This is a genomic window from Gandjariella thermophila (assembly GCF_005405885.1).
In the GTDB taxonomy this organism is placed as follows: Bacteria; Actinomycetota; Actinomycetes; order Mycobacteriales; family Pseudonocardiaceae; genus Gandjariella; species Gandjariella thermophila.
This window is the reverse complement of record NZ_BJFL01000001.1, coordinates 281,082-337,455: the sequence shown is the minus strand read 5'-3', so window position 1 is coordinate 337,455 and position 56,374 is coordinate 281,082. Positions and strand designations below refer to the sequence as shown.

Here is a 56,374-nt window from a genome sequence, read left to right as displayed (position 1 = left end):
GGCGGCCACCCTGGAGGAGATCCTCGCCGAGATCCGCCGCATCCAGCACGCGGCGCGCACCGGCCGCGCCGACGGGGTACGCCCGCGGTGGCCGATGCTGGTGCTGGACACGCCGAAGGGCTGGACCGGGCCGCACACCGTGGACGGCGTGCCGGTGGAGGGCACCTGGCGCGCCCATCAGGTGCCGCTCGCCCGGGTCCGGGAGGACCCGGAGCACCTGCGGCTGCTCGGCGAGTGGATGCGCTCCTACCGACCCGAGGAACTGTTCGACCCGGCCGGCCGGCCCCGCCCCGAGGTGCTCGCGCTCGTCCCCGAGGGCGACCGGCGGATGGGCGCCAACCCGCACGCCAACGGCGGGCTGCTGGTGCGGGACCTGCGGCTGCCCGACTTCCGGGGGCACGCCGTCGTGGTGGACAAACCGGGCTGCTGCCTCTCCGAACCCACCCGCACGCTCGGCCGGTGGCTGGCCGCGGTGATCGAAAGCAACGCGGACAACCGCGACTTCCGGCTGTTCGGCCCGGACGAGACGGCGTCGAACCGGCTGGACCCGGTGTACCGGGTGACCGACAAGCAGTGGCAGGGTGAGATCCACGCGGTGGACGAGCACCTGGGCCGCTCCGGCCGGGTCGTCGAGGTGCTCTCCGAACACCTGTGCCAGGGCCTCCTGGAGGGCTACCTGCTGACCGGCCGGCACGGGCTGTTCGACTGCTACGAGGCGTTCATCCACGTCGTGGACTCGATGTTCAACCAGCACGCCAAGTGGCTGGAGACCGCCCGGCGGTTGGGCTGGCGCCGGCCCGTCCCTTCGCTGAACTACCTGCTCACCTCACACGTGTGGCGGCAGGACCACAACGGCTTCTCGCACCAGGACCCCGGCTTCGTCGACCTGGTGATGAACAAGAAACCCGAGGTGATCCGGGTCTACCTGCCGCCGGACGCGAACACCCTGCTCTCCGTGGCCGACCACTGCCTGCGCAGCCGGGACTACGTCAACGTCATCGTCGCCGGGAAGAACCACGGCCCCGACTGGCTGGGCATCGAGGACGCGGTGCTGCACTGCACCCGCGGCCTGGGCATCTGGGAGTGGGCCAGCAACGACGACGGGCACCCCGACGTGGTGCTGGCCTGCGCTGGCGACGCGCCCACCCTGGAGGTGCTGGCGGCCGCCTCGCTGCTGCGCGAGCACCTGCCCGAACTGAAGGTGCGGGTGGTCAACGTGGTCGACCTGATGCGGCTGCAGCCGGACACCGCGCACCCCCACGGGCTGGCCGACCGCGAGTTCGACGCGATCTTCACCACCGACCGCCCGATCATCTTCGCCTACCACGGCTACCCGTGGACCGTCCACCGGCTGACCTACCGGCGCACCAACCACGGCAACCTGCACGTGCGCGGCTACACCGAGGAAGGCACCACCACCACGCCGTTCGACATGCTGGTGCGCAACGACATGGACCGCTTCCGGCTGGTGATCGACGTGCTGGACCGGGTGCCCGGCCTGGGCGCCCGCACCGCGCGGCTGCGGCAGCGGATGCGTGACCGGCGCATCCGGCACGGGCAGTGGGTGCGCCGGCACGGCGAGGACCCTCCGGAGGTCCGTGACTGGTGCTGGCGCTGGTAGCGGCACCGCCTGCGCCCCTCGCCATCGACGCTCCCGCCACCAACGGGTGGTCTCGCACCCCGTTCGCGGATCAGCGTTTGCCGGTCGATCGTGGTCGCCCGACATTTGGTCTCGCCCCCATACCTGACCGAAGAAAGGGCAACCATGTTTCGTCGAAACGGTGCCAGACGTGGTGTCCGTCGCGGTGTCCTCGGCCTGCTCGCGCTGGTGGCCGCGGCCCTTGCGGTCCCGGCCGCGACCGACATGTCCACGGCCTCCGCCGCCACCCCGAGGGCGGCACTGGTCAAGGAGGGTCACGTCGACCTGTTCCTGACCAGCGAGCTGGCCAGCGCGCTGCGCGGCGCCGGCATCACCCCGTACGCGGTCGTTCCCACCACGGCGATGACCAACTGGGACGTGCCGGTGTTCCGGATCCCGCTGCGCGGCGGGGAGTTGCAGCGCAACCCGTACAGCGGCAACTTCGCCGGTGGCTGGCTGCACTTCGACCGCGGCGGCCTCGGGTTCCGCATGGGTGACCGGCGCATCGAGTTCAGCCGGTTCGACGCCGACCTGACCCGCGGTGAGATCCGCGCGGTCGTCAACGGCGAGCACTCCTCGTCGTTCCCGGTGTTCACCTTCCGCGTCAACGCCGACCAGGTGAGCTTCAGCGCGCCGGTGGTCAGCATCGACGGGGTCGGCCTGCGGTTCACCCCGGAGGCGCAGGTGCTGTTCAACGCCGCGTTCGGCAGGCAGGTGCTCAACGGCGACATCGACGCCGGGAACTACTCGGCCCGGGCCGTCCTGAGCAACTCCTGACCAACCGCCGCCCGGTGCGGGTCCGCCCGGCACCGTCCCGGCGACCGGGTCCGCCGACGCCGGCGGGCGTCCGGTGCGATGAGACGCACCGGAGGCCCGCCGCCGAACGACCCGGAGAACCCGCACCGGGCACGGTGGTGCCGCGACCGAGAGGGCGCGGCACCACCGCGGTGGGACCGGCCCGCCGGGTCGCCACCGGAATCACATCGCCGCCGCGCCGGAAAACGCACGGAGCGGCCCGCATCGGTGGCAGGATGCTGCCGTGCGCACCCCGACCGAGCCGTGCCGCCGTCCCGCCGCGAGCCCGCCCGGTCCCCGATCCGCCCACCGCGACCCCGCTCCACGCGCCGACCGTGCCCGGCCGGGCGGTGCCCACCCCCTCCGGTGCGATCCGCTCCCGTGGCCGCGCGCTGCCCGAACCTCGTGCGGTCGCGGACCGGCCGGGACCGCGCGAGGGTGGTCACGGTGATGTCGGTGCTGCCGAGGCCGGCATGTGCCGGAGCCGCGCGTGATCGATAATGACGGCACGCGAACTCGCGGGGGCGCGGACTCGCGGAGAAAAGGGAGCGCGATGCCTGAGCAAGCGGGCGGGGTGACGGCGAAGCGCCGGCGAGCCGCCGCGTCCGGCGCGGAGGCGGCGAGCCGGTCCGCCGCGGCACGGCAGCCGCGGCGGGTTCTCGTTGTGTCCGCGGACATGGGCGAGGGACACAACGCCACCGGTCGCGCGCTGCAGGCGGTGGTCGACCGCATCTGGCCACAGTGCACGGTCGAGTGGGTGGACACCCTGGACGCGATGGGCCGCGGCGTGGGCCCGCTGTTCCGCCGGATCTACACGTCCAACGTGGAGCGCACGCCCTGGCTGTACGAGTTCTTCTACCGCTCGGTGTGGCGCTACCGATGGTTCGCCAACTCGTCCAAGCGGTTCGTCGGCGAGTGGAGCGGCCGCCGGCTCGCGCCGCACATCGACCGGGTGCGCCCCGACCTGATCATCTCCACCTACCCGCTTGGCAGCGCGGGCCTGGCCTGGCTGCGCCGCCACCGCGGGCTGGACGTCCCGGTCGGCGCCTGGGTGTCCGACTTCGCGCCGCACCCGTTCTGGGTGTACCGCGACCTCGACCTCAACCTGGTGATGCACCCCGTCGCGGTGCCGGTGGCCGAGCGGAGCGAGCCGGGCGCGCCGGTGGCGGTGTCCGCGCCCACGGTCACCGACGCCTTCCGACCGGGGGACCAGCGCGCCGCCCGGCGCCGGCTGGGCCTGCCCGAGCGGGCGTTCACCGCGCTCGTCTCCTGCGGCTCGCTCGGCTTCGGCCGCTCCGAGGAGGCCGTCCGGGAACTGCTCGACGGTGACCCGGACGGGTGCGTGCTGGTGGTCTGCGGCCGCAACGAGCGGCTGCGCGAGCGGATCGACCGGGACTTCGCCGGCGACGACCGGGTGCGGGTGTTCGGCTGGGTGGACGACATGGCCGGGCTGATGGTAGCCGCGGACGTGGTGGTCACCAACGCCGGCGGGGCCACCTCGCTGGAGGCGCTGGCCTGCGGCCGGCCACTGCTGATGCACCAGCCGATCGCCGGGCACGGCAGGGCCAACGCCGAGCTGATGGCCGAGGCGTCGCTGGCCGAGGTGTGCCCGGCCGAGGGCGACCTGGCCCGCGCGGTGGCCCGGTTGCGGCGCGAGCCCGACCGGCTGGCCGCCATGCAGCGGGCCGCCGCTGAGCACTGCGCCGCGCACGAACTGGCCGACGGGTTGCGTGCGGTGGCCGCCAGCGGGCGGGGCGCGCCCAGCCGCCCGATCGCCGCCGAGGACGCGCTGTTCGTGCACATCGACACCGCGCAGGTGCCGCAGCAGGTCGGCGCGGTGGTCGTGTTCGAACCCGGGCCGGAGGGCGAGCTGCCCACGCACGCCGACGCCGCGGCGATGCTGGGCGCCGTCCCCGGCATCCGGAGCCGGCTGGACCGGGGATCGCCGCTGCGGCGGCCGCGCTGGCGCCAGGACACCCGAGTGAACGTCGCCGACCTGGTGGACCGCTACGACGTGGCCCGCGACGATCCGGGCAGGGAGCTCGGTGAGATCATCGACGCCTTCTACTCCCGCGGGTTCGACGGCCACCGCTCCGCCGGGGAGGGGCTGTACGTCACCGGCCTGCCGGACGGCCGGTCCGCGCTGCTGGTCAAGCTGCACCACGCGCTCGGTGACGGCATCACCGTGCTGCGCGCGCTGCTGTCAGCCACCGGCGCGGGCCGCTCCTGGGCCACCCCGCCCGCGCCCTCGGTCAGCCGCGGCCTGCCCCGCGGGCTCGGGCTGCGCCGCACCGCGCGGGGCCTGTGGACGCTGGCCCGCGCCGGCCGCGCCCCGGCCAGCCCGCTCAACGGCGCACTGGGCACCCCGGCCCGGCACCACGGCTTCGCCCGGCTGCCCGGCCGGCCGCTGCGCACCGCCGCACGCCGGCTCGGCGTCACGGCCAATGACCTGCTGGTCGCCGTGTTCGCGGAGGCGTTGCACCGCACCCTGAACACCGGCGAGGGCCCGGCCACGGAGTCGCTGCGGGTGATGCTGCCGTGGTCGCTGCGTACCACGGGGACCCTGCACAGCACCGGCAACCGGACCGGCGCGGTCGCCGTCGACCTGCCAGTCGGAACGCTGCCGCTGCGCCGCCGGCTCGACCTGGTGCGGGACGCGATGCGCGCCAGGGTGGACGCGGGCGTGCCCGAGGCGGCCAACGCGGTGGTGCGGGCGATCGGGCTGCTGCCACCACCGCTGCACGCCGCGGTCGCGCGGTGGATGTACCGGTCCACCTGGTTCAACGCGATCGCGTCGGTACTGCCCGGACCGCGCTGGGAGGTCCGGTTCGCCGGCGCCCGGGTCTGCGAGGCACTTCCGGTGCTTCCGCTCGCCCCCGGCGTCGGCCTGTCCTGGGGGGCGATGATCTGGGGTGATCGAGTGATCGTGGGCTTCACCGGCGGTCCGGGACTTGCCGGCCAGGTGGACCGGCTGGCCGAGGAGACCGAGACGGCGCTGCGCGACTACGTCGCTCTCGCCGAGGCGGCATGACACGCCCGGGCGGCACGATCGCGGTGGCGCGCGGACCGGCCGACACGAACGGTGTCCCGCGCCCTGGCGACGTGATCGGGGTGGCGCGCGAACCGGCGGCGAGGAAGGTCTGAGCCACGTGCTGGCCGACCTGTCCGACCTCGCCGTGGCGGTGCCCGCCGCGCTGGGCGCGGCCGCGTCCTTCGGGTTGACCGGGGCGATGCAGCACGAGGCGACGTGGCGGGTCCGCGAGCGCAGGGCGCTGCGCCCCGCGCTGCTGGTCGACCTCGCCCACCAGCCGCTGTGGCTTGCCTCGCTGGTCGCCAACGCCGCGGGCATCGTGCTGCAGTGGGTGGCGCTGGTGACCGCGCCGCTGGTGCTGGTGCAGCCGCTGCTGGTCACCGGGCTGCTGTTCGCGGTGTCGTTCACCTCGCTGATGCGCCGGCAGCCGCCGGACCGCGTCGTGCTCTTCGGCGCCGCGCTGTGCGCCGCCGGGCTGGCCGCGTTCATCCTGATCGCCGAGCCCACCGCGACCCGGCCGCCCACGCTGACCCTGGGTTCCGTGCTGCCACTGGCCGCCGGGCTGGCCGGGTTGCTGGCGGTGTGCCTGAACCTGGCCGCGCACCGGCCAGGCCCGGTCCGCACCCTGGCCCTCGCGGTGGCCGCCGGAGTGCTCTACGGCGTCACCGCGGGCATGGTCAAGGTGACCCTGCAGACCCTGGAGTCCGGGGTGGCCGCCATGTTCACCACCTGGCCGATCTACGTGGTCGCGGTGTGCGGGCCGCTGGGCTTCCTGCTCAACCAGAACGCGTTCCAGGCGGGCATCGCGCTCGCCCCGGCGCTCGCCGTGATCATCGTGCTGGACCCACTGGTCGGCATCGGTATCGGCATCCTGTGGCTGGGGGAGCGGTTGCGGGACGGCTGGCCCGCGGTGCTGGGCCAGGTGCTCGCCCTGGTGGTGCTCTCGGTGGGCGTGGTGATCCTCAGCCACCGCGCGCCGCAGGTGGCCGCGGCGCAGCGAAGGGAGGCGCGATGACCTCGCTCGCCGGGTCGACGGCACTGGTCACCGGCGCGTCGTCCGGGATAGGCGCGGCGACCGCGACACTGCTCGCCCGGCGGGGCACGCGGGTGCTGCTGACCGGCCGGGACGAGGCGGCGCTGCGGCGGGTGGCCGACGCCACCGGCGGCAACCACCTGGCCGCCGACCTCGGCGACGACGACGCCGCCGCGCGGGTGGCCGGCTGGGCGGGCGCGGTGGACGTGCTGGTGTGCAACGCCGGCGTGGGCTGGGCCGGCCCGCTGGTCGACATGCCCACCGCCGACCTGGACCGGCTGGTCACGGTGAACGTGCTCGCCCCGCTGCGGCTGGCCAGGGCGGTGCTGCCGGGCATGGTCGCCCGCCGCCGCGGCCACCTGGTGCTGGTGTCCTCCATCGCAGGCTGCATGGGCGTCGGTGAGGAGGCCGTGTACGCGGCGACCAAGGCCGCGCTGCGAACCTTCGCGGACAGCGTGCGCTACGAGGTCGCCGGTTCCGGGGTGGGCGTGTCGGTGGTGGTGCCCGGCGTGGTGGACACCGCGTTCTTCGACCGGCGAGGCACCCCGTACCCGCGGCGGCGGCCCCGCCCCGTGCCGCCGGAGGAGGTGGCGCGGGCCCTGGTCGACGCGGTGGAACGGGACCGCGCGGAGGTGTTCGTGCCGCGCTGGCTGCGGCTGCCGGCGCGGTTGCACGGCGCCGTGCCGGGCCTGGTGCGCACCCTGCAACGCCACTTCGGCTGACCACCCTTTCGGGCACCGCCTCAGGATGAGGGCGGCGGGATGCCGTGATTGGTCAGCCCGGTGGGGGTGTCGAGCCACAGTGTCTGCCGGTCCGCTTGGACGGTCATGCCGAACCGGGTCCAATCCGGACGACCTTCCTGGCGCCACAGGCTTTCGGCCGCTTCGACGGTGTGCCACAGCCGTTGCGGACCGGTTTCCCACACTGTGCGCGTCCCGTTGTCGTTGATCCGTACGGATACCTCGCACCATGATCCGTCCGGCGCGGAGAGGAATATCGCATCGGGTCGGTTGGTGTCCTCGTCGATCGTGTATCCGAACCGCACACCCGGAGGGAACCAGAAGCCGGCGAGAAACCACAGTGTCGGCTCCTCCCATGGTCGTTCCGTGAGCAGCGCGGTGGTACGGCGGTCGGCGCTGTCCCGCTTCCTCTCTGGGTGGGGGCCGACGCGGTCGCCGGTGGTGGGCCCGCGGAGGGACATGAAATCCGACCAGCCCGGCAGGAACCGCCCCTCGGCGCAATCACCCTGGCGTCGCAGAGCCACCAGGTTACCCATGGCGGTGCCGATCTTGACGTCGACCACGACGATGCCGTCCTGACGCAACTGTCGCACCCATTCCCACGGCACGCGATGCACGGCGCACGTGCCGATGACGCGGTCGTACGGCGCGCCGCCGGGCCATCCCAACGCACCGTCCCCATGCGCCAACACCGGCCGGTATCCGCAGTTCCCGAGCGTGGCACCGGCCTTGCGGACCAAGTCGGGTTCGATGTCGATGCTGAAAACGTTGTGGTCTCCGACCCGGTGGGACAACAAGGCGGCGTTGTACCCCCGTGCCGGTGCCGATCTCGAGCACTCGGTCGCCGGTGCGCACGTCGAGTGCTTCAAGCATTCTGGTCATGAGGCCCGGCGCCGACGACGATGACAGGGGCGCGATCACCCGGCTGCTGCCCTGCGCCACATCGCCGAGCAGGGTAACCAGCGATGTGTTGCCGTAGACCCGCTGCAGCCAGCGTTGCGGCTCGTTCTCCCGGCTGACCGCGTGCCAGGAGGACCCGACCCGCTCGTAGAACATGGGCACGAACTCGTGTCGCGGTACTGCGCGCACGGCGTCCTGCCACTTCGGCGACCACAGCTTGCCGGTCGCCACCAGTTCGCGCGCCAGCGCATCGGCAAGCCGGCGCCAGTCCCCTACCGTGGTCACGAGACCCCCTTCGCGAGCAGATCCGCCATCGCTGACACCATCGGCGCACCGGTCGCGGACTCCAACCATCCGAACTGAGGACCGGTGTTCGCCTCCAGCATGACCCATCGACCATCGGGCGTGATCACGAAGTCGAAACCGGCGTAGCTCAGGCGCATGCGGCGCATGAACTCATGAGCCGCGCTGAGCACGTCGCTGGGGGCGGTCACCAACTCGTACCGCAGACTGTCCAGGTCGGAACGCCAATCCACGTAGGCAGCGCGACTGCCGGCATGGATGGCGACCGCGAACGAGACAGCACCGATCACGGTCAGCCGTACCTCGTGGGCCTTCGGAACCCACCGCTGCACGGTTGTGGCGGTAGCTTGAACACCACTGAGGTCGGCAAGGTCTTCTGCGGAGAGCCGATGGGTGTATGCCACGTGCACGTGGCCGCCCTCTGAGATTCCTGCTCCGCCCAGCGACTTTGCGACAGTCGCGTGCGGTGCGACTCCCACGAATTCCCGAACGGCCTCTGGCATGTTGCTGATCACGGTGTCGGCCACGGACAGTCCACATTGCGCGGCGATGGCCCACTGGTACGGCTTGTAGAGCGCGTCCGCGCATCGGTTCGGCGAGTTGGCCCACAAAACTCCGGGCAACGCCGCAAGAACACCACCCAGCCCGAGTTTCGCCTCACGAAACGCATAGTCTCGTTCTGCCGCGCTCAAACCGGGGAACCGGAACGAAGAAGGTTGCGGTACCAGACGGAGCGAAGTTCTTCCAGCGCGAGTTCATGCTGCGCCGTACCAAGCCGACCGGACCACCGCCCGGCGCTGAGTCGTGCGTCGAGGTGTACTCGCTCCGGAAAATCGGCCACGTCCGCTCGGACAACATGGACACCCCAGTGGTCAAGTTCTTGGACCACCGCGTCTACGGTCGAGTCCAGCGGGCGCGCAAGGATGAGTACCGCCACGGTATCAGACCTCTTCCCAGCCCAATTGTTCGCCGGATGGCGGGTCCTCGCCGTCAGTGCTGTACGGACTGGTCGTCCATTCCTTCTTCAGTTGCGGGACAAGCGGGCGTCCGTCGCTCCCCATGGCCAGTTGCCTTTCGGGGCAATACGAATACTGCGGCACTGGTCGCACCGGAATATAGTGCAGCCACCGAAGCCCAAAGGGTCGACGCCTCGGCTCTGGCCGCACTGGCTCTTCCTGTGCCGATCGAATCGAGTGAGATGACAACGGGTTGTCGGTCGAGTATTCTTGCATTACGACGGATCCTTCAAGTAAAGATCGATTTCGTGCTATTCTCGCAGGTGCTGCGGCAGTCGAGAGGTTAGGGCCGGTGACCTCTGCGGCGCTTGCCATGGTGGCAAGATAGTCACAGTTGACTCGTTCGGAGCAATGTGTCCTGGGAGGTCATGCGCAAGTAACTTCATCACCACCGTGACACTTTCGTGTTCTCGGTGGTGAGCGTTATCGTGGCCATCAGTCGTCACTCGGCGGAGGGGCTACATCATGGACGACCAGACGCACGACATCGGTCGACGGCTGCGCGAGATACGGCACTGGCGGCGCAAGTCGCTCAAGGTCGTCGCCGAACTGGCCGGATTGAGCCAGGGCCACCTCTCCCGGCTGGAGACAGGGCAACGCAGGCTCGACAAGCGTTCCACCATCGTCGCGCTCGCGGCTGCGCTGGACGTCGCGCCCAGCGAGCTGATCGGCCAGCCCCTCCGATGGCAGGACCCGGCGATGGCCGAAGCGCAGGTCACCATCCCGGCGCTACGCCTTGCCGTGGTCGGCACGGAACTCGGAGACACCGGACACGGCCACACTCGTCCCGTGGCCGATCTCCGCGCGGAGGTCGACCGCTGTGTCTCGCTGCGCAGCGCCTGTGATTTCGCCGCCATGGGGCGGTTGCTTCCCGATCTTCTGGTCGATCTGTACGCGACGGCGGCGGCCGCGCGGGGAGACGACCGCCAGCAGGTACTGCAACTGCTGATTCGCACGCTCAACTCCGCGATGACCCTCGCCCACGCCTTCGGTTACACGGACCTCGCCTATCTCGTGACCGAGCGCGGGGTCCACGTCGCCGAGGAGTTGCGCTCCCCAGCCTGGTCTGCCATCGCGGCGTTCTCCCGCACGCACGCCCTGCTACCGATCGGCGGGCACACCTCGGCCTACGTTCTCGCCAGCCGAGCCGCCGACCAGGCCCGCTCCGCGACGGGTGAGGCGAACGGCGACCCGGCGCTTGCCGCCTATGGTGCGCTGTGCATGGTCTCCGCGCTGATGGCCGCGGTGACCGGGAAGATCGATGAGTCGGAAAGCCGTCTGGCGGAAGCCGAAGCGGTGGCGCAGCGCACTGGCGAAGCGGGCCCGGACGTCGCGTTCTTCGGCCCCACGAATGTGGCCATCTACCGGATGAACTCGGCCCTGGAACGTGGGGAACTTGACAGGGCGGCCGTACTCGCGGATGGCGTCGACCCCGACCGCATCGCCAGTGCGGAGCGGCGTGCGAAGTACTGGCTGGACAGCGGTCGTGTGCTGAGCGCTCTTCGGGGACGGGAAGGTGACGCGGTCGCCGCGTTCCGCCGCAGTGAGGCGTTGGCCGCGCTGAGGCTGCGGTCCAACGTCTACGCGCGGGAGGCGGTGACCGACCTGTTGCCCCGCGTGCGTCGAGACAGCGCGGAGGGGCGCGAATTGCGTGGCATCGCCTACCGCATGGGCATCAGCGGTTAGCCGCCGGCGTCGGTGCTGTCGACGCGTCTCGGCCTACCGCCACCCGTGAGCGGGGGTCAGCCCGCTCACGGGTGGCCGGCCGGTCAGCTGCCGACGGCGGCCCGCACTGACTCGCGTAGCGAGCCGAGCGTGGCGAGCACCGCGGTCGGCTCGTACCCGCAGTGCGCCATGCAGTTGGCGCAGCGCGGGTCCTTGCCCCGGCCGTACTTCGACCAGTCGGTGGTCTCCACCAGTTCCCGGTAGGTCTTGGCGTATCCGTCGGACATCAGGTAGCACGGCCGCTGCCAGCCGAACAGCGAGTACGACGGAATGCCCCATGCGGTGCACTCGAAGTCCACCCTGCCCTCGAGGAAGTCCAGGAACAGCGGGGAGTGGTTGAGCCGCCAGCGCTTGCGGTTACCGTTTGCGAAGGCTTTGCGGAACAGCTCGCGGGTCTCCTGCACGCCGAGGAAGTGCTCCTGGTCCGGCGCCTTCTCGTAGGCGTACGCCGGGGAGATCATCATGTGGTCGACGCCGAGGTCGTCGTTGAGGTAGTCGAGCACCTCGATGACGCTCTGCGGGGTGTCGGTGTTGAAGAAGGTCGTGTTCGTGGTGACCCGGAAGCCGCGCCGCTTCAGCTCGCGGACGGCCTCCACCGCCTCGTCGAACACGCCCTCCTGGCAGACCGACGCGTCGTGCCGCTCCTTCAGCCCGTCGATGTGGATGGCGAACGCGAAGTACTTCGACGGCTTGAAGTCGAACCGGTCGATCCGCTTGCGCAGCAGCACCGCGTTGGTGCACAGGAACACGTACTTCTTGCGCTTGACCAGCTCGTTGACCATGACGTCGATCTCGGGGTGCATCAGCGGCTCGCCACCGGCGATGGACACCATCGGCGCGCCGCACTCCTCGATCGCGTCCAGCGCCTGCTGCACCGGCATGCGCTGCTTGAGCACGTTCGCCGGGTGCTGGATCTTGCCGCAGCCCGCGCACGCCAGATTGCACGCGAACAGCGGCTCCAGCTCCACCAGCAGCGGGAACTTCTTCCGGCCACGGAGCTTCTGCTTCAGCAGGTACGAGCCGATGCGCAGGCTCTGGTGCAAGGGCATGTTCATTTGGTGCCTACCTCCCTGGACGGGGTGTGGCTCACGACTCCGGTTGGGGTGCTGTCGTGTTCCGGCCCGGCCGGACGCTCACCGGTCACCGCCCGCGCCCATTCCAGCAACGCGGGACCGAGGCTGGCGAGCGACCGCAGCGCGGCCACCCCGCCCGGCAGCGTGGCCGGGTGCAGCAGCGGTCGCCGCGGGGTGTCCACCACGGCGCGGACCACGACGCTCGGCCGCCCTTCCGCCGCGGCCACCAGTGCCGCGGACTCCATGTCCACCGCGACCGCACCGGTCGCGGCCAGCCGTGCCCGCTCCGCGCCGTGCACCACGTGGTCGACGCTGACCACCGGTCCGGTGTGGACGGTCAGCCCGTGCCGGCGCAGCGCCTCGGCCAGCGCCGCCGCGGACGGGCACGGCACCGTCCCGGCCGCCGAGCGGATCTCGGTGGGCACCACCAGATCGCCCGGCGCCGGTCCGGGAACCAGTGCGCCGGCCACCCCGGCCACGGTGAGCGCGGCGGGGTCACGGTCACGCAGCGCGTGGGCCACCCGGCCGGCGTGGCGGCCCCGCATCCCGGCGCGCACCACCACCGCGCCGGGCAGCCCCCGGCGGACCGCGCGCGCCTCGATGCCGAGCGGCGCGGCGACCACCAGCGGGACATCAGTCATCTGCCGCTCCCACGAACCGCCCGAGCGCGGTCACCGGGAACACCAGGCGGTACAGGTGGTAGTTGATGTAGAAGTCGCCGGGAAAACCGGTGCCGGTGAACTGCGGCTCGTCCCAGGAACCGTCCGCGTTCTGGGTGTCCACCAGCCACGCCACGCCACGGCGGACCGCGTCGCCGCGCTCCCCGGCGGCCAGCAGCGCCAGCAGCGCCCACGCCGTCTGGGACGCCGTCGACTCGCCCTGGCCGATCCACTGCGGATCGTCGTACGAGCGCAGGTCCTCGCCCCAGCCGCCGTCGCGGTTCTGGTGCGCCACCAGCCAACCCACCGCGCCGCGGATCGCGGCGTGGGAGCGGGGCAGCCCGGCGGCCACCAGGGCGGGTACCACCGCGCCGGTGCCGTACACGTGGTTGGCGCCCCACCGGCCGAACCAGGAGCCGTCCCGCTCCTGGTGGTCCAGCAGCCACCGCACACCGCGCCGGGCCGCCTCGCTGCCCGCCCTGCCCTCCGCGGCGAGCATCTCCACCACGTGCGCGGTGACGTCCGCGGACGGCGGGTCGATCACCGCGCCGAAGTCGCAGAACGGCAGCTTCTCGCACAGCGTCCTGGTGTTGTCCGCGTCGAACGCGCCCCAGCCGCCGTCCCGGGACTGCATCCCGGTCACCCAGGCCACCGCACGGTCCACCGCGCCCCGCACCCGGCCCGGGTCCGGATGCGCGAGCTGGCGCAGCGCCAGCACGATCTCCGCGGTGTCGTCGGTGTCCGGGTACCAGTCGTTGGCGAACTCGAACGCCCATCCGGACGGGGCCAGCTTCGGCCGGCGCACCGCCCAGTCGCCGCGAATGGTGATCTCCTCGCCGAGCAACCAGTCCCCGGCCCGCAGCAGCGCCGGATCGTCCGCGGGCACGCCCGCGTCCAGCAGCGCGGTGAGCGCCAGCCCGGTGTCCCACACCGGGGACTGGCACGCCTCCAGCCGGCGCACGACGCCATCCTCGGTCTGCTCCCGGATGGTGAAACCGTCCAGTCCGGACACCGCCTTGGCCAGCACCGGGTGGTCCAGCGAGTAGCCGAGCAGGTGCAGCGCGAGGATCGAGTACACCCACGGCGGCTGGATCCCACCCCAGCAGCCGTCCGCCTCCTGCCGCTCGACGATCCACCGCTCGGCGCGGCGCACCGCCAGCCGCCGCAGCCCGCGCACCGGGGCCCGCTCGTAGCGGTGCAGCACCCGGTCCAGCCGCTGGAAGGCGCCGTCCCAGGTGAGCGGGGAGGCCATCGGTGGAGCGGGCCGGCCGGTGCGCAGCTCGGCCACGGACACGCCCAGCTCCCGGCGGGGCCGCAGTGCGCTGACAATGGTCAGCGGTACCACGGTCTGCCGGGCCCAGCACGCCCAGTCGTAGACGTTCAGCGGGAACCAGGACGGCAGGAAGATCATTTCCGGGGGCAGCACCGGCAGGTCGTCCCAGGACCACTCGCCGAACAGCGCCAACCAGATCCGGGTGAACACCCGGGTCGCCTCCAGTCCGCCACTGTCCAGGATGTACTCCCGGGCCCGGCGCATGTGCTCGGTGTCGGCCGCATCGCCGGCCATGCGCAGCGCGGTGTAGGCCTCCACGGTGGTGGACAGGTCCGCCGGCCCGCCGAGGAAGTTCGTCCAGGTGCCGTCGTCCCGCTGCTGGGAACGGATCCAGCGGGCGGCGTCGGCCAGCGTGTCCGCGTCCAGGATGCCGAGGAACCGCCGCAGCATCAGGTCCTCGGCGTCCATGGTCACGTTGGTCTCCAGCTCACCCTTCCACCAGCCCGCGTCCGACTGCAGGGACAGCAGGTGCTTGGCGGCGAGTTGGGTGGCCGACCGGGCGCGCTCGGCCAGCGACTCGACGTCCGTTCCGGTGCTGATGCTGACCACCTCGCTCACCGGTCACGCTCCGTCACGAACAGGGCGATCTGCCACAGGGCGTCCCGCGCCTCGGCCGGCGCGTCCAGCGTGGCCAGGCAGTCGCCGGCGGCCTGCACGTGCCGCCGCGCCTCGGTCTCCGTCCACGTCAGACCACCGGCGCGTTCCACGAGGTCGGCCATCTCGGCCAGCTCCTCCTCTCGGGGAGGTTCGGGGCGGCGGTAGAACTCGCGGAGCCGCTCGCCGGCCGGCGTTCCGGAGGACAGCGCGGCCACCACCGGCACGGAGCGCTTGCGCACCCGCAGATCGGCGAGCACCGGCTTGCCGGTGACCCCGGGCCTGCCCCAGATCCCCAGCATGTCGTCGACGAGTTGGAACGCCAGCCCGAGGTGTGCGCCGTACTGGCCGAGCGTGTCCACCACGTCGGGTGGCGCGCCGACCAGGATCGCGCCGATGGACGTGGCGCAGCGCATCAGGGCGCCGGTCTTGCCGGCGGCCATGGCCAGGCACTCGCCCAGCGTGACGTCGGCGCGCCGCTCGAACTCCACGTCCGCGCTCTGCCCGGCGATCAGCCGCTGCACGGTGTCGGTCAGGCAGGCGGTCGCCGCCCGGGCGGTCGGCAAGTCCGCCTCCCGCTGCAGCACGTCCACGGCGAGCGTGAGCAGCGCGTCCCCGGCCAGGATCGCCGCGCCGACGCCGAACAGCCGCCACGCGGTCGGGCGGTGCCGGCGCTCCACGTCCCCGTCCATCACGTCGTCGTGCAGCAGGGAGAAGTTGTGCACCAGTTCCACGGCCGCCGCGCCGGGCACGGCGCGGTCCGGTTCCGCGCCGGCGGCCTGCGCGGCCAGCAGGGTCAACGCCGGGCGCAGCGCCTTGCCGCCGCCCCCGGTGGTCGGGTTGCCGTGCTCGTCGACCCAACCGAGGTGGTAGCTCACGACGTGGCGCACCGAGCCGTCCAGGCCGGCGACCGCGTGCCGCAGCGCCGGCTGGACCAGGTCCCCCGCGATCGTGACCGGTTTGGGCAGCGTAGCCGTCATGATCCCCCCTGACGTGTGGTCGGTTGCTCGCCGGTATCCTTGACCGCCGTAACGGAAAGACGCGCTTTCGCCCAGACGTCCACTGTGGACGTGCAGGGCCGTGGCCGGGTCGCGCCGCCGGGCGGCGTCGGCCACGTGCCGGTGGTGCGGGCATGGCACGGGCCCGTCGCGCTCATGCCGCGCCCTCCGCGAGGTCGAGGGGACCGCGCCAGCCCGCGAGCTGGCTATTTCGGGTGCCGCGGCTTGACATCGACATCAGGCAACGCTCCCGACCCGGCGACCGGACAGGTGGTTGATCGCGAGTCTGGCCGCTTCGTGCCCGCTCCGCACAGCTCCCTCCATCGTGTCGGGCCACCCGGTCGCGGTCCACGCTCCGGCCAGCAGCAGGCCGGGCAGCCCGGTCACCGCCGCGGGGCGCAGCCGGGCGGTGCCCGGTGCCTGGCGGAACGTGGCTCTTCGCTCGCGGGTGACGAAGAACTCCGTGCTGCGCGTGCCCCGGGCGGCCGGCAACAGCCGCCCGAGTTCACCCAGGAACAACTCGCGCAGCTCCGCGGTGGGCGTGTCCACCCACCGGTGGGCCGCGGACACCGACACGGCCAGGTACTGGCCCTGGCTGGTGCCTGCGATCGAGGTGCGGTCGAACACCCACTGCACGGGCGAGTCGACCACCGCGACGAACGGCTCGTCGGTCACCCGACGTTCGTAGACGACGTGCACGTTGACGATCGGCGCGGAACCGAGGCGCTCCCAACCTCCCGGCTCGCCGACCGCATCGCTGGGGCAGATCCGGCTCGCCGGCTCCGGCGGGACCGCCAGCACCACGGCGTCCGCGCGCACCGTCCGGTCGTCCAGCACCACCTCGAAGCCGGACCCGGCCGGCCGCACGGCCCGCACCGCGTCCCGGGTGCGCACCTCGGCGCCCCGCTCGCGCAGGTAGGCCGCGGCCGGCTCGGCGTGCAGCGCGTCCAGCGGAACCGACGGCACGCCGATGTCGCTGGCGTCCGCCCGGTCCAGCAGGGCGGTGCGGAACACCATCGCGGCCAGGGCCAGCGAGGCGTGCGCCGCGTCGGTGTTCAGCGCCGCGACCGTGATCAGGTTCCACAGCGCGGCCACCGTCGCGGCGTTCTGCCCGTGTGCGGCCAGCCAGTCGCCGAAGCTCCGCTCGTCCAGTACCGGGTCCGCCGGGTCGAGCCGGCGCATCGCCTGCGCCGCCCGCAGCACCCGCAACCGGTCGGCCACCGGCAGCATGCGGTAGCCGGCGAGCGTGGCCGCCAGGTGCAGCGGCGCGGGCAGGCCGGTGCGGCGCAGCTCGCCCCGCCGGCCGTCCGCGCCGAGCACCGCAACGTGGAACCGTTCCTGCATGTGGACCCGGTCGGCGACACCGAGGCGGCGCAGAAAGTCGAGATACTCCGTGTAGCAACGAAGGAGAACGTGCTGGCCGTTGTCCACGACGAGACCGTCGCGGCGGAAGGAGAACGTCGCCCCGCCGAGCCGGGCACGCGCCTCCAGCACGGTCACCCGCGCGCCCGCGTCGGCCAGCCGGCATGCCGCGGCCAGGCCGGCCAACCCGCCACCCACCACCACGACGTGCTCGGTCATGTCGTTCCTTCCGCGGGTTGGCACGGCCCGGAGTACGCTCGCCGGTCGCCATGGCCGGCGCGCACCGCCGGCGCCTCCGTCCCGGGGTCGGAAACCGTTGCGAGGCAGGATATTCGCGCCGTCACGGGGCCTCCTTCTCCGCGAGTCCGCGCGCGACCGCGATCGCGTCGCCGGGGCGCACCAGATGTGACACACGCATCAGGGAGCCGCCCCCGCCAGCGAGCGGGCGGCGACCACGGCCTTCTCCCAGTCCGGCAACGAGGTCCGGGTACGCAGCACCGTCCACGGGCGACTCATCATCCGCAGCAGCAGCCGGTGGTAGATCCCGGCCATCGCCGCGCAGCAGGCCCGGCTTCGGGAGTCCAGATGGGACAGCAGCCCCAACCCCACGTCGTACCACTCCTCCGCGCGCATGCCCTGGTACTGCAGCAACGCGATGAGCGCGTCCTCGTCGTCCACCAGCCGGCCCTGCTCGTCCATCTCGAGCGTGCAGTCGAACCGCTCCAACTCCTCGGTCGGCAGGTAGATGCGGCCGTTGCGGCGGTCCTCCAGCACGTCCCGCAGGATGTTGGTGAGCTGCAGCGCCACCCCGAGCGCGTCGGCCAGCCTGGTGTCCCGCGCGGGGCTGTCGCTGCCGAACACGCCCAGCGACAGCCGGCCGATCGAGCCGGCCACGCAGCCGCAGTACCAGCGCAGCTCGTCGAAGGTGCGGTAGCTGCGGCCCAGGACGTCCGCGCGGCAACCGTCGATGAGTTCGTCGAACGCGGTCAGCGGCAGGTCCATCCGCTGCGCCGCGTCGTTCAGCGCGACCAGCACCGGGTCGTCGCGCCGCTCCGGCAGGGTGTGCAACTGGTCGCGGACCTCGTCCAGGGCGGCGAGGCGCTGCTCGGTGGGCGCGCAACCGTCGCCGATGTCGTCCACCCGGCGGGCGAACGCGTACACGGCGGAAAGCGCCCGCCGCTTCGGCGGTGGCAGCAGCCGGATGCCGTAGGAGAAGTTGCGAGCCTCCCGCCGGGTGATCCGTTCGCAGTGCTGGTAAGCCTCGTCGACGTTCACCGGGCACCCCCGACCGCGAGCAGCCGGACCCACTCGGCCACGGTCCGGCTGCGGCGCGGGCGTGGTGTGCCGGTCAGCACGTCGAACCGGGCCTCGGCGAGCGCGGCCGCGGTGGCCCGGCCGCCGGCCACGTAGCCGGCGACGGCCAGCCGGGCCGCGCCGGTCAGCGTCTCCACCACCGGGCTGCCCTCGTCCAGCAGCCGCAGCGCCCGCTGGGTCTCGAAGGCCAGCAGCGCCCGCACCTCGCGGCTCGCCCTCGGCGCGGCCAGGTCGGACTCCGCGACGCCGAACCGCTTGAGGTCCTCGGTCGGCAGGTAGATGCGGCCCCGGCCGTAGTCCTCCGGCACGTCCTGGCAGTGCTCCAGCACCTGCAGCGCGGAGCACACCTTGTCGGAGAGCACCTTGCGCCGCTCGGACATCACGTCGAACACGTACAGCACCAGGTGGCCGATCGGATTCGCGGCGAGCGTGCAGTAGCCGAGCAGGTCGTCGAAGGTGTCGTAGCGGCGCACCACCTGGTCCTGCCGGTTCGCCGCGACGAGGCGGTCGAACGGGTCACGGGGGATGCGGCACTCGTTGATGGTCGCGGCCAGGTCGCGGTACAGCTGGTACGGCGGCGGGAAACCGGCGTAGAGCCGGTCGAGGTCCCGGGAGATCTTGTCGAACAGCACCATCCGGTTGCCGGGCACCTCGTCGCCGATGTCGTCGACCAGCCGGGCGAACGCGTAGATGGACATCAGCCGACGGCGGATGCGGGACGGCAGCAGGTAGCTCGCGACGGTGAAGTTCTCGCCCCGGGCGCGCCGGTGCAGTGCCGCGGTGTCGGGTTCCGCGGTCGGCGGCGGGCCGAGACGGGACGGTGTGAACGAGGACAGGAAGGACCGCGCAGGGGAGGAGGCCCGGCTGGGGCGGGCGGGTGTGTCGACCACGTAGAGTCCTCCGAGATCCGCTCTGCAGACGTCTTCCGGTGGGTCACTGCAGCCACTACCGCTACGGTCCCCGCCGCGCGCGACCGGGGGCCCCTTCGCCTGGATGGCCGTGACGTCGGAGTTCGCTGTGTGTTGAGTTGTGCCGCATAACCGGGGACCGGACCGTCGAGGACCGGACTCGGCGGCGACCGGTGTCCACACCGGTGCCACCCGGCAGCACGACCGGAGCGCTACCGCCCAGGGGCCGAACTCACCCGCGGCGCCGTCGTTGGTGTGCGGTGTCGTGAGCCGACGCGGGCCGGGGAACCGGATCGTGGTCGCGGGAGCTCCTTTGTGGACGTTGGTCACGCCACCGGCGCTGTACGGTTCCCGTCCGCGGGCGGCTTGCGGTCGCCCTTGGCCGGCCTCCTTACCGTGCTGGCCTGGACGGTGCTTCGCAACCGGAGGGCGGCGTGACCGTGATCTCTCGGATTCGACCGGCGAAACGGTGCCGGTCGGACCCCGTGGTGCGTCGTCGCACCGAACCCGTCACCGGCCCGTCACTGTATCGGCGCCGGCCGGGAAAGTCGGAGGTTTTTGTGCCGGTGGGGTCTCGCCGGCGACGCGGGCCCGTGCGTCGTGCGTCCGGCCGCTCCCACGGGTGTCGGTGGCCGCGGTGTCGCCGCCCGCCACCGGCGTCGGTCAGGCTTCCGGCGCGGGTGGCGACCGCGGCTCCGGATGGTTCGGCCTGGCCGTACCGAGAGTGACGCCCCGGGCCGTCGCCGGGGTGGTGAGCGGCCGCGCTACCGGTCGGTCGTCGCTCATGGTCACTCCCTCCCCACCGGCATCGGACCGCACCTGGACATGATCGCGCGTTCGTAGCCTTCGTGCTCAACTACAACACGAATGGAGTAATCCCGTGGGTCCGTATGGTTACGGCTCAGCTTCGGTCCAGCCGAGGGAAGACAACTTCGTCGAGCAGCAGCCCGATGGCGGCCGCCACCGGGATGGCCACCAGCGCGCCGATGATGCCCAGCATCACCCCGCCGACCAGCACCGCGACCACGGTCACCAGCGGGGGCACCCGCACCGTCCTGCCGATGATCTTCGGTACCAGCAGGTAGTCCTCGGCGAGCCGGTAGGCGACGAGGTATCCGGCGGTGGCCAGCGCGATCGGCAGTGAGACGGTGAGCGCCACCAGGCAGACCACGATCCCGGCCAGGGTGGAGCCGACCACCGGGATGAGGTCCATCAACGCGACGAACAGGGCAAGGAGCACCGGGTAAGGCACCCGGAAGATCTGCAGCCAGACGATGGCGATCGGGCTGGACCCGGCGGTGCGCTGGCTGACCCGGCGGCGGCTGCCGCGGTGGCTCGGGGTGACCATCCGGAGTCGACCGACCGCGCTGCGAAGCAGCCGCTCGGCCGGCGAGCTCGTGTGGTGGCGGTCATGGCGGAGCGGAGGGAGTGGCGCCGGCAACCCGACGCCGGATAGGAGACTCTGCTTGCCGGTGGCGCACGCCGCCGGACGTGTTCCCTTCCGCGGAGGCTGGACCATGACCGAGGCACCGGGCGAGGTCGCGCGGCTCGCCGACCAGATGACGGAACTGCTCTTCGACGAGGACCCGCTGTCCGCGACGCTGTACGGCATCCGGGACCGGGACGAGCGGCTGCCGGACCTCAGCCAGACCGGAGAGTCCGCGCTGCGCACCCGCGCGGCGGACCTGGCCCGGCGGGCCGAGGCTGCCGAGCCGCGCGACGCCACCGAGCGGGTCACCCGGGACGTGGTCGGGCAGCAGGCCCGGTCGCTGCTGGACCGGATCGACGCGCACACCGTCGAGTTCACCGTCACCGACCTGTTGGTGGCGCCCGCCTCAGCACTGCTCTACTTCCTGCCGCTGATCTCGCTACCCGGGCCCGAGCATGCGCGCGCCTACCTGCGTCGGCTGGCTGCGGTGCCGGAGTACCTGGACGCCGCGGCCGCGCGGCACCGGGCCGGGATCGCCGCCGGCCGGCTGCCGGTCCGCTACCTCGCCGAGGCGGCCGTGCGGCACCTGGACGGCTACCTCGGCGCGCCGGAGGCGGACCCGCTGGCCCGGCCCCAGCCGGTGGACGGGGACGACTCGTTCACCGCCGAGCGGGACCGCCTGCTCGCGGAGGTGGTGCGCCCGGCGTTCGCCCGGTACCAGGAGGCGCTGGCCACCGAGGTGGTGCCGCACGGGCGGGGCGACGACCGTCCCGGTCTGTGCTGGCTGCCGGACGGCGAGCGCGCCTACGCCGGCGCCGCCCGGTCGTTCACCACCACCGACCGCACCCCCGAGGAGCTGCACCGCACCGGCCGGGAGATCATGGCGCGGCTGGCCGATGAGTACGCCGAGATCGGTGCCCGCGCCTTCGGCACCGCCGACGTCGCCGAGGTGCTCGAGCGGCTGCGTTCCGACCCGGCGCTGCGCTGGGGCGGCGCCGAGGAGATGCTCGAGACGGCCCGGCGGGCGATCGCCCGCGCCGAGGAGGCCGCGCCCCGCTGGTTCGGCCGGTTGCCCGCGCAGCGGTGCGAGGTGCGGCCGGTGCCGGCGGGCGAGGCACCGGGCGCTCCAGCCGCCTACTACGTCCCGCCGGCCATGGACGGCTCCCGACCGGGCACCTACTTCGCCAACACCCACCGGGCCGAGGAGCGGTACCGGCACGCCGCCGAGGCCACCGCCTTCCACGAGGCGGTGCCCGGGCACCACTTCCAACTCTCCCTCGCCCAGGAACTCACCGACCTGCCGCTGCTGCGCCGGGTGGCGCCGGTCACCGCGTACCTGGAGGGTTGGGGCCTGTACACCGAGCGGCTGGCCGACGAGATGGGCCTGTACTCGGACGACCTGTCCCGGCTGGGCATGCTGACCCTGGACTCGATGCGGGCCGGCCGGCTGGTGGTGGACACCGGGGTGCACGCGTTCGGCTGGAGCCGCGACCGGGCGGTGCGATACCTGGCGGAGAACACCCCGATGGCCCAGGTGGAGATCGTCGCCGAGGTGGACCGCTACATCGCCTGGCCGGGCCAGGCCCTGGCGTACATGGTGGGCCGGCTGGAGATCCAGCGGATCCGCGCCGAGGCGGAGCGGGCGCTGGGGGAGCGCTTCGACATCCGGGCGTTTCACGACGTGGTGCTGGGCGGCGGTCCGCTGCCGCTGGCCGTGCTCGCCGACGTGGTCGCCGACTGGACCGGCCGGGTCGGTGCTCCGGCCACGCCGACCACGTAGCGCTCAGCGGGCTGGGCCGAACGGGCACAACCGCGCGTCTGCCCGGGCGAGACCGGCTGTGCCGGACGCGGGAGCACCGGCCAGGCTTGGGGCGGGGTCCGCGGGCAGGCAGAAGGCCACGGGGCGAACCGGGGAGGGCGACGCGGCGATGGACGAGGACCTCGCGGAACTGGCCGAGGCCATGGGTGTGGCCACGTCCTACGAGAACCACGAGGGTCGCCGGGTCCGGGTGGACCCCGCCGTGGTGGTGGCCGTGCTGGCGGAGCTGGGGGTGGACGCCGGCGGCCCGGCGGCGGTGCGGGACGCCCTGGCCGCGCTGCGCGACCGCCGGCGGCGCGGCCGACTGCCGCCCGCCGTGGTGGTGCGCCAGGGCGAGGCGCGGTGGCTGCCCGGCCGGGGCGTGGTGCGGCTCGAGAGCGGCTGCAGCCGGCCGGTGGACGGGCGGCTGCCCCGGGACCTGCCGCTGGGCTGGCACCGGCTGGCCGTGGCCGAGCAGGAGGTGACCCTGGTCGTCGCACCGCGCGCGCTGCCGCCACCGCCGCCGGCCTGGGGGTGGATGCTGCAGCTCTACGCCGTGCACTCGGCCGGCTCCTGGGGCATCGGCGACCTGGCCGACCTGCGCGAGCTGGCGCGCTGGTCCGGGCGGCGGCTCGGCGCCGGCGCGCTACTGGTCAACCCGCTGCACGCGGTCACCCCGGTCCTGCCGGTCGAGCCGTCCCCCTACTCGCCGTCCAGCCGCCGCTTCGCCAACCCGCTGTACCTGCGGATCGAGGACACCGCCGAGTACGCCGCCGCCGACCCGGACACCCGCCGCGCCGTGGACGCGCTGCGGCCGCACCGGCTGGCCGACCGCGTCGAGTACGACCGGGTGTGGTGGGCCAAGCGGCGGGCGCTGGAACTGCTGCGGCCGGCCGGCATCGACCTCCCGGACCGTGCGGACCTGCTGGACTTCGCCACGTTCTGCGCGCTCGCCGAGCGGTACGGGCCCCGCTGGCGGGACTGGCCGCCACCGCTGCGCCATCCCGGCTCCCCGGCGGTCGCCGAGGCCCGCGCCCAACTCGCCGATCGGGTCGCGTTCCACGCCTGGGTACAGCGGCTGTGCGCGGCACAGCTGGACGCCGCCCAGCGCGCCGCCCGCGACGCCGGCATGCCCATCGGCGTGCTGCATGACCTCGCGGTGGGCGTCGACCCGCACGGCGCGGACGCCTGGGCGCTGCAGGACGTGCTGGCCGGCGGGGTCACCGTGGGCGCGCCCCCGGACGCGTTCAACCAGCGGGGTCAGGACTGGGGCCTGCCACCGTGGCATCCGGTGCGGCTGGCCGAGGCCGGTTACCGCCCGTTCCGGGACGTGCTGCGCGCCGGCCTCGCACACGGGGGCGGCCTGCGGGTGGACCACGTGGCCGGGCTGTGGCGGCTGTGGTGGATCCCGCGCGGCGGGTCGCCGGAGCACGGCAGCTACGTCCGCTACGACGCGGACGCGCTGCTCGGCGTGCTGGCCCTGGAGGCGTACCGGGCGGGCGCCGTGGTGATCGGCGAGGACCTGGGCACCGTGGAGGAACGGGTCCGCACCGCACTGCGCGAGATGGGCGCGCTGGGCAGCGCCGTGCTGTGGTTCACCCGCGGCCCGGACGGCCGGCTGCTGCCGCCCGAGGCGTGGCCGGAGCGCGCGGCGGCCAGCGTCTCCACCCACGACCTGCCCACCGCGACCGGCTTCCTGCGCGGCGAGCACGTCGAGGTGCGCGCCGAACTCGGCGTGCTGGCCCGTGACCCGGAACGGGAACGCCGCGCCGCCGCGGAGGAGCGGCACGAACTGCTTGACCTGCTGCGCACGCACGGCCTGCTCGGACCGCAGCCGGAGCGGGCCGACGAGCAGGACGTCGTGCTGGCCATGCACCGCCTGCTGGCGCGCACCCCGTGCCGGCTGCTGCTGGCCGCGCCGGCGGACGCCATCGGCGAGGTGCGGCAGCCGAACCTGCCCGGCACCGTGCACGAGTACCCGAACTGGCGCATCCCGCTGCCGGTGACCCTGGAGGAGCTGATGGCGGACCCGCGGGTCCACCGGGTGGCCGCGGCGCTGCGGGCCACCCGGCCGGGTGAGGCCCCCGGCACGGTGGGGTGAGCCGGGCCCGGCACCGGAAAGTTGATCTCCTTCCAGGGGTCAGACTTTCCCCTGGGCTCCCCGAGCAAGGCGGAACCACGGGGTGCGCGCAAGGAGGTGCCGGGTGGACGGTGTCGACTTCGTCGGCCAGATCGCCGGTTGGCAGCAGCCCACCGGCGAGCAGGACGCCGTGGGTACACCGATCTTCGACGAGCTGCTGCGCCGGTACGTGGCGCGGATCGAGGACATCGACGCGGCCGCGCCCGCGGCGGACAAGCTGGTCGACGTCTGACGCGTGCGCCGCCGCGCCCGGTCCCGCGGCCGCGGGCTCGCCGGTTTGCCGCCGCCCCCCGGCGGGCACCTCGAGGGGCATGAGCACCCCTGTGTCGAGCCACGGCACCCGTGCCGACCGCGGGGCACGCGGCGAGCGGGACACCGTGGTGTTCGATGTGGACGGCACCCTGGTGGACACCAACTACCACCACGCGCTGGCCTGGTTCCGCGCGTTCCGCCGGGTGGGCGTGACGCCGCCGGTGTGGCGGATCCACCGGGCCATCGGCATGGGCGGGGACCAACTCGTCGGCGCCGTGGCCGGCCGGGAGGTGGAGGAGGTGCACGGCGACGTGGTGCGGGCCGCCTGGGCCGAGGAGTTCGCCCCCATGCTCGACGAGGTACCGGCCTTCGCCGGCGCCCGGGAACTGCTCACCGAAACCAGGGCGCGCGGGTACCGGCTGGTGCTGGCCAGCTCCGGCAAACCCGAACACGTCGACCGCTACCTGGACCTGCTGGACGGCCGGAGCCTGGCGGACGCGTGGACCACCGCCGAGGACGCGGAGCGCACCAAGCCGGCGCCCGACCTGGTGGCCGCGGCGCTGGAGCGGGTGGACGGCGGGCGGGCCGTCGTGGTGGGCGACTCGGTGTGGGACTGCCTGGCAGCGCGGCGGCTCGGCCTGCCCGCGCTCGCGGTACGCACCGGCGGGTTCTCCGCCGACGAACTCGTCGGCGCCGGCGCCGACGCGGTGTACGAGGCGCTGCCGGACATCGGCGCCGACCTGGACCGGCTGCCGCTGGCCCCGGCGCACCCCCGGTGACCGTGGCCGGCGCGGGGTCAGCCCCCGCCGCCGGCGCGCTCCTCGATGCGGAACAGGGACGTCAGCCCGGTCATGTCGAGCACCCGCCGGGTCGGCCGGCCCACCGCGGCGAGCACCAGCTCCACACCGGCCTCCTGGGTCGCCTCCCGGGCGCGCACCAACGCGCTCAGGCAGGCGGAGTCCACGAAGGACACCGCGCTGAAGTCGACGGTCAGCCGGTGGATCCCGGCGGCGAGCACCTCGCGCACGGCGGTGTCCAGCTGCCCGGCGTTGCTGTAGTCGATCTCACCGGCGAGCGTGATCAGCCCCCGGTCACCCTCGGTGCGCCAGTGAACGGCGGAGGGTTGCGACGTCGCCTCCGCCGGGCGGTCGTCGGACGTCATCGGCGGTCTCCCCACACACGTATGGTGTCCCGTGGTGCTGCCCGGCGCCACGGGCCCGTGGGCCAAGCCTAGAGACCGCGGGGCCGTTTCGTCGTCACCGGCGGCGTGCCGCTTGACTCCTCAACAGCCGTCCGCATGGCTTGAGATGGCCGCCGCGACGGCATTAGTTTGTTCCAGGGCAATGATCTACGGGCGCCGCGTGTGCCGGTGCCGCCGAAGCCGTCCCGGTCGGCGGGGAGGGCTGTCGCGACCAGCCGAAGCGGCGGAGAGGTGCGGTGTGCAGGACATCAACGTCAGCGTGGCCGAGTTCCTCGATCACCATGGGGACGAGATCGTCGACGCCTGGCAACGGCGGACGTTCTTCGCCGGGCGGACCGGCGGGGACTGCCGGGCGGTGCTGAACGGCGTGGCCGAGGTCGTCCTCGCCGGCAGGCCCGAGGATCCCACGGCTGCCGGGTTCGACGCGATACGGGACCTGCTCGGCGAGATCGCCATGGACCGCATCCGCCGGGGCGAGACGGCCGCCCAGACCGCGGTCACCCTGCACGACCTCAAGCCGCCGGTGGTGGAGCTGTGGACCAGCAGCCGGGACGGCGACGACGCGCTGCCCGGGGCGCTGCGGCTGTCCACCGCGCTGGACACGCTGCGCCTGGTGGCCATGGAGTTGGTCGGTGGGGAGAGCGCCGACCTCGTCGAGGAAAGGCAGCAGTTGCTGGAGCTGTCCACGCCGGTGATCCGGATGTGGGACGGCATCCTGGCGGTGCCGCTGATCGGCACGCTGGACAGCGCGCGCACCCAGGCCACCATGGAGGGGCTGCTGCAGGCGATCGTGGACCAGCAGGCCAGGGTGGCCATCCTGGACATCACCGGCGTGTCCACGGTGGACACCGCAGTCGCCCAGCACCTGCTGCGCACCGTGATGGCCGCCCGGCTGATGGGCGCGAAGTGTGTGATCAGCGGAATCCGGCCACAGATCGCGCAGACCATGGTGCAGCTGGGCATCGACCTCGGTGACGTCACCACCCGGGCCACGCTCGCCGACGCGTTGGCCTATGGGCTGCGGCAGATCGGGCTGGTCGTCGCGGCGGCGGACAACCACTAGGTGGCTCCCTGATGCGTGTGTCAAGCCGCGATGCCCGAGGTGATCACGGCGCGCGCCCTGCCGTCAGGCCCACCCCAGGGGTGGCGGGGCGCAGCCCTGCCGACCCGGGAGCGGGGCGCGCGACGTCGCGGCAAGGGAGGCGGTCGTGACCACCCAACCCGTGATCCGGCTCGACGATGTGCTCCTCGTCAGCCTGCACAGCGACATGGGCGACGAGGACGCGATCCGGCTCCAGGACGACATCGCGGACCGGGTCGCCAGCGTGGCGCCGCGCGGGGTGCTGCTGGATCTCTCCGCGGTTGAGATCATCGACTCCTTCCTGGCGCGCGTGGTGCACGACATGGCCGCCGTCACGGCGACCATGGACGCGGTCACCGTCGTGGTCGGCATCCGCCCCGCGGTCGCCATCACCATGGCCGAGCTCGGCCTCGACCTCGGCGGGCTGTGCACCGCCCTGACGGTCGACGCCGGCCTGCGCGAACTCCGGGCTCGCGACGAGGTGCGTGATCGGGAGCGACCATGAGCGGGCCGGGGTCCAACCGCGGCGACCGTGGTCGCCGGGACGCCGTCCTGCGGCGGGAATCGGCGGGGTGGCTGCGATGAGCGGCCCGGTGTCGGCACAGGCCATCCACGTCGGCTCGGATCTGGACATCGTCCGGATCCGGAAGGTGGTCCGCGAGCACGCGGTGGCCGCCGGACTGTCCCTTGTGGACCAGACCAAACTGGTCACCGCGGCCAGCGAGCTGGCGCGCAACACGCTGGTGCACGGCGGCGGCGGCGAGGTGACCGTGTCCACCGAGGGCGACGAGCGCGGCACCACCATCCGGTTGGTCTTCGCCGACCGCGGTCCCGGCATCGACGACGTGGACAAGGCGCTCACCGACGGTTTCACCACCAACTCCGCGCTCGGGCTCGGTCTGGGTGGCGCTCGGCGGCTGGTGCACGAGTTCCACATCGACACCGAGCCCGGCCGAGGCACCACCGTGCGGATCGGCTTCCACGCGCCGAACCGGCGGGGTCGGTGAGGGGCCGTTCGATGAGGCGGTTCGATCTCGGCATTCGGCAGCGGGCGCACGTGGTGCACGCGCGGCTGCTGGCCGCCCGCGCGGGCCGGGCGGCCGGGTTGGACGATGCGCAGGTGGACCGGGTCGCCCTGGCCGCCACCGAACTGGCCACCAACCTCATCGCGCACGCCGAGGACGGCGCGCTGCTCGGCGACGCGGCCGGAGGCTGCCTGGACATGGTCGCCGTGGACCGGGGTCCGGGGATGCGCCGCCCGGAGGACTGCCTGCGCGACGGCTACTCCACCCGGGGCGGGTTGGGCGCCGGGCTGGGCGCGGTGCGCCGCGCCGCCGACGAGTTCGACCTCTACTCGCGCGTCGGCCAGGGCACCGCGGTGCTGGCCCGGTGGTGGCCGGCGGCCGCGCCCACGCCCCGCCCCGGGGACGTCGCCGCGCTGACCGCCGCCAGCCCCGGCGAGCGGGACACCGGCGACGCCTGGCTGGTGCTGCGCGACCGCGCGCACACCACCCTGGTGGTCTGTGACGGTCTCGGCCACGGGCGCCCCGCCGCGCACGCCAGCAGGACCGCCCTGGACGTGGCGGTCCACCGCCGGCGACTGCCGCCGGCCGGGCTGCTGGGCGCGATGCACCGGGCCCTCGCCGGCACCCGGGGCGCCGCCGTGGCGGTCGCCCAGCTCACCCCGGACGAGGGGGTGCTGCGCTTCGCCGGCATCGGCAACGTGAGCGCCCGGCTGGTGACCGAGGCTGGTGAGCAGCGACTGGTGAGCCGTCCCGGCATCGTCGGTGGCCCGGCCGGCTCCCGGTTCCCCACCGAGGCGGTGCATCCTTGGCGGAAGGGCAGCCTCCTCGTGCTGCACACCGACGGCCTCACGGACCGATGGTCCCTGCGCGCGTGGCCGGAACTGGTCGGCCGGCACGTCGGCGCGGTCGCCGGGTGGCTGCTGTGGCAGGGCTACCGGAAACGGGACGACGCCTGTGTGCTGGTGGCGTCGACGGCGAGGAGTACCGGCACATGGTGATCCTCAGTGACCGGGTGATGACCCGGCAGGATGCGCTCCGGGTCCGCGGCGCCCTCGTGCGGCTCGTGACCGAGCTGCCGCTGGAGCCGGAGGCCCGGGCGGCGCTGATCGCCGGCGTCGCCCGGGAACTGCGCCGCATCGTCGCCGCCGGCGGCGGGTCCATCCGGGTGCGGATCGAGGACGCCGACGAGCCACCGAGCATCACCGCCGGCGAATCCGCCGAGGCCGCCGCACCCGACGACGACCTGGTCCTGGAGCCGCTGCTGGACGTGGTCCGCGAGCAGCGGGACGCGCTGGCCTGGCACCAGACCGAACTGGCCCAGACCAACGTGGGGCTGCTGGCGCTGCACGCCGAGCTGGAGGCGCAGCGCGGCCAGCTCGCGTTCCTCGACGAGGTCAACCGGGCCACCTCCGCCTCACTGGACGGTGACCGGATCCTCGTCGGGCTGTCCGAACTGCTCATCGAGCGCGGCGTGGCCACATCGGTGTCGGCCTGGGTGATGGGCGACGACGGGCGGCTGCGCCTCGGCGTGGGCGCGGTCGATCCGCGGGACCGGCCGGCCGGGGCGGCGACCACCGCGCTGCGCAACCGGGACGTCGTCGGCGAGGGGACGCTGCGGCTGTTCGTCCCGCTGACCATCGGCCGCGTCCCGCTGGGCGTGCTGGAGCTGGCCCGGGAGCGGGAACCGTTCACCGCCGAGGACACCGAACTGGCCAAGCACGTGGCCGCCCGGGTGGCGGTCACCTTACGCAACGCCTGGGAGTACGAGCAGGAACGGGACCTCGCCGAGGCGCTGCAGCAGGCGCTGCTGCCCCGGCTGCCCGCATCCGACGGCCTCGCTCTTGCCGCGCACTACCGGCCGGCCACCCAGGGCGCCAACGTCGGCGGTGACTGGTACGACGCGTTCCGCCGCTCCGAGGACCGGCTCGTGATGGCCGTCGGCGACGTCACCGGGCACGGCATCGAGGCGACCGTGCTGATGGGCCAGTTGCAGAACGCGCTGCGCGCCTACGTCATGGAGGGGCACGACCCGGCCACCACGCTCGCCCTGCTCGACCGCATGCTGAGCACCCAGGCGCAGGGGCTGTTCGCCACCGCGGTGGTCGCCGAGTTGGACATCCCCAGCCGCCGGCTGCGCTGGGCCGGCGCCGGTCACCTGCCGCCCGCGCTGCGCCGGAGCGAGGGCACGGTGACGTTCCTGGACCAGCCGCAGGCCGCCATGCTGGGCCTGCCGGTGGAGTTCGCCCCGGTGCAGCACGAGACCGAACTGCCGGCGGGCAGCACGCTGCTGCTGTTCACCGACGGCCTGGTGGAACGCAGGGACAGCGACATCGACGCCGGCCTCGACCGGCTGGCCCGCGCCCTCGGCGCGCTCGGCGACGGGGACGTGACCACCACCGCGGAGCGGCTGGTGGACGAGATGGTGAACACCCGGCGGCACGAGGACGACGTCTGCGTGCTGCTGTGCCGGCACACCGAAACCCCGCCGGGCACGGCCAGCGCTAACGGCCAGGGGAGTCGGGCCGCGCGGGCAGATCCAGCCGAGCCCACACGGCCTTAGACCGCCCCACCTGGCGGGTGCCCCACTCGCTGGAGACCCGGGACACCAGGAGCAGGCCACGGCCGCGCTCGCTGCGCACGTCCTGCGCGCGCACGACCGGCAGCACCGGGCTGCCGTCGAAGACCTCCACCGTGAAGCTCCGCGGCGAGCAGGCCAGCCGCAGGTTGATCGGCCCCACGGCGTGCCCGATCGCGTTCGACACGAGTTCGGTCGCCACCAGGCAGGCATCGCCGATGATCCCGTCCGGCGCGTCCCACTCGCCGAGGACCTGCTCGACGAACCGGCGCGCCCGGGCGCACGAGCGTGGGTCAACGGCCAGCGTGGTGCTGCTCTCCGCCACGGGCTCGTCCATCGTCCTCACCGGCAGTAACGTGGCCACACCGCGTGGCCACCGGCACGGCTGCCTTTCCACGGTAGGAAGGGCCACCTCGGCTGCCCGCCAGCGATCGTCGCACGGCCGACCGGCCCGCATTGTTCCGCGGCCACCATTCGCGCGTTCCCCACCCCGCGATCGTGTTGTCCTTCCGTGCCGCTGGCACGGTACTTCCTGGCAGCACCCTCCCGCCGTATCTCCCAGATGTTTCCCGGACGGTCCCCCGGTAAACGCCGCCGGTCGCGGGCGGAATGGCACGGCGTCGAAGGTGCCCGGCGTTCACGTTTTGCCGGTGGCGGCGCCGGGTAGCAAGCGGGAGAACCCCAGCGTGGACAACCGGTTTGGAGCGCCGACATGTCTGACGTGACCCGCCTGCCGCAGCCCGTGGCGGAACGGTGGGACTGGCAACTCTACGGGGCCTGCCGCGGCTTCGACAGCACGTTGTTCTTCCACCCCGACGGCGAGCGGGGCCCCGCTCGGGAACGGCGCGAGGCCAGGGCGAAGGCCATCTGCTTCTCCTGCCCCGTGCTCGAGAAATGCCGGGAGCACGCGCTGGCCGTGCAGGAGCCGTACGGAATCTGGGGCGGCATGGGCGAAGGCGAGCGGCGCGCCTTGATCGCGGCGCGGCGGCACCGCCAGCGGGTTAGGCTGGCGGCCGGCTGACGCGGGCCCGCGGGCGGCGACCATGCGACGCCCCTGCCCGCCGCCGCGGCGGGAGCACCTGCGGAGCTGTCCGCCGTGCCGCGTCGCCTGCCGCCCGGCGGGAGCAGTTGCCTCGACGCAAGCCACCGCACCCGACGCGGCCGCTGCACGCGGGGCAGGCCGTCATGCCGGCCGCTCCTCCTCCGCGAACCGGCCGGCCGCCGCGTCGTGGAACCCCCGCAGACCGGTGACCAGCGCGGACCGGGCCGCCGGCGGCATCGCGGCCAGGACCTGCGCCAATTCCGAGCGGCGCGCCTCGCGCAGGTCCGCCAGCAGCCGGCTGCCCGCCGCGGTCAGGCTGAGCGCGACCTCCCGCCGGTCGTCGGGACTGGTCCGCCGGGCCATCAGGCCGGCGGCCTCCAGCCGGTCACACAGCCGGCTGGCGGACGACGGGATCGCGCCCAACTCGTCCGCCAACCCACCCAAATTGATCGACTGGTGCCGGTCGACGACCAGCAGGGCGCGCAGTTGCGAGGCGGACACCCGGGGCCGGACGCGGTCCAGGCAGCGGTCCCAGATGATCACCAGAGACTCGGCTGCCGCCTCGACGGAGACGGCCACCTCGGCCGGCTGCTGGTTGGAGTCCCGTACCAGCGTCATACATCACTCCGCCTGTGCCCGTTCGGCGTCGCCTGAGCCGTACCAACCGATGCGGCGGCCGGTCCAGCCGTATCCCGCATTCGCCAGGCGTGACGCGAGGAGGACCGTTGCACCCCATCGATCGCCGTGTCGCCGTCGAGCGTGCCATGCTCGACGCGGCCCCGCATAATCTTGGCGAAGCGCTGGCCGAGCAAATCCGCGCCCAGTACGGCGCCACCTCGGTTGAGCTGCACCTCGCCGATTACCACCAGAACACGCTGGAGCCCGCGCTCGACGAGTCCGGGCCCGCGTTGCCGGTGGTGGCCACGGCCGCGGGAGAGTCGTTCACCCGGCAGGAGATCCTGCGCCGCGCTGATGATGGTCACCCGGTCTTGTACCTGCCGGTGAGCGTCCGGGGCAACCGCATCGGCGTGCTCACCGTGCACACCGCCGTGCCGCTGCCCGCCGCCGAGATCGACGAGCTGGCGGGGTTGGCCACCGCGCTGGGTCACGCGTTCGCCGCCGCGGAGACCGCCACCGACCGGTTCCACCGGGCCCGCCGGCGGCAGCGGCTCACGCTGGCTGCCGAGATGGAGTGGCAGCTGCTGCCCGGCCGCGGGCTGGACGGCCCCGAGTTCCGGCTCGCCGGCCAGCTCGAGCCGGCGTACTCGGTGCGCGGCGACAGCTTCGACTGGGCCGTCGAGGATGGGCGGCTCACGCTGTCCGTCACCAACGGGTTCGGCGAGGGGGTGGCGGCCGCACTGCTCACCTCGCTGGCCGTCTCGGCGCTGCGCAACGCCCGCCGCGCCGGGCTGCCGCCGGCGGAGCAGATGGCCATGGCCGACCAGGCGGTGTGGGCGTACGACAACGGCGCCCAGCACGTGTCCACGTTGCTGCTCGAACTGGACCTGAGCTCCGGCCGGGTGTCCGCGGTGGACGCGGGCTCGCCCGCGGTGTGGCTGCTGCGCGGCACCGAGCTGCGGCGGCTGCGCCTCGACCAGCAACTGCCGCTGGGCATGTTCGACGGCACCGTCTACACAGCGGAGCGGTTCGGACTCGAGCCGGGGGACCGGCTGGTGCTGCTCAGCGACGGCGTGGTCGACGCCAACCGGAACGGGCGGCGCTACGCCGAGCAGGGCGTGCCCCGAGTGATCCGGTCCACCCGCCTGCTGCCGCCCGCCGAGGTGGTCCGCGGCATGATCAGCGACCTGCTGGTGTTCTATGGCGGTGGTGGTCTCGACGACGACGCCGCCGTGGTCTGCCTGGACTGGCTCGGCAAGAACGGCGGGTGAGCCGCCGCGCCGGTCAGCCACCGCCCGCGCTGTCCGAGGTGACCCCGAGCACCTTGTCCAGCCCCACGATCCGCAGCACCTTGGACACGTGCGGCTGCGGGTTGGCCACCACCAGCGTGATGCCCCGCTCCTGGGCCTCGCCGTGGCCGCCGACCAGCGCGCTGACCCCGGTGGAGTCCATGAACGACACCCCGGCGAGGTCCACCCTGACCTGCCTGGTTTGGGGGTCGGTGAGCGCCGCGCGCACCGCGGAGCGCAGCTCCGGCCCGGTGTGCAGGTCGACCTCGCCGATCACGGAGAGCACGACGACGCCCTGCTCCTGGTGTTCTGTGGAGAAGCTGATCATCAGCCTGCCCACCCCTCCGCCAGTCTGGCCGGGACACCTCCCGGCTACGGCACGACCGGTGGACCGACTGGTCGCACTCCGTCATCGTCACCGGTCACATTCCTAACCCTAGTGAGGTCCCACACCGCGGGCGCGGTGCGAACTCCTGCCGGGGCTTACCGTTCCCGGCCGAGACCCTGGCGCAGCCTTTCCAGGGTCTTGCTCAGCAGCCGGGACACGTGCATCTGGGAGACGCCCACCTGCTCGGCGATCTGCGTCTGGGTGAGGTTGTGCACGAACCGCAGCACCAGGATCTTCCGCTCCCGCTCCGGCAGGCACTCCAGCAGCGGATGCAGCGACTCCCGCTCGTCCACCGCGGCCAGGTGCGGATCGTCCGAGCCGATCGTGTCGCCCAGCGACAGGCCCTCCTGCTCGCCCTGCTGCAGCGCCTCGTCCAGCGACGCGCTTCGCTGGGCCAGGCTGACCTCCAGGCCGGCGAACACGTCCTCCCTGGGCAGATCGAGATGCGCGGCGATCTCGCTCGGCGTCGGCGCCCTGCCCAGCCGCTGGGACAGCTCGCCGACCGCCCCGCTGATCGCCAGGTGCAGCTCCTTCAACCGCCGAGGCACCCGCATCGACCAGGTGGCGTCCCGGAAGTGCCGGCGCAGCTCGCCGAGAACGGTCGGAACGGCGAAGGACAGGAAGTCCGTGCCCCGCTCCGGGTCGAACCGGTCCACCGCGTTGATCAGGCCGAGCGTGGCGACCTGCTCCAGGTCCTCCATCGACTCGCCCCGGTTGCGGAACCGCCGGGCCAGCCGGTGCGCCACCGGCAGGAACCGGGTGACCAGCTCATCCCGCAGCTCGCCGTAGCGGGCGCTGTCCGGCTCCAGCGCGCGCAGCTCGGCGAACAGTTCCGCCGACTGGTCGTCACCCTCCTGGCCGGTGGCGCCGTCCCGAAGTCGCTCCTCCGATCCCGTCACGCATTCACCACCGTGGTGCGCTTCTTGACCAGATCGATGCGAACCCTGGTCGGTGTCCCGTCCCGGGACACCGAAGCGGTCACGAAGTCGGCGAGGGTGCTCAGCACCCGCCAGCTGAACGTGTCCCGGCGCGGCGGAGTGCCGTCCGCCGACGGCACCACGGCACGGACCGCGATCTCGTCCGGCGTGCACCGGAAGGCGCAGCTCAGCTCCGTCCCCGAGGCGGCGTGCATGACCAGCGTCGAGCATGCCTCGTCCACGGCGAGCTTGAGGTCGGCGATCGCGTCGAGGTCGAAGTCGGCCCGCATGGCCAGATCCGCGGCCACCGCCCGGATCGCCGAGAGGTGCTGCGGCGTGGCCGCCACCCGAACCTCGACGTCGAAGGACACGTCGTCGGAGATGGGCTCGTTGATCGTTGACTCCGCCTCGCTCACGGTCGCCTCTCTACCTCGTGGAACCGCATGTACTCACTCCCGTCGGCCCGACCGTATCGCGGTCGGTTGGCTCCTCCGGGACGCCCGACGCGCCCCCAGCGACCGGTCCGTGATCTCCGATTACCCGGTGTCGGCTCCCCTCATACCCGCGCCGCCCCCCGGATATGCACCTGATCTGGCCGCGGATCCGCATGAACCCGGGCGCGCGTGGCCCGCCGCGCCCGTTTGAGCGGCGCCGCGCGGGGCAACCCCCGGCCCGTCGGGACGGTCCGTCCCGAGTCCCGTGGCGGCTGCCGCGGGGCCCACCTCCCGCGCGGGCAACACCTCCCGCGCGGCGTGCAGGTTCTAACGTTCGAGGAGACAGCCGATGGCACAGCGGATCGAAGGCAAGCGAGTCGCCTTCGTGGCCACCGACGGCGTCGAGCAAGTCGAGCTGGACCGGCCGTGGGAGGCCGTGCGGCAAGCGGGTGGCCGGCCCGAGCTGGTCTCCCTGTCGGGGGGCACCATCCGTGCGTTCAACCACCTGGACAAGGGCGACGAGAAGCGGGTGGACACCACCGTCGACGCGGCCAACCCGGACGACTATGACGCGCTGGTCCTGCCCGGCGGGGTGGCGAACGGCGACTTCGTCCGAGGTGACGCCAACGCCGTCCGGTTCGTCAGGCGGTTCTTCGACGCCGGCAAGCCCGTTTCGGTGATCTGCCACGGCGGCTGGGTGCTGACCGATGCCGACGTCGTGCGCGGCCGGACCCTCACCTCCTGGCCGACCCTGCGGACCGACCTGCGCAACGCGGGCGCCAACTGGGTGGACCAGGAGGTCGTCACGGACAAGGGTCTGGTCTCCAGCCGCAAGCCGGACGACCTCGACGCGTTCTGCGCCAAGATGGTCGAGGAGATCGCCGAGGGTGTGCACGCCGGGCAGCGGCGCTCCGCCGGAGCGAGGGCCTGACCCGCAATGCCTCCGCGTGCCGACGCCGGCCCACCACGCCCGCCACGGGGCACGGCGGGTCGGCGTCGGCGTTCCTGGGCGCGCACAGCTCGTGCCCACCCCATGATCGGCGCTACCGATCATGAGACCGCGCCGTTCGGCCGGTGACAGGCGGTGAGTGGCATGCGGCGGACGGTCGCACCCTCCGGCCGCACGGCACCCCGGTGGCAGCTCACCGAACCGATCCGTCCGGTAGGCGCGACGCGACCCCGTTCGGAGCGGTCATCGCCCACGCCCCGGCCACAATCTGGACACCGGTTAACGGCGCGGAATCCGGGAACGACAGTCCTCATGGAGGTACCGCAGGAGATGAGCGCAGAAGCACCGAGCGAGTCGGAGGCGGAGCAGTCCGAGGGGCGGACGGCGAGCGGCGCGCCGCGGTCGTCGACCCCCCTCCCGACGGCTCCGTGCAGCGTGGTGTGGAGCAAGGGACATCCGTTCGTGCTGGAGGGCACACACGGCCGTGCCCGGTGGGTCGGCGTGGACGACCGGGGCCGCCCGCAGCGGTTGACCGGGGCGGACCTGCAACGCCGCGGCTGGACCTCCACCCGGTCCCGCTGAGCCACCCCCGGGCGTGGACTCCGCCGGGGCACCGCAGCCCCGTGTGACGAAGCCCGCCCGGTCAACGCCGGAGCGACCCGCAGGCCCGCTGACCGGGTGTGGCACGCTGGTCCTGCGCGGGAGGGGGACGCGGCACCCGCCCGCTGCTCATCCGCACCACACCACCACCGCGGTGGTGCAGCAGCGGCGAGGAGGCCAGGTGGCGCAGGCGGGCAGTGCCCGAACGCCCGGTCCGCGCGACCGGGCCGGGCGGCTTCTCACCGTGCCCAACGCGCTCAGCCTGCTGCGGCTGGCCGGCGTGCCGGTTTTCCTGTGGTTGCTGCTCGGTCCCCGCGCCGACGGCTGGGCTCTGCTGCTGTTGGTCGCCAGCGGCGTCACCGACTGGCTGGACGGCAAGCTCGCCCGCGCCTTCGACCAGGTGAGCCGGTTCGGGGAACTGCTCGACCCGGCCGCCGACCGCCTCTACACCTTCTGCACCCTGGTCGCCTTCGTGGTCCGGCACATCGTGCCCTGGTGGTTCGCCGCCATCCTGGTCGGCAGGGACCTGGTACTGCTGCTGTGCCTGCCGCTGCTGCGCCGCGCCGGGTACGCCCCGCCCGAGGTGCACTACCTCGGCAAGGCCGCCACCTTCACCCTGCTGTACGCCTTCCCCCTGCTGCTGCTCGCCCAGGGCGGCTCCACCGCGGCCGCGATCGCCCGGCCGGTCGGCTACGGCTTCGCCGTCTGGGGAGGCGCCCTCTACGTGTGGTCCGGCGTGCTGTACCTGTACCAGGTGGTCATCGCGGTGCGCGGCGGCCGTCGACGACGGCCGGCGGAGGTGGGACGCGCCTGAACGGGCGCGCGCGGTGCCACGGATCATTGCCTTGCCAGCGGACCGAAGGCGTTCGTACGCTCAGCCGGCTGGCTGTTCATGCAGGTGACCAGGGAGAAGGAGAGCTCGTAGGTGGTTCCCGAGAACCTCAAGTACACCCAGGACCACGAATGGGTGCAGCGCACCGGCGCGGACTCCGTGCGCATCGGCATCACCGACTACGCCCAGAGCCAGCTCGGTGACGTCGTCTTCGTCCAGCTGCCCGAGGTGGGCCAGCAGGTCACCGCCGGCGACTCGATGGGCGAGGTCGAGTCCACCAAGAGCGTCTCCGACGTCTACGCGCCGCTCACCGGCGAGGTGGTCGCCCGCAACGACGCCCTGGAACAGGCCCCGGAACTGGTCAACTCCGACCCGTACGGCGAGGGCTGGATGGTCGAGCTGCGGCTCGCCGACCCGGCCGCGGTGGACACGCTCATGGGCGCGAACGCCTACCAGGAGCAGACGGAGCAGCCGTGATGTCGATCTTTCGACGGCTGTTCGGCAGGTGGGGGAGCCGCTCGTCACGCAGCGTTTCCAGCAGGGTAGGTTTGGACGGTCCCGAAGGATCCACCACCAGGAGGGGAGCCCAGGTGAGCACGAACGACGGGCCCGGTGTTCCGCCGGAGCGGGCCGTGGAGAGCACCTCCGTGTTCCGGCCGGACATGTTGGCCGACGCGGAGGGCACCGAGACGGCCGAGCCGACCGTCGCCGGTGTGGAGGCGCTTCCCGCTGGGTCCGCTCTGCTCGTGGTGAAGCGCGGCCCGAACGCCGGTTCCCGATTCCTTCTCGACCGCGACACCACCACCGCGGGGCGCCATCCGGACAGCGACATCTTCCTCGACGACGTCACGGTTTCCCGCCGGCACGCGGAGTTCCGCCGGGAGGGCGGCGAGTTCGTGGTGATCGACGTGGGCAGCCTCAACGGCACCTACGTCAACCGTGAGCCGGTCGACACCTCGGTGCTGGCCAACGGCGACGAGGTGCAGATCGGCAAGTTCCGTCTGGTGTTCCTGACCGGCCCGGTTTCCAGGGGCCAGGGGGCCTAGTGGCAACGGCGGGGCTTCTCCCGCAGCGGTTCGGCGCCCGGCCGGCTCCGCCCCAACTCCACGACGGTCACGGCGCGAGCCTCCGCCCCGGTAGCGCGGAGGCTTGCCGCCGGCCGGCCCCGGTGTGCCGCGGGGCCGGCGTGACCGGGCCGCCGGACGGGGCGCGCGCGGCCGGTTGGCCGAAGCTCCCTCCGCCGCCTCGACGTACCCGGCCCGACCAGGCGGCAAGTGGGCGGCGTCCAGCCCACATGGCGGGTAGCGTCGAGGACGTCGGTGGGGGATCCTCGTTGCCACGGGGACGCCACGGTTCAGCGCGCTGAGGAGGCGATACCCGATGAGCGAGATGCGCGTCGTCGGTGTGCGGGTGGAACTGCCCGCAAACCAGCCGATCCTGTTGCTGCGCGAGACCGATGGTGACCGCTACCTACCGATCTGGATCGGCTCGGTGGAGGCGACCGCCATCGCCCTCGAGCAGCAGGGCGTGCGGCCCGCCCGGCCGCTCACCCACGACCTGCTCAAGGACGTGATATCCGCGCTCGGGCGAGAACTGCGCCAGGTACGGATCATCGACCTGCAGGAGGGCACCTTCTTCGCCGAGCTGATCTTCGATGGGGGCGTCCGGGTGTCCGCCCGGCCCAGCGACTCCGTCGCCCTCGCCCTCCGCACCGGCGTGCCCATCCACGCCGAGGAGGCGGTGCTCGCCGAGGCCGGCCTGGTCATCCCGGACGAGCAGGAGGACGAGGTGGAGAAGTTCCGGGAGTTCCTGGAGCAGGTCTCCCCGGAGGACTTCCGCGGCGCCGACACCTGACGCCACGCGCCGGACTCGGGCAGCGGTTGCGTCCGGCCCGCGACACGGCGCCATCGGGTGATGATGCTTGCGCCGGGAGCGTGTTGCGAGGTACCGGCCGGGCCACGGCCCGCGCGTCGCGTTGACCCGCCACGTCGGCGGTCCTACCGTCGGTGTTGAGTGAATCGCGCCGGTGTGATTCCCCACCTGGCGTGTGCTTTGTGGCCGACGGTTCGGCAGGTCCGGGACCACCGGCCACTGTCGCCGGTCAGCAGCCGGACGAGGGGAGGCAGGCGTGGTCGAGGAGGCATCTGTTCCGGCCGGCGCTGGTGAACAGGGTGCGCTGTTCCCGGACGCGTCGCTGCCGGACGAACTCGTCGGTTACCGCGGCCCGGCTGCCTGCCAGATCGCCGGAATCACCTACCGGCAACTGGACTACTGGGCGCGCACCGGGCTGGTCGCGCCGTCCATCCGCAGCGCGAGCGGGTCCGGCAGCCAGCGGCTGTACTCGTTCAAGGACATCCTGGTGCTCAAGGTGGTCAAGCGGCTGCTGGACACCGGGGTGTCGCTGCACAACATCCGGATCGCGGTGGACCACCTGCGCCGCCGTGGCGTCCAGGACCTCGCCAAGATCACGTTGTTCAGCGACGGCACCACCGTGTACGAGTGCACCTCGCCGGAGGAGGTCGTCGACCTGCTGCAGGGCGGCCAGGGTGTGTTCGGCATCGCGGTCAGCGGTGCGATGCGGGAGATCAGCGGCACGATCCACGAGTTCCCCGCGGAACGGGCGGACGGCGCCGAGCTGACCCCGGTGGAGGACGAGCTGTCCCGGCGGCGCCGCACCCGCCGCACCGGTTGATCGTTCCACGCCGGTCCCGTGGGCTGCCCCTTTCGGGGTAGGCTTCGGCTGCAGTCGCTGACCCCGTGCGGGAGAGTTCGGGCGGACCCCCGGTCCGCGCGGCGCCGAAGGAGCAAACCCTCCCCGGAACCTCTCAGGCGGCAAGGACCGCGCGGGCGAGACGCCTCTGGAAAGAGGGTCACGCGCAGGGTGCGCTCATGGGCGACATCGGCGCAACGACCCCGCCGACGGTGCAAGCCCGGCGGTGGCCACGTTGTCGCGGCCGGGTGAAGCTCTCAGGCGCCTGCGGGCACCGACAGAGGGGGAGGACAGGCGCGGACCCGCGTGTCCGCCAGGCCCGTCCCCGACACGCCGGAGGTGTCCCGATGACCACGGACCGGATTCCCCTCGCCGCCCTCGAGCATGGTGTCCCGTTCGCGGATCGCCACGTCGGCCCGCGCCCGCCCGAGCTGGCCAGGATGCTGGACGTGATCGGGGTGGGCTCGCTGGAGGAACTCGCCCAGCGGGCCGTGCCCGCCGCGATCCGGGACGGCGACCCGGCCATGGACCTTCCGGCGCCGGCCACCGAGGCGGAGGTGCTGGCCGAGCTGCGCGCGCTGGCTGGGCGGAACCGGCCGATGACCCAGATGATCGGGCTCGGCTACTACGGCACGGTCACCCCGCCGGTGATCCGCCGCAACGTGCTGGAGAACCCGGCCTGGTACACCGCGTACACCCCGTACCAGCCGGAGATCTCCCAGGGTCGGCTGGAGGCGCTGCTCAACTTCCAGACCATGGTCGCCGATCTCACCGCGCTGCCACTGGCCAACGCGTCGATGCTGGATGAGGCCACCGCGGCGGCCGAGGCGATGACGCTGGTGCGCCGCGCCGGCCGGGCGAAGACCCCGCGGTTCGTGGTCGACGCGGACACCCTGCCGCAGACCATCGCGGTGCTCGAGACCCGAGCCGAGCCGCTGGGCATCGAGATCGTGGTGACCGACCTGACCGGCGGCCTGCCGGACGGCGAGTTCTTCGGCGTGCTGCTGTCCTACCCGGGCGCCAGCGGCACGGTCCGCGACCACGCCGCGCTGGTCGCGGCGGCGCACGAGCGCGGTGCGATGGCGATCGTCGCCGCCGACCTGCTGGCGCTCACCCTGCTGCGCGCCCCCGGCGAGTTCGGTGCGGACGTCGCCGTCGGCACCACCCAGCGGTTCGGTGTGCCTATGGGCTTCGGCGGCCCGCACGCCGGCTACCTCGCGGTACGCACCGGTCTGGAGCGGCAGTTGCCCGGCCGGCTGGTCGGGGTGTCGGTGGACGCCGACGGCAACCTCGCGTACCGGCTCGCCCTGCAGACCCGCGAGCAGCACATCCGGCGGGAGAAGGCGACCAGCAACATCTGCACCGCGCAGGTGCTGCTCGCGGTGATCGCCGCCATGTACGCCGTCTACCACGGCCCGGACGGGCTGCGCGGCATCGCCACCAGGGTGCACCGGATGGCCGCGGTGCTCGCCGCGGGGCTTCGCTCCGGCGGCGTCGAGGTGGTGCACGACGCGTTCTTCGACACCGTGCTCGCCCGCGTGCCCGGCCGGGCACACGACGTGGTCGCCGCCGCCCGAGACCTCGGGGTGAACCTGCGCCGGGTGGACGCCGACCACGTCGGCGTGGCCTGCGACGAGACCACCACCCGGGAGCACCTGCGGCTGGTGTGGCGGGCCTTCGGGGTGGACGCCGACCCGGACCACCTGGACCCGGGCGTGCCGGACGCGCTGCCCGAGGGCCTGCGCCGCACCTCCGACTACCTCACCCATCCGGTGTTCCACCGCCACCGCTCGGAAACCGCGCTGCTGCGCTACCTGCGCGCGCTGGCCGACAAGGATGTGGCGCTGGACCGCAGCATGATCCCGCTCGGCTCGTGCACCATGAAGCTCAACGCCACCGCCGAGATGGAGCCGATCACCTGGCCGGAGTTCGCCGAACTGCACCCGTTCGCGCCGGCCGAGGACGCCGAGGGGCTGCTGCGGGTGGTCGCCGACCTGGAGCGGTGGCTGGCCGAGATCACCGGCTACGACGCGGTGAGCCTGCAACCCAACGCGGGCAGCCAGGGCGAGCTGGCCGGCCTGCTGGCGATCCGCGCCTACCACCGCGACCGCGGCCAGGCTGAGCGGGACGTGTGCCTGATCCCGGCCAGTGCGCACGGCACCAACGCGGCCAGCGCGGTGATGGCCGGCATGCGGGTGGTCGTGGTCCGCTGCGACTCCTCGGGCAACATCGAACTCGACCACCTGCGGGAGCTGGTCACGCGGCACGCCGACGACCTGTCGGCGATCATGATCACCTACCCGTCCACGCACGGCGTGTACGAGGACACCGTGGTGGAGGTGTGCCGGCTGGTGCACGAGGCGGGCGGCCAGGTGTACGTGGACGGCGCCAACCTCAACGCGCTGATCGGCCTGGCCCGGTTCGGCGAGTTCGGCGCCGACGTGTCCCACCTGAACCTGCACAAGACGTTCTGCATCCCGCACGGCGGCGGTGGCCCCGGCATCGGCCCGATCGGCGTGCGCGGCCACCTCGCCGCGTTCCTGCCGAACCACCCGCTGCAGCCGGAGGCCGGCCCGAAGACCGGGGTGGGCCCGGTCGCCGCAGCACCGTGGGGCAGCGCGTCGATCCTGCCGATCTCCTGGGCGTACGTGCGGATGATGGGCCCCGACGGGCTGCGCCGCGCCACGCTGACCGCGGTGGCCGCCGCCAACTACGTGGCCCGCCGGCTGGACGAGCACTACCCGGTGCTCTACACCGGCCATGACCATGGCTCGACCCCGCAAGCGGGTCTCGCGCGCGGGTTCGTCGCCCACGAGTGCATCCTCGACCTGCGGCCGATCACCAAGCGCACCGGTGTCACCGTCGACGACGTGGCCAAGCGGCTGGCCGACTACGGTCTGCACGCGCCGACCATGTCCTTCCCGGTGGCCGGCACCCTCATGGTCGAGCCTACCGAGAGCGAGGACCTCGCCGAGCTGGACCGCTTCTGCGACGCCATGATCGCCATCCGCCGGGAGATCGAGCGGGTCGCCTCCGGCGAGTGGCCGGTGGAGGACAACCCGCTGCGCGGCGCCCCGCACACCGCGGCCTGCCTGGCCGGCGAGTGGCACCACCCGTACACCCGGGAGCAGGCCGCCTTCCCGGCCGGCAGCCACGGCCCGAAGGTGTGGCCCCCCGTCCGCCGCATTGACGGGGCCCGCGGCGACCGCAACCTGGTTTGCTCCTGCCCCCCGATCAGCGCCTACCAGAGCTGACCGTACCGCGGCCGGGTGGGTGGCACGGTCTGTCCCCTTCTCTGCGGCGTGCCACCCGCCGGCGGGAGTCAGTCGGCGCCCGGGCTGGCCGTGGGGAGACCTGCGGCGGCAGCGCTGGCCAGCAGGCGCTTGTCATAGCTGACGAAGGCCTCCAGGTTCGCGGCTTGGTCATCGGCCAGAATCTGCGCCGTGGCGACGTGAATGGCGTCCAGCGAGCGCAGGCGCTGGTCCGGATAGGCCGCCGCGGTGGCTCGGACGACCGGGCCGATCGAGAGCCGGTACAGCTTGGCGAGCGTGGTCGGCACCCGTGGTAGCGCCTGTGGCATCGACCGGTGCAGAGCGCGGGACACTTCCACCTCGACGAGCGCCGAAGACACCAGTTCCGCCTGCGGGCGAGCATCGAGCCATTCGGCGAGTTCGCGGCTGTGCTCCTCCTCCCGGACCAGTTTGATCATCGCGGTGGGGTCGAGTAGATCACCAGCGCTCCTCTTCACGCGCGGCGATGAGCTCCTCGGCGAGGTTGATCGCTGGGTCACCGATAGCCGGCGGCATGGTGTTTCCGCGCGGCATGCTGGGCGGTACGGCCGCTTCTCCGGGTGTGTGCTCGGAGATAAGATCACCGCCGCGGCGGGAAGTCATCGCCGCTGCGCCCCCGCGCGGCCGGCTCACGTGACGACGGCGTACGCGACGGCGCCGGCGACCAGGGCCACGTAGACCACGCTGGCGACGATGCCGATCAGGTCGTTGGTGCGCCGCGCCCGGCCGCGGGGCCGCGCTCCGTCCGGGCGGTTGGCCAGCCACCAGGTCAGCGCGGTGGTCGCCACCCCGACCAGCACGTACCCCAGGGTGATCAGGTGCACCTGGTCGACAAGGGTCGTTCCGGCGAACGTGCCGATCAGATCCCCCGCGGCGCGCAGATTCACCAGGTTCAGCACGACGGCGAACAGGGCGGCACCGAGCAGGCCCACCCGCGCGGTGAGCACCGGGGTGGCCTCCGCGGACCACAGCAGATAGCTGACCATGGCGACCAGGAAGGAGACAAACACCGGCCAGGTCTGCCTGACGAAGATGCTGACGTCCGTCCTGCTGAGCGCTACGTCGAGGACGAACTGGGTGTAGCTGCTTCCGGTTCCGTGCGCCAGCCGCGGGTCGCCGAAGGTTGTCTGGTACCGGTGGTCGCGGGTGGCCACCCGGAATCCGGTGATGCCGAAATCGGAGAGTTTGATGTCGTGGTTGTACGTCGAGTTGGCGACATCCGGTGTGTAGACGAACTCGTTCTCGTCGCGCGTGTCCTCGACAATGATGTTCACGGTCTGCTGGTCGAACGGATAGTCCCGCAGGTCGAAGTTCTGCCGGAAGGTGCCGACGAACTTGACGTACGTCCAGTACTGCGAGCCTCGCGGCACACTCGCCCGGTAGACCTGCCGATGTTCGGTGGCGTTGATGAACTCGAAATGTTCGATCGGTTCGAGCTCAGGTCGGGCACACACGCTCCAGAACCACACGTCGGCGTTGATGGTCTGGTTGCGCGTGTCGACGCCGTACAGGTCGGCGAGGTAGGCGCCGAGCTGGCAGGTCGGCACCTCGGCGCGCACCGGCGTGGCGCCGGCGACGAGTCCGGCCAGCGTCGCCGCGGTGCCGGCCAGGAGCATCGCGCCCCGCCGGGCAAGCCGACCCAGCCGGCCGCCGTCATCCGGATCCGCTCCTACCACGTCGGCACGTTAACGGCCGGCGGTGGCCGGGCCGCGGGCCGTAACGATGCCCGCACACCCCAGGGCGGCAGGATCCCCCGGCCCGGTGATGGTCCTACCGGCCCTGAACGGCAGCGCGCAGGCCGGCGGTCCAGGCGGCGGTGAGCTGCTGGGTGGTGGCGGCGTCGGCGGGCGCCAGCGGCTGCGCGGTGGGCGCCCAGCGGATGCCAGGGGAGGGATCCGGATGCTCCGCCGATGCCGGGACGCGCAGCCCGGCCCGGGCGAACAGGCGTTGCTGGGCGGGCTCCGTGAGGAAGTCGCGGAACTGCTGGGCCGCCCGTTGCTGGGCATCGTCCGCCCAGGGCGCGGCCAGCGGAAGCAGCGGGAAGTCGGCCGCCGGGGTCGCGCCGCCGGGGCTGACGCCGGACAGCGGCCGGGTGGGCGAGGTGCCGTCCTTGCTGAGGTTGTGCCGATACAGGTCGACCTCGAAGACCGGCACGGCGGTGAAGGCGCCCGAGGGCATGTCCACCCGGTCCAGCGCGCCGAGCGCGCCCACGGTGGTGGCCGGCACCCTGGCCGGCTGCGCGCCGCTGAGCCTGGCCAGCAGGTCCCTGGCGGGCTGCTGGTCCAGCACCTGCGCGGTGACCGGGCCGGTGCTCTGCGCCGTCGTGCCGGCCACCGTGGACTGCAGCGCCAGCGCGCTGGCGGCGTTGCCCGCCGGGTCGGGCACGGCCACCACGAACCGGCCCCATTCTGGCCTGCCGTAGCGGGCCCACCCGTCCGGTGCCGAGGTGAGCGCGGGCAGGTCGCTCCAGCCGAACCCGTTGCCACCCAGCAGCGCCTGCTCGCCGGGTTGCGGCACGGCCAGCAGCACCGGGCTGGTGGCCAGCCCGCGCGCCGGGGCGCCGACCAGCCCGGCGTTCTGCGCGATGAGCCGGTTGACCCACACCGTGGAGTCCGGCACCCACGCCTGCGGCTTCGGCCCGAGCCTGGCGTCGTCCCAGGTCTGGGTCAGCCCGGCGAACGTGGTCTGCGGATCGATGGACTGCACCTCGACGTGCATGCAGTGGTCCAGGACCACCGGGCGCTGCCGGTTCCACGCGTTGCCGGCCTGCTGGATGGCCTCGGCGATGCCCGGTGCGGCGGCCACGTGCACCGCTTCCTCGCCGGCCGGGCAACTCTCCGCCTGGGCGGCGGCGCGGCGCTGCAGCACGCCGCCGATCCAGGTGTAGCCCAGCCATCCCAGCACGATCAGGACGACCATCCCGAGCACGAGCAGCGGCCAGCGCGCGATGCCGCGCTGCACCCGCGTCTCGCGCGTGCGGTGTCGAGCCATCGACATTCCCTTCAGCGCCCGGTTACGGCCACTGGTTACTCACCGTAGTCGGCGCCGGGCCTGCCTCACCCCGACACGAGTAGCCCGGTTGGTGTGCCACGCTAACAGGCCGACGATCAAGTTCAAGTTAAGCAACAAACGGTACGGATTCGGTGACAATCCGATATACCGATCACGCTCCGTTGTCACGACATGCCCGGATCGGATGAGAGTGCGGGAGGTCGGTCAGACCGGGTTGGCCACGTGGGTGCCGTCCCGGACGGTGCCCACGTACTCCTCGACCAGGTCCTCCAGGGCCACCACGCCGCGCACCGCGCCGTCCGCGGAAACGGCCCTGGCCAGGTGGCTGCGGGCGCGGCGGAGCGCGGCCAGGGCGTCGTCCAGCCTGGCGTCCACCGGCAGCTCCGGGAGCCCGCGGATGCGGCCGCGTGGCACCGGCGTCGCCGGGTCCTCGCCCGCCAGGTCCAGCACATCCTTGATGTGCAGGTACCCGGCCAGCCGGCCGTCCGCCGAACGGACCGGGAACCGGGAGAACCCGGTCGCCGCGACCGCCGCCTCCACGTCGCCCAGCGTGGGCGTGGGCGGCACCATGGTCACCCGGTCCAAGGGGACCAGCACGTCAGCCACGGTCCGCTCGGCCGAGGACAGGGTCTGGGTGAGCCGCCGGTGCTCCGAGTCGTCCAGCAGGCCCTCCCGGCGGGACTCGGCGATCAGCGAGGCCAACTCGTCCGGGGTGTAGGCGGCGTCCAGCTCGTCCTTCGGGCGCACGCCTACCAGCCGCAGGGTGCCGTTGGCCATCAGGTTGAACAGCCCGATCAGCGGCCGCACCAGCCGGACGAACTCCCGGTGGAGCGGGACCAGCAGCACGGCGGTGCGTTCCGGCCCGGCGATCGCGAGGTTCTTCGGCACCATCTCGCCCAGCACGATGTGCAGCACCACCACGATGGCCAGCGCGATCGGGAAGGCCACCGCGTGCAGCGCGGCACGGGGCACGGCCAGCGGCCCGAACAGCGACTCCAGCGCGTGTGCCACGGCCGGCTCGGCCAGCGCGCCGAGTCCCAGCGAGCACAGCGTGATGCCGAACTGGGCGCCGGCCAGCATCAGCGAGATGCGGCTGCCGGCCCGCAGCACCGCCCTGGCCCGCACCACACCCCGGTCGGCCATCGCCTCCAGCCGGTCCCGCCGGGCGCTGATCAGCGCGAACTCGGCGCCCACGAAGAACGCGTTGCCGGCGAGCAGCAGCACGGACAGCAGCAGCGCGACGCCGGTGCTCATCGGGACACCTCCGCGCGCCCCGCCCCGACCGGCTCGGCCGGCCGGGGCGGCGGTGTCGTGTCGGTGGGCGACGGCGTGTCCGGCACCCGGGCCAGCCGTAGCTCGGCGACGCGGTGCCGGTCCATCCGCATCACGGTGATCCGCCACCCGTCGACCCGGACCTCGTCGCCCACGTCGGGGATGCGGCCCAGCTCCTCCAGCACCAGGCCGGCCAGGGTCTCGTACCCTCCCTCGGGCATCCGGAACCCGGTGGCCTCGGCCACCTCGTCACCCCGCAGCAGCCCGGACACCAGCCAGCTCTGCCAGCCCAGCGGGCGCACCGGGGCGACCTCGCGGCGGTCGTGTTCGTCCCGCACGTCGCCGACGATCTCCTCGACCAGGTCCTCCAGGGTGACCACGCCGGCCGTACCGCCGTACTCGTCGACGACCAGGGCGAACTGCAGACCGGAGCCGCGTAGCCGGTCCAGCAGCGCGTCACCCTCCAGCGTCTCCGGCACCGTGGGCACCGGCCGGGTCAGCGAGGCCACCCGGGTGGTCGCCCGCTGCGCGGCGGGCACGCCGAACGCCTGCTTGACGTGCACCACGCCGCGCACGTCGTCGAGGTCCCCGTCGTGCACGGGGAACCGGGAGAAGCCGGTGCGCCGCGCCACGTCCAGCAGGTCGAGCACGGTGGCGTCGGCACGCAACGAGACCGTCTGCACCCGCGGCGTCATCAGCTCGCCGGCGGTGCGGTCGCCGAAGCGCAGCGACCGGTCCAGCAGGGTGGCCGTGCCCGGGTCCAGGGTGCCCTGCGCGGCGCTGGACCGGACCAGCGACCCCAGCTCCTGCGGCGACCGGGCGGAGCGCAGCTCCTCGGCCGGCTCCACGCCCAGCCGGCGCACCAGCCAGTTCGCCGAGCCGTTCAGCCCGCGGGTGAGCCAGCGGAACGTCGAGGAGAACGCGCACTGGAAGCCGACCACGGCCCGGGCGGTGCGCAGCGGCCGGGCGATGGCCAGGTTCTTGGCCACCAGCTCGCCGAACACCATGGACACGGTGGTGGCCACCAGCATGGCCAGCGCCACCGCGATCGGGTCGGCGACGGCGGTGGGCAGGCGGACCGCGGCCAGCACGGGGCGGAGCAGCCCGGCGATGGCCGGCTCGGCGATGAAACCGGTGACCAGCGTGGTGATGGTGATTCCCAGCTGGGCGCCGGAAAGCTGGAAGGACAGTGTGCGGTGGGCGTGCAGGACGCGCCGGGCCCTCCGGTCACCGGCCTGCCGCAGGTGTTGCTCGACTTGGCTGCGGTCCAGCGTGGTCAGGGCGAACTCGGCCGCGACGAACACCGCGGTGCCGAAGGTGAGGATCGCCACCGCGAGGAGGCCGAGCAAATCCAGCAGAGTGCCCGTCACCACGCACCCCGCTCGGTGCCGGCATCCGGGTCGGTATGGCAGCCGGGACTCTCACCCGGCTCGGTACTACAGCCAGCCGGCTGCGCATCGGGCACTGGAAGCGTCACTCCTCGACAAGGCAATGAGCTGTTCCGCCGCCCAGTGTACGGGGTGGACGGACCGCCGGGAGAACCGTTTGCGCACGGCAACGTCACTCGGTCGCCCGGAAGAATCACGTTTCGCCCGCGGTCTTGCGGGTTATCACAGCCCCGCCCCGCTCGGCGGGGCGGTGCTCTCCCGCAGCACCACCTCGCCGGCGACCCGGACGGTGCGGGGCTGGCGCGGCGGCAGGTCGCCCAGTGCGAGCCGCGCCGCCCGCTCGCCCAGCTCCTCCAGGGGCAACCGGACGGTGGAGAGCGCCGGCGCAAGGTCACGCAGCGTGGGGATGTCGTCGAAGCCGGCCACCGACACGTCCTCCGGTACCCGCACGCCGTGGCCGCGCAGCGCGGCCACGGCGCCCATCGCCATCACGTCGTTGACGGCGAACACGCAGGTGGCGCCGGTGTGCGCGGCGAGCATGTCGAGTGCGGCCCGGTAGCCGCCGTCCCGGGTGAACGCGCCCGGGAAGACCGCCGAGTCGGGCAGTTCGATGCCGGCCTCGGCGAGCCCGGCGCGGAAGCCGGCGACCCGGTCGCGGGCGGTGATCAGCTCGGTAGGGCCGGCCAGCACGGCGAACCTCCGGTGGCCCAGCCCGGCCAGCTCGCGGGCCAGCGCCCGCGCGCCGGCCCGGTTGCCCGGCACCACGGTATCCGCCGGCAGCCTGGCCTGGGAGATGCAGGCCACCCGGCCGCCCTGGCCGGTGAACGTCTGGATCTCCCGGGCCAGCCGCGCGGTGGCGGCGCGGTCGGTGGTGCGGCTGCCGGCCAGCACCACGGCACGGGCGCGGTGCCCGCGCAGCGTGCTCAGCAGCTCCAGCTCCCGGTCGGCGGCCCGGCTGGTGGTGCCCAGCACCACGACCAGGCCGGCCGCCTCGGCCACCCGGGTCACCCCGGCGGCGATGGAGGAGAAGTACGGGTCGGCGATGTCGTGCACCACCAGGCCGACGAGCACGCTCGAGTTGCGGGCCAATGCCTGCGCGCTGGCGTTGGGCAGGTAGCCCAGCTCCCGGGCGGTGGCCACCACGCGGTCCCGCAGCGCATCACTGACCTGCCGGCTGCTGCCGTTGAGCACCCGGGACGCCGTGGCCAGCGAGACGCCGGCGGCGTCGGCGACCTCGGCCAGCGTGACCTGCCGTGCGCCCACGAGCCCTCCCCTCTTCCCTTCCAGAGGGTAGCGATTCGGCGGGTTGACGGTTGCGACGCGCGCCCGTTAGCGTGGAAAGCGCTTTCCCACATTTTCCGGGCCGCCTTTCCGGTTCGGGCGAAGGAGGTTCGGTATGGCCGTGCGGACGGTCGGGATCGCGATGAACGGGGTGACCGGGCGCATGGGATACCGGCAGCACCTCGTTCGTTCGGTGCTCGCGATCCGCGACCAGGGCGGGGTGGTCTGCCCGGACGGCAGCGTGCTGGTGCCCGAGCCGCTACTGGTCGGCCGCAGCGTCGGCAAGCTGAAGGACATTGCCGAGCGGCACGGGCTGGCCCGGTGGACCACGGACCTGGACGCCGCACTGTCCGACCCGGACGTCCACGTCTACTTCGACGCGCAGGTCACCTCGGCGCGGGCGGACGCGCTGCGCCGGGCGATCGCCGCCGGCAGGCAGGTCTACACCGAGAAGCCGGTCGCGGAGAGCGTTGACGAGGCCGTCGAGCTGGCCCGGCTGGCACGCGAGGCCGGTGTCGCCGCCGGGGTGGTGGCAGACAAGCTCTACCTGCCGGGGGTGCGCAAGCTGCGCCGGCTCCTGGACGGCGACTTCTTCGGCCGCGTGCTCAGCGTGCGCGGCGAGTTCGGCTACTGGGTGTTCGAGGGTGACTGGCAGCCGGCGCAGCGGCCGAGCTGGAACTACCGCGCCGAGGACGGCGGGGGCATCGTGCTGGACATGTTCGCCCACTGGAACTACCTGCTGGAGGGGCTGATCGGACCGGTACGCGCGGTCACCGCGAAGGCGGTGACGCACATCCCGCGACGCTGGGACGAACAGGGGCGGCCGTACGTCGCCACCGCGGACGACGCCGCGTACGCCATCTTCGAGCTGGACGGCGGGGTGATCGCCCAGTTCAACTCGTCCTGGTGCGTGCGGGTGCATCGGGACGAACTGGTGGAGTTCCAGGTGGACGGAGTGTCCGGCAGCGCGGTGGCCGGCCTGCACCACTGCGTGGCGCAACACCGCTCCGCGACCCCGATGCCGGTGTGGAACCCCGACGCGCCGACCGGAGAGAACTTCCGCGACCAGTGGCAGCCGGTGCCGGACAACACCGCCTTCGACAACGGTTTCAAGGTCCAGTGGGAGGAGTTCCTCCGGCACATCGCGACCGAAGGCGAGGAACGGCCGCCGCTGCGGCACGACCTGCTCGCCGGCGCCCGCGGCGTGCGCCTGGCCCGGCTGGCGCTGACCTCCTCTGCGGAGGGTCGCCGGGTGGAGATCCCGGAGCTGGGCGCATGACGGCGGTGCTGCTGCCGCAGCCGGACGGGAAGCTGGTCCGGCACACGCTTGGCGCGCCGCGGGAATGGCCGCGACCGGTGGGGCCGCCCGGGTCCCGGGTGGCGTTCGCCGCCGCGCACGTGGTCGCCGACCCGTTCGCGGACAACACGCCCGGTGCGCCCGCCGTGCTCGACTGGGAGGCCACCCTCGCCTTCCGCCGGCACCTGTGGTCCTACGGGCTGGGCGTGGCCGAGGCGATGGACACCGCGCAGCGCGGCATGGGCCTGGACTGGTCGGCCGCGGCCGAGCTGATCCGGCGCAGCGCCACGGAGGCCGATGCCTGCGGCGGCCGGATCGCCGCCGGCGTCGGCACCGACCAGGCGCCCACCACCGCCCGCACGCTCGATGAGGTGCTCGCCGCCTACCGCGAGCAGTTGGCCGTGGTACAGGAGGCCGGGGCCCAGCCGATCCTCATGTGCAGCCGCCACCTCGCCGCCGTGGCCCGGGGGGCGGAGGACTACCACCACGTCTACGGCGAGCTGCTACGGGAGGCGGACCGGCCGGTGATCCTGCACTGGCTGGGCGCCGCATTCGACCCGCTGCTCACCGGCTACTGGGGCAGCGCCGACGTGGCGGCGGCCACCGAGCAGTTCCTCGCCCTGATCGCCGAGCACGCCGGGCAGGTCGACGGGGTCAAGGTGTCCCTGCTGGACGCCGCGCACGAAATCGGCCTACGCCGCGCGCTGCCCCCGGGGGTGCGCTGCTACACCGGCGACGACTTCCACTACCCGGAGCTGATCGCCGGCGACGAGGCCGGGCACAGCGACGCGCTGCTCGGCATCTTCGACCCGATCGCCCCGGCGGCGTCCGCCGCGCTCGCCGCCCTCGACACGGGGGACGGCGCCCGGTTCGCCGAGCTGCTGGCGCCGACCGTGCCGCTGTCCCGGCACGTCTTCGCCACGCCCACCTTCCACTACAAGACCGGGGTGGTGTTCCTCGCCTGGCTCGCCGGCCACCAGCAGGCCTTCGCCATGGTGGGCGGCATGCAGTCGGCCCGCGGCCTGCCGCACCTGGCCGAGACGCTGCGGCTGGCCGACGCCGCCGGGCTGCTGCCGGACCCGGACCTGGCCGCGCACCGGTGGCGGGCGCTGCTCGCGCCGTTCGGGGTGACCGGATGACACCGCCGATCAGCGTTCGCCACCGGGAAGGACGGTGAGCGCATGAACGCGGAGCTGTCGCGACTGTCGCTGAACCAGGCCACCATCAAGCGCTGCGATGTGGCCCGCGCGGTGGACGGCTGCGCCCGGCACGGCATCCCGGCGATCGGGCTGTGGCGGGAACCGGTCGCCGAGCACGGTCTGGCCCGGACCAGGAAGCTGGTCGCCGACGCCGGCCTGCGAGTGTCCTCACTGTGCCGGGGTGGCTTTCTCACCGTGGCCGATCCGGCCGGCCGCCGGGCCGCGCTGCGGGACAACCGCCGCGCCGTCGACGAGGCCGCCGAGCTGGCCGCCGCCTGCCTGGTGCTGGTCGTCGGCGGGCTGCCGGCCGGGGACCGTGACCTTGCCGGTGCCCGTGCCAGGGTGGTGGACGCGCTGGCCGAACTGGCCGGCTACGCGGCCGAGCGCGGCGTGCGGCTGGCGTTGGAGCCCATGCACCCGGTGTTCTGCGCGGACCGCGGCGTGCTGTCCACTGTGGAGCAAGCGCTGGACTGGGCCGAGCCGTTCGATGCCGGGGTGGTCGGGGTGGTGGTGGACGCGCTGCACGTGTGGTGGGATCCGCGGCTGGACGAGCAGGTCGCCAGGGCCGCCGGCCGGATTGCCAGTTACCAGGTGTGTGACTGGATCACACCGCTGCCCGCGGACGTGCTGCTCGGCCGTGGGCTACCCGGGGACGGGCACGTCGACCTGGCCCGGTTGGGCCGGCTGGTGACCGCGGCCGGTTACGCCGGCGACGTCGAGGTCGAGGTGTTCAACGCGGACGTGTGGGCCGCCGACCCGGACGACGTGCTCCGCGAGGTGGTTCGCCGGCACGTCATGCTGGTGCGGCCGTCGCTTGGCGGCTGACCGGACCCGGGCCGGGGCCGGCCACGGGCTTCGACGTCGTGCTCAGCGGCGGCGGCCCAGCAGGCCGAGCAGCCGGGTCTGCGCGTCGGCGTGCTCGGGCACGTTCACCGGCGGGTCGAAGATGCCGAGGCCCTGCCACTGGGCGACCTGCGGCCGCACCACGTCCAGCGCCGCCGCGGCCAGCTCCGGGTCGATCCGGTCGTCGCCGCGGATTCCCTTGGCCAGGTCCCAGGCGTGCACGGCGAGGTCGACGGTCATCTGCCACCCGTACTCCTCGGCGGGGATCACGCCGCCGGAGGTGTGCACCCGGCGGGACAGCGCCCCGGGCTTGGTGAAGGCCTCCCGCGCGGCCGTGGCCGCCTCGGCCCACGCCGCCGTCGGGTCGTCGCCGAGCACGTCACCGTCGAAGCGCCCGCCGACCTCCTCGAGGGTCGCGCCGTACAGCAGCCACGGCGCCCACCGCTGCTCGGACACCAGATGGTTGACCAGGTCCCGGACCGACCAGTCGGAACAGGGTGTGGGCGCGTCCCAACCGTCGGGCGGCACGGCCCGCACCCGCCGATCGAACTCGGTCATGGCGCGTTCGTGTGCGCTGAGCAGGTCCACGCGCCCAGTCCACCACCCCGGACCGACCGTCGCCACCGGCGCCCGGCTCCGCCCAGGGGAGCCCGTCCCCGCCCGGTCAGCGGCTTTCCACGCGCCGCCGCACGGTGGGGACGGGCTGAATCCGCCGCACCGGCGACTGGCATGGTATGGACCATCCCCGGCAACCCGGGGTGATCTGGCCGGTCCGCCGTACCGGCCGCCGCGACACGCAACGACGCATGGGAGGACGGACGGTGACCGCGACCGCGAGCACCCCGACGGCGCCGCAGAAGGGCTTCTTCGGACACCCACGAGGACTGTCCACGCTGTTCTTCACCGAGATGTGGGAACGCCTGTCGTACTACGGCATGAAGTCGATCCTGCTGTACTACATGTACGACCAGGTGGTGAAGGGCGGCCTGGGTATTCCGTCCGGCACGGCCAAGGCCCTGGTCGCGGTGTACGGAGCGGCGCTGTACATGAGCGGGATCGTCGGCGGCTGGGTCGCCGACCGGCTGCTCGGCTCCCGCCGGTCCATCCTGTACGGCGGAATTCTGATCATGTTCGCGCACATCTGCCTGGCGGTGCCGGCCGGCCGGGGCGCGCTGTATGCGTCGATGGTGCTGCTGGTGCTGGGCACCGGGCTGCTCAAGACGAACATCTCGAACACCGTCGGCGGCCTGTACGACAAGCAGGACACCCGCAGGGACGCCGGATTCAGCATCTTCTACATGGGGGTGAACACCGGGGCGTTCCTCGCCCCGTTCATCGTCGGCACGCTCGGCCAGAAGGTCAACTACCACGCGGGCTTCAGCGTGGCCGCGGTGGGCATGGCGATCGGCCTGATCCAGTACGTGCTGGGCCAGCGTCACCTCGGCGACGCCGGGCGGCTGCCGACCAACCCGCTCACGCCCGCGGAGCGCGGCCGCTTCTCGCTGATCGCCGGTGCCGGGGTGGCCGCGCTGGTGGTCCTGGTCGTGGTGCTGGCCGTGACCGGCGTGCTCACCGCCGACCTGGTGATCAACGTCATCACCGCGCTGTCCGTGCTGGTCCCGCTCGGCTACTTCGCGGTGATGCTGCGCAGCGGGCGCACCACCGCGGTGGAGCGGTCCCGGGTGGTCGCCTACATCCCGCTGTTCGTCGCCTCGGTGGCCTTCTGGTTCATCCAGGAGCAGGGCGCCAGCGTGCTGGCCCAGTACGCGGACCAGCGCACCGACCTCAACGCGTTCGGCTTCGCGATCCCGTCGTCCTGGTTCCAGTCGGTCAACCCGGTGGTGATCATCGTGCTGGCCCCGGCGTTCGCCGCGCTGTGGATGAAGCTGGGCACCCGGCAGCCGACCACGCCGCGGAAGTTCGCCTACGGCCTGCTGCTCGCCGGGCTGTCCTACCTGGTGCTGGTCGTCCCCGCGGTGGTGGCCGGTACCGGGGTGAAGGCCAACCCGCTGTGGCTGACGGTGAGTTTCGTCCTGGTCACCCTGGGCGAGCTGTGCCTGTCCCCGGTCGGCCTCTCGGCGACCACCAA

At 73.0% G+C, this 56,374-nt stretch carries 54 protein-coding genes, 1 pseudogene and 1 riboswitch (2 of these 56 only partly in view); of the genes and pseudogenes, 29 read left to right on the top strand and 26 right to left on the bottom strand.

The genetic code is table 11. The annotated features are described in order from the left end of the window. The 5 genes from FFT21_RS01585 to FFT21_RS01565 form a co-directional block, all read left to right on the top strand. On the top strand, positions 1-1,621 hold the 3' portion of the coding sequence (locus FFT21_RS01585; RefSeq protein ID WP_137811879.1) for a phosphoketolase family protein. The gene continues 779 nt to the left of window position 1, outside the view; the window shows 1,621 of its 2,400 coding nt (coding positions 780-2,400); its start codon lies off the left edge, out of view; its stop codon occupies positions 1,619-1,621. 207 nt (positions 1,622-1,828) lie between these two features. Then, positions 1,829-2,416: a hypothetical protein gene (locus FFT21_RS01580; protein WP_137811878.1), complete on the top strand. Its 588-nt coding sequence runs from the start codon at positions 1,829-1,831 to the stop codon at positions 2,414-2,416. 571 nt (positions 2,417-2,987) lie between these two features. Continuing rightward, positions 2,988-5,465, top strand: coding sequence for a wax ester/triacylglycerol synthase domain-containing protein (locus tag FFT21_RS01575; protein ID WP_137811877.1), 2,478 nt, complete (start codon positions 2,988-2,990; stop codon positions 5,463-5,465). 118 nt (positions 5,466-5,583) lie between these two features. Continuing rightward, positions 5,584-6,480: a DMT family transporter gene (locus FFT21_RS01570; protein WP_137811876.1), complete on the top strand. Its 897-nt coding sequence runs from the start codon at positions 5,584-5,586 to the stop codon at positions 6,478-6,480. Beyond that, a complete protein-coding gene (locus FFT21_RS01565) occupies positions 6,477-7,220 on the top strand; it encodes an SDR family NAD(P)-dependent oxidoreductase (protein ID WP_137811875.1) in 744 nt (247 codons plus the stop codon). Before FFT21_RS01570 ends, FFT21_RS01565 begins: the two co-directional genes overlap by 4 nt. A 20-nt stretch (positions 7,221-7,240) precedes the next feature. On the opposite strand, the gene FFT21_RS29485 is transcribed toward FFT21_RS01565, so the two are convergent. The 5 genes and pseudogenes from FFT21_RS29485 to tgmA form a co-directional block, all read right to left on the bottom strand. After that, positions 7,241-8,107: a methyltransferase domain-containing protein gene (locus FFT21_RS29485; RefSeq protein WP_264081616.1), complete on the bottom strand. Its 867-nt coding sequence runs from the start codon at positions 8,105-8,107 to the stop codon at positions 7,241-7,243. After that, positions 8,064-8,492, bottom strand: a pseudogene (locus tag FFT21_RS30630) (hypothetical protein); the annotation flags it as partial. The gene FFT21_RS29485 and the pseudogene FFT21_RS30630, both read right to left, overlap by 44 nt. After that, complete coding sequence (locus FFT21_RS01550; RefSeq protein ID WP_225978020.1) at positions 8,420-9,133, bottom strand: MvdC/MvdD family ATP grasp protein; 714 nt, start codon at positions 9,131-9,133, stop codon at positions 8,420-8,422. The pseudogene FFT21_RS30630 and the gene FFT21_RS01550, both read right to left, overlap by 73 nt. Continuing rightward, complete coding sequence (locus FFT21_RS30625; protein ID WP_371856694.1) at positions 9,130-9,330, bottom strand: MvdC/MvdD family ATP grasp protein; 201 nt, start codon at positions 9,328-9,330, stop codon at positions 9,130-9,132. Before FFT21_RS30625 ends, FFT21_RS01550 begins: the two co-directional genes overlap by 4 nt. Before the next feature lie 52 nt (positions 9,331-9,382). Continuing rightward, a complete protein-coding gene (gene tgmA, locus FFT21_RS30620) occupies positions 9,383-9,673 on the bottom strand; it encodes a putative ATP-grasp-modified RiPP (protein WP_225978019.1) in 291 nt (96 codons plus the stop codon). A 249-nt stretch (positions 9,674-9,922) separates the two neighbouring features. Here tgmA and FFT21_RS01540 point away from each other — a divergent pair, with 249 nt between their 5' ends. Further along, positions 9,923-11,143, top strand: coding sequence for a helix-turn-helix domain-containing protein (locus FFT21_RS01540; protein WP_137811871.1), 1,221 nt, complete (start codon positions 9,923-9,925; stop codon positions 11,141-11,143). An 83-nt stretch (positions 11,144-11,226) separates the two neighbouring features. Here the strand turns inward: FFT21_RS01540 and hpnH are convergent, their stop codons facing one another. The 8 genes from hpnH to FFT21_RS29475 form a co-directional block, all read right to left on the bottom strand. Beyond that, on the bottom strand, positions 11,227-12,237 hold the full coding sequence (gene hpnH, locus FFT21_RS01535) for an adenosyl-hopene transferase HpnH (RefSeq protein WP_137811870.1): 1,011 nt from the start codon (positions 12,235-12,237) through the stop codon (positions 11,227-11,229). Next, positions 12,234-12,896 (bottom strand): phosphorylase family protein, encoded by a 663-nt coding sequence (locus FFT21_RS01530; RefSeq protein ID WP_137811869.1) that lies wholly within the window; start codon positions 12,894-12,896, stop codon positions 12,234-12,236. Before FFT21_RS01530 ends, hpnH begins: the two co-directional genes overlap by 4 nt. Next, on the bottom strand, positions 12,889-14,787 hold the full coding sequence (gene shc, locus FFT21_RS01525) for a squalene--hopene cyclase (RefSeq protein ID WP_137811981.1): 1,899 nt from the start codon (positions 14,785-14,787) through the stop codon (positions 12,889-12,891). Before shc ends, FFT21_RS01530 begins: the two co-directional genes overlap by 8 nt. A gap of 14 nt (positions 14,788-14,801) precedes the next feature. Then, the gene (locus FFT21_RS01520; RefSeq protein WP_137811868.1) at positions 14,802-15,821 is read right to left on the bottom strand and encodes a polyprenyl synthetase family protein; all 1,020 of its coding nucleotides are present in this window, start codon (positions 15,819-15,821) and stop codon (positions 14,802-14,804) included. 255 nt (positions 15,822-16,076) lie between these two features. Continuing rightward, complete coding sequence (gene hpnE / locus FFT21_RS01515) at positions 16,077-17,420, bottom strand: hydroxysqualene dehydroxylase HpnE (protein ID WP_137811867.1); 1,344 nt, start codon at positions 17,418-17,420, stop codon at positions 16,077-16,079. A gap of 198 nt (positions 17,421-17,618) precedes the next feature. Next, complete coding sequence (hpnD, locus tag FFT21_RS01510; RefSeq protein ID WP_137811866.1) at positions 17,619-18,476, bottom strand: presqualene diphosphate synthase HpnD; 858 nt, start codon at positions 18,474-18,476, stop codon at positions 17,619-17,621. Further along, entirely contained in the window at positions 18,473-19,405 is a 933-nt protein-coding gene (hpnC, locus tag FFT21_RS01505) for a squalene synthase HpnC (protein ID WP_225978018.1), read from the bottom strand. The genes hpnD and hpnC overlap by 4 nt, the downstream gene beginning before the upstream one ends. Before the next feature lie 919 nt (positions 19,406-20,324). After that, positions 20,325-20,771, bottom strand: coding sequence for an AI-2E family transporter (locus FFT21_RS29475; protein WP_225978017.1), 447 nt, complete (start codon positions 20,769-20,771; stop codon positions 20,325-20,327). A 169-nt stretch (positions 20,772-20,940) separates the two neighbouring features. Here FFT21_RS29475 and FFT21_RS01495 point away from each other — a divergent pair, with 169 nt between their 5' ends. From FFT21_RS01495 to FFT21_RS01485, 4 genes are all read left to right on the top strand, one after another. After that, positions 20,941-22,632 carry a DUF885 domain-containing protein gene (locus FFT21_RS01495; protein WP_137811864.1) on the top strand — a complete coding sequence of 564 codons (1,692 nt, stop codon included), beginning with the start codon at positions 20,941-20,943 and terminating at the stop codon, positions 22,630-22,632. Positions 22,633-22,780: 148 nt separating this feature from the next. After that, positions 22,781-24,751 carry a 4-alpha-glucanotransferase gene (malQ, locus tag FFT21_RS01490; protein ID WP_137811863.1) on the top strand — a complete coding sequence of 657 codons (1,971 nt, stop codon included), beginning with the start codon at positions 22,781-22,783 and terminating at the stop codon, positions 24,749-24,751. A 103-nt stretch (positions 24,752-24,854) separates the two neighbouring features. Further along, positions 24,855-25,022, top strand: coding sequence for a hypothetical protein (locus tag FFT21_RS28710; protein WP_153816525.1), 168 nt, complete (start codon positions 24,855-24,857; stop codon positions 25,020-25,022). A 79-nt stretch (positions 25,023-25,101) separates the two neighbouring features. Continuing rightward, the gene (locus FFT21_RS01485) at positions 25,102-25,821 is read left to right on the top strand and encodes an HAD family hydrolase (protein WP_137811862.1); all 720 of its coding nucleotides are present in this window, start codon (positions 25,102-25,104) and stop codon (positions 25,819-25,821) included. 17 nt (positions 25,822-25,838) lie between these two features. Here the strand turns inward: FFT21_RS01485 and FFT21_RS01480 are convergent, their stop codons facing one another. Continuing rightward, complete coding sequence (locus tag FFT21_RS01480) at positions 25,839-26,204, bottom strand: STAS domain-containing protein (protein ID WP_137811861.1); 366 nt, start codon at positions 26,202-26,204, stop codon at positions 25,839-25,841. 277 nt (positions 26,205-26,481) lie between these two features. Here FFT21_RS01480 and FFT21_RS01475 point away from each other — a divergent pair, with 277 nt between their 5' ends. The 5 genes from FFT21_RS01475 (at position 26,482) to FFT21_RS01455 (ending at position 30,909) form a co-directional block, all read left to right on the top strand. Next, positions 26,482-27,306 (top strand): STAS domain-containing protein, encoded by an 825-nt coding sequence (locus FFT21_RS01475; RefSeq protein ID WP_225978016.1) that lies wholly within the window; start codon positions 26,482-26,484, stop codon positions 27,304-27,306. 145 nt (positions 27,307-27,451) lie between these two features. Further along, a complete protein-coding gene (locus tag FFT21_RS01470; RefSeq protein WP_137811859.1) occupies positions 27,452-27,829 on the top strand; it encodes an STAS domain-containing protein in 378 nt (125 codons plus the stop codon). A 76-nt stretch (positions 27,830-27,905) separates the two neighbouring features. After that, on the top strand, positions 27,906-28,331 hold the full coding sequence (locus tag FFT21_RS01465; RefSeq protein ID WP_137811858.1) for an anti-sigma regulatory factor: 426 nt from the start codon (positions 27,906-27,908) through the stop codon (positions 28,329-28,331). An 11-nt stretch (positions 28,332-28,342) separates the two neighbouring features. Beyond that, on the top strand, positions 28,343-29,347 hold the full coding sequence (locus tag FFT21_RS01460; protein WP_137811857.1) for a SpoIIE family protein phosphatase: 1,005 nt from the start codon (positions 28,343-28,345) through the stop codon (positions 29,345-29,347). Then, positions 29,341-30,909, top strand: a complete 1,569-nt coding sequence (locus FFT21_RS01455) for a PP2C family protein-serine/threonine phosphatase (protein WP_137811856.1) — start codon at positions 29,341-29,343, stop codon at positions 30,907-30,909. Before FFT21_RS01460 ends, FFT21_RS01455 begins: the two co-directional genes overlap by 7 nt. Here the strand turns inward: FFT21_RS01455 and FFT21_RS01450 are convergent. Next, complete coding sequence (locus FFT21_RS01450; RefSeq protein WP_192909331.1) at positions 30,851-31,261, bottom strand: ATP-binding protein; 411 nt, start codon at positions 31,259-31,261, stop codon at positions 30,851-30,853. The genes FFT21_RS01455 and FFT21_RS01450 overlap by 59 nt on opposite strands. Positions 31,262-31,636: 375 nt before the next feature. On the opposite strand from FFT21_RS01450, the gene FFT21_RS01445 reads away from it, so the two are divergent. Then, positions 31,637-31,945 carry a WhiB family transcriptional regulator gene (locus tag FFT21_RS01445; RefSeq protein ID WP_137811854.1) on the top strand — a complete coding sequence of 103 codons (309 nt, stop codon included), beginning with the start codon at positions 31,637-31,639 and terminating at the stop codon, positions 31,943-31,945. Between the two features lie 162 nt (positions 31,946-32,107). On the opposite strand, the gene FFT21_RS01440 is transcribed toward FFT21_RS01445, so the two are convergent. Continuing rightward, complete coding sequence (locus FFT21_RS01440) at positions 32,108-32,584, bottom strand: MarR family winged helix-turn-helix transcriptional regulator (RefSeq protein WP_137811853.1); 477 nt, start codon at positions 32,582-32,584, stop codon at positions 32,108-32,110. A 107-nt stretch (positions 32,585-32,691) separates the two neighbouring features. Here FFT21_RS01440 and FFT21_RS01435 point away from each other — a divergent pair, with 107 nt between their 5' ends. Beyond that, positions 32,692-33,855 carry a PP2C family protein-serine/threonine phosphatase gene (locus tag FFT21_RS01435; RefSeq protein WP_225978015.1) on the top strand — a complete coding sequence of 388 codons (1,164 nt, stop codon included), beginning with the start codon at positions 32,692-32,694 and terminating at the stop codon, positions 33,853-33,855. A 13-nt stretch (positions 33,856-33,868) separates the two neighbouring features. Here FFT21_RS01435 and FFT21_RS01430 read toward each other — a convergent pair whose 3' ends face one another. From FFT21_RS01430 to FFT21_RS01420, 3 genes are all read right to left on the bottom strand, one after another. Next, positions 33,869-34,213, bottom strand: coding sequence for an STAS domain-containing protein (locus FFT21_RS01430; RefSeq protein ID WP_137811852.1), 345 nt, complete (start codon positions 34,211-34,213; stop codon positions 33,869-33,871). A 143-nt stretch (positions 34,214-34,356) separates the two neighbouring features. Beyond that, positions 34,357-35,160: a SigB/SigF/SigG family RNA polymerase sigma factor gene (locus tag FFT21_RS01425; protein WP_225978014.1), complete on the bottom strand. Its 804-nt coding sequence runs from the start codon at positions 35,158-35,160 to the stop codon at positions 34,357-34,359. Continuing rightward, positions 35,157-35,594 carry an ATP-binding protein gene (locus FFT21_RS01420; protein ID WP_137811851.1) on the bottom strand — a complete coding sequence of 146 codons (438 nt, stop codon included), beginning with the start codon at positions 35,592-35,594 and terminating at the stop codon, positions 35,157-35,159. Before FFT21_RS01420 ends, FFT21_RS01425 begins: the two co-directional genes overlap by 4 nt. Before the next feature lie 367 nt (positions 35,595-35,961). On the opposite strand from FFT21_RS01420, the gene FFT21_RS01415 reads away from it, so the two are divergent. The 8 genes from FFT21_RS01415 to gcvP all read left to right on the top strand — a co-directional run bounded on the left by FFT21_RS01415 (position 35,962) and on the right by gcvP (position 43,957). Beyond that, positions 35,962-36,543, top strand: a complete 582-nt coding sequence (locus FFT21_RS01415; protein WP_137811850.1) for a type 1 glutamine amidotransferase domain-containing protein — start codon at positions 35,962-35,964, stop codon at positions 36,541-36,543. Positions 36,544-36,891: 348 nt separating this feature from the next. Next, positions 36,892-37,143 carry a cysteine peptidase family C39 domain-containing protein gene (locus FFT21_RS01410; RefSeq protein WP_137811849.1) on the top strand — a complete coding sequence of 84 codons (252 nt, stop codon included), beginning with the start codon at positions 36,892-36,894 and terminating at the stop codon, positions 37,141-37,143. A 199-nt stretch (positions 37,144-37,342) separates the two neighbouring features. After that, complete coding sequence (gene clsA / locus FFT21_RS01405; RefSeq protein WP_137811848.1) at positions 37,343-37,975, top strand: cardiolipin synthase ClsA; 633 nt, start codon at positions 37,343-37,345, stop codon at positions 37,973-37,975. 111 nt (positions 37,976-38,086) lie between these two features. Beyond that, positions 38,087-38,470 (top strand): glycine cleavage system protein GcvH, encoded by a 384-nt coding sequence (gene gcvH / locus FFT21_RS01400; RefSeq protein ID WP_137811847.1) that lies wholly within the window; start codon positions 38,087-38,089, stop codon positions 38,468-38,470. A gap of 113 nt (positions 38,471-38,583) precedes the next feature. After that, positions 38,584-39,039: a glycogen accumulation regulator GarA gene (gene garA, locus FFT21_RS01395; protein ID WP_137811846.1), complete on the top strand. Its 456-nt coding sequence runs from the start codon at positions 38,584-38,586 to the stop codon at positions 39,037-39,039. A 334-nt stretch (positions 39,040-39,373) separates the two neighbouring features. Further along, complete coding sequence (locus FFT21_RS01390) at positions 39,374-39,847, top strand: bifunctional nuclease family protein (RefSeq protein WP_137811845.1); 474 nt, start codon at positions 39,374-39,376, stop codon at positions 39,845-39,847. 274 nt (positions 39,848-40,121) lie between these two features. Beyond that, positions 40,122-40,685 (top strand): MerR family transcriptional regulator, encoded by a 564-nt coding sequence (locus FFT21_RS01385; protein ID WP_137811844.1) that lies wholly within the window; start codon positions 40,122-40,124, stop codon positions 40,683-40,685. A gap of 58 nt (positions 40,686-40,743) precedes the next feature. Further along, positions 40,744-40,845: riboswitch (glycine riboswitch) on the top strand. Positions 40,846-41,050: 205 nt separating this feature from the next. Further along, positions 41,051-43,957 carry an aminomethyl-transferring glycine dehydrogenase gene (gcvP, locus tag FFT21_RS01380; protein ID WP_137811843.1) on the top strand — a complete coding sequence of 969 codons (2,907 nt, stop codon included), beginning with the start codon at positions 41,051-41,053 and terminating at the stop codon, positions 43,955-43,957. 68 nt (positions 43,958-44,025) lie between these two features. Here gcvP and FFT21_RS01375 read toward each other — a convergent pair whose 3' ends face one another. The 6 genes from FFT21_RS01375 to FFT21_RS01350 form a co-directional block, all read right to left on the bottom strand. Continuing rightward, entirely contained in the window at positions 44,026-44,451 is a 426-nt protein-coding gene (locus FFT21_RS01375; protein WP_264081614.1) for a PIN domain-containing protein, read from the bottom strand. A gap of 171 nt (positions 44,452-44,622) precedes the next feature. Further along, positions 44,623-45,669 carry a ligand-gated ion channel gene (locus FFT21_RS01370; RefSeq protein ID WP_137811841.1) on the bottom strand — a complete coding sequence of 349 codons (1,047 nt, stop codon included), beginning with the start codon at positions 45,667-45,669 and terminating at the stop codon, positions 44,623-44,625. Between the two features lie 94 nt (positions 45,670-45,763). Further along, complete coding sequence (locus FFT21_RS01365; RefSeq protein WP_192909329.1) at positions 45,764-46,984, bottom strand: substrate-binding domain-containing protein; 1,221 nt, start codon at positions 46,982-46,984, stop codon at positions 45,764-45,766. A gap of 225 nt (positions 46,985-47,209) precedes the next feature. Further along, the gene (locus tag FFT21_RS01360; RefSeq protein ID WP_137811839.1) at positions 47,210-48,259 is read right to left on the bottom strand and encodes a hemolysin family protein; all 1,050 of its coding nucleotides are present in this window, start codon (positions 48,257-48,259) and stop codon (positions 47,210-47,212) included. Next, positions 48,256-49,647 carry a hemolysin family protein gene (locus FFT21_RS01355; RefSeq protein WP_137811838.1) on the bottom strand — a complete coding sequence of 464 codons (1,392 nt, stop codon included), beginning with the start codon at positions 49,645-49,647 and terminating at the stop codon, positions 48,256-48,258. Before FFT21_RS01355 ends, FFT21_RS01360 begins: the two co-directional genes overlap by 4 nt. 240 nt (positions 49,648-49,887) lie before the next feature. Continuing rightward, complete coding sequence (locus FFT21_RS01350) at positions 49,888-50,928, bottom strand: LacI family DNA-binding transcriptional regulator (protein WP_137811837.1); 1,041 nt, start codon at positions 50,926-50,928, stop codon at positions 49,888-49,890. Positions 50,929-51,061: 133 nt separating this feature from the next. Here FFT21_RS01350 and FFT21_RS01345 point away from each other — a divergent pair, with 133 nt between their 5' ends. The 3 genes from FFT21_RS01345 to FFT21_RS01335 are packed head-to-tail and all read left to right on the top strand — an operon-like array spanning position 51,062 to position 54,267. Then, positions 51,062-52,225, top strand: a complete 1,164-nt coding sequence (locus FFT21_RS01345) for a Gfo/Idh/MocA family protein (RefSeq protein WP_137811836.1) — start codon at positions 51,062-51,064, stop codon at positions 52,223-52,225. Next, positions 52,222-53,382: a dihydrodipicolinate synthase family protein gene (locus tag FFT21_RS01340; RefSeq protein ID WP_137811835.1), complete on the top strand. Its 1,161-nt coding sequence runs from the start codon at positions 52,222-52,224 to the stop codon at positions 53,380-53,382. The genes FFT21_RS01345 and FFT21_RS01340 overlap by 4 nt, the downstream gene beginning before the upstream one ends. 42 nt (positions 53,383-53,424) lie before the next feature. Continuing rightward, entirely contained in the window at positions 53,425-54,267 is an 843-nt protein-coding gene (locus FFT21_RS01335) for a sugar phosphate isomerase/epimerase family protein (RefSeq protein ID WP_137811834.1), read from the top strand. Positions 54,268-54,309: 42 nt separating this feature from the next. Here the strand turns inward: FFT21_RS01335 and FFT21_RS01330 are convergent, their stop codons facing one another. Beyond that, positions 54,310-54,843 carry a TIGR03086 family metal-binding protein gene (locus FFT21_RS01330; protein WP_264081613.1) on the bottom strand — a complete coding sequence of 178 codons (534 nt, stop codon included), beginning with the start codon at positions 54,841-54,843 and terminating at the stop codon, positions 54,310-54,312. A gap of 263 nt (positions 54,844-55,106) precedes the next feature. Here FFT21_RS01330 and FFT21_RS01325 point away from each other — a divergent pair, with 263 nt between their 5' ends. After that, on the top strand, positions 55,107-56,374 hold the 5' portion of the coding sequence (locus FFT21_RS01325) for a peptide MFS transporter (RefSeq protein WP_225978013.1). It continues 214 nt past the right edge of the window; only the first 1,268 of its 1,482 coding nucleotides appear in the window; the start codon lies at positions 55,107-55,109; its stop codon lies off the right edge, out of view.

What these genes read in the sequence shown, in the direction of transcription:
- FFT21_RS01575 (WP_137811877.1), top strand. Translation starts at nt 2,988, where the DNA reads ATGCCTGAGCAAGCGGGCGGGGTGACGGCGAAGCGCCGGCGAGCCGCC.
- FFT21_RS01565 (WP_137811875.1), top strand. Translation starts at nt 6,477, where the DNA reads ATGACCTCGCTCGCCGGGTCGACGGCACTGGTCACCGGCGCGTCGTCC.
- tgmA (WP_225978019.1), bottom strand. Translation starts at nt 9,673, where the DNA reads ATGCAAGAATACTCGACCGACAACCCGTTGTCATCTCACTCGATTCGA.
- FFT21_RS01540 (WP_137811871.1), top strand. Translation starts at nt 9,923, where the DNA reads ATGGACGACCAGACGCACGACATCGGTCGACGGCTGCGCGAGATACGG.
- hpnH (WP_137811870.1), bottom strand. Translation starts at nt 12,237, where the DNA reads ATGAACATGCCCTTGCACCAGAGCCTGCGCATCGGCTCGTACCTGCTG.
- FFT21_RS01530 (WP_137811869.1), bottom strand. Translation starts at nt 12,896, where the DNA reads ATGACTGATGTCCCGCTGGTGGTCGCCGCGCCGCTCGGCATCGAGGCG.
- FFT21_RS01520 (WP_137811868.1), bottom strand. Translation starts at nt 15,821, where the DNA reads ATGACGGCTACGCTGCCCAAACCGGTCACGATCGCGGGGGACCTGGTC.
- hpnE (WP_137811867.1), bottom strand. Translation starts at nt 17,420, where the DNA reads ATGACCGAGCACGTCGTGGTGGTGGGTGGCGGGTTGGCCGGCCTGGCC.
- FFT21_RS29475 (WP_225978017.1), bottom strand. Translation starts at nt 20,771, where the DNA reads ATGGTCACCCCGAGCCACCGCGGCAGCCGCCGCCGGGTCAGCCAGCGC.
- FFT21_RS01495 (WP_137811864.1), top strand. Translation starts at nt 20,941, where the DNA reads ATGACCGAGGCACCGGGCGAGGTCGCGCGGCTCGCCGACCAGATGACG.
- malQ (WP_137811863.1), top strand. Translation starts at nt 22,781, where the DNA reads ATGGACGAGGACCTCGCGGAACTGGCCGAGGCCATGGGTGTGGCCACG.
- FFT21_RS01485 (WP_137811862.1), top strand. Translation starts at nt 25,102, where the DNA reads ATGAGCACCCCTGTGTCGAGCCACGGCACCCGTGCCGACCGCGGGGCA.
- FFT21_RS01480 (WP_137811861.1), bottom strand. Translation starts at nt 26,204, where the DNA reads ATGACGTCCGACGACCGCCCGGCGGAGGCGACGTCGCAACCCTCCGCC.
- FFT21_RS01465 (WP_137811858.1), top strand. Translation starts at nt 27,906, where the DNA reads ATGAGCGGCCCGGTGTCGGCACAGGCCATCCACGTCGGCTCGGATCTG.
- FFT21_RS01460 (WP_137811857.1), top strand. Translation starts at nt 28,343, where the DNA reads ATGAGGCGGTTCGATCTCGGCATTCGGCAGCGGGCGCACGTGGTGCAC.
- FFT21_RS01455 (WP_137811856.1), top strand. Translation starts at nt 29,341, where the DNA reads ATGGTGATCCTCAGTGACCGGGTGATGACCCGGCAGGATGCGCTCCGG.
- FFT21_RS01450 (WP_192909331.1), bottom strand. Translation starts at nt 31,261, where the DNA reads ATGGACGAGCCCGTGGCGGAGAGCAGCACCACGCTGGCCGTTGACCCA.
- FFT21_RS01445 (WP_137811854.1), top strand. Translation starts at nt 31,637, where the DNA reads ATGTCTGACGTGACCCGCCTGCCGCAGCCCGTGGCGGAACGGTGGGAC.
- FFT21_RS01440 (WP_137811853.1), bottom strand. Translation starts at nt 32,584, where the DNA reads ATGACGCTGGTACGGGACTCCAACCAGCAGCCGGCCGAGGTGGCCGTC.
- FFT21_RS01415 (WP_137811850.1), top strand. Translation starts at nt 35,962, where the DNA reads ATGGCACAGCGGATCGAAGGCAAGCGAGTCGCCTTCGTGGCCACCGAC.
- FFT21_RS01410 (WP_137811849.1), top strand. Translation starts at nt 36,892, where the DNA reads ATGAGCGCAGAAGCACCGAGCGAGTCGGAGGCGGAGCAGTCCGAGGGG.
- FFT21_RS01390 (WP_137811845.1), top strand. Translation starts at nt 39,374, where the DNA reads ATGAGCGAGATGCGCGTCGTCGGTGTGCGGGTGGAACTGCCCGCAAAC.
- gcvP (WP_137811843.1), top strand. Translation starts at nt 41,051, where the DNA reads ATGACCACGGACCGGATTCCCCTCGCCGCCCTCGAGCATGGTGTCCCG.
- FFT21_RS01365 (WP_192909329.1), bottom strand. Translation starts at nt 46,984, where the DNA reads ATGGCTCGACACCGCACGCGCGAGACGCGGGTGCAGCGCGGCATCGCG.
- FFT21_RS01360 (WP_137811839.1), bottom strand. Translation starts at nt 48,259, where the DNA reads ATGAGCACCGGCGTCGCGCTGCTGCTGTCCGTGCTGCTGCTCGCCGGC.
- FFT21_RS01345 (WP_137811836.1), top strand. Translation starts at nt 51,062, where the DNA reads ATGGCCGTGCGGACGGTCGGGATCGCGATGAACGGGGTGACCGGGCGC.
- FFT21_RS01340 (WP_137811835.1), top strand. Translation starts at nt 52,222, where the DNA reads ATGACGGCGGTGCTGCTGCCGCAGCCGGACGGGAAGCTGGTCCGGCAC.
- FFT21_RS01335 (WP_137811834.1), top strand. Translation starts at nt 53,425, where the DNA reads ATGAACGCGGAGCTGTCGCGACTGTCGCTGAACCAGGCCACCATCAAG.
- FFT21_RS01330 (WP_264081613.1), bottom strand. Translation starts at nt 54,843, where the DNA reads ATGACCGAGTTCGATCGGCGGGTGCGGGCCGTGCCGCCCGACGGTTGG.